The 56,279-nt window shown below is 70.7% G+C and carries 53 protein-coding genes, 1 tRNA gene and 2 pseudogenes (2 of these 56 cut by a window edge); 27 read left to right on the forward strand and 29 right to left on the reverse strand.

The window, feature by feature from the left end:
* The 3 genes in view from ACGFIW_RS10865 to ACGFIW_RS10875 are tightly spaced (each overlapping or abutting the next) and all read right to left on the reverse strand, a layout consistent with a single transcriptional unit that may run on beyond the window.
* Window positions 1–218, reverse strand: partial view of an FAD-dependent oxidoreductase gene (locus ACGFIW_RS10865; RefSeq protein ID WP_393312901.1) — the 5' portion only. 1,120 nt of this gene lie to the left of the window's left edge; only the first 218 of its 1,338 coding nucleotides appear in the window; it begins with the start codon at window positions 216–218; its stop codon lies beyond the left edge, outside the window.
* Window positions 215–1,594, reverse strand: a complete 1,380-nt coding sequence (gene kynU / locus ACGFIW_RS10870) for a kynureninase (RefSeq protein ID WP_393312903.1) — start codon at window positions 1,592–1,594, stop codon at window positions 215–217. The genes ACGFIW_RS10865 and kynU overlap by 4 nt, the downstream gene beginning before the upstream one ends.
* Complete coding sequence (locus ACGFIW_RS10875; RefSeq protein ID WP_393313997.1) at window positions 1,570–2,472, reverse strand: tryptophan 2,3-dioxygenase; 903 nt, start codon at window positions 2,470–2,472, stop codon at window positions 1,570–1,572. Before ACGFIW_RS10875 ends, kynU begins: the two co-directional genes overlap by 25 nt.
* A gap of 148 nt (window positions 2,473–2,620) precedes the next feature.
* On the opposite strand from ACGFIW_RS10875, the gene ACGFIW_RS10880 reads away from it, so the two are divergent.
* From ACGFIW_RS10880 to ACGFIW_RS10890, 3 genes are all read left to right on the forward strand, one after another.
* Window positions 2,621–3,073: an Lrp/AsnC family transcriptional regulator gene (locus tag ACGFIW_RS10880; protein WP_393312905.1), complete on the forward strand. Its 453-nt coding sequence runs from the start codon at window positions 2,621–2,623 to the stop codon at window positions 3,071–3,073.
* 140 nt (window positions 3,074–3,213) lie between these two features.
* Window positions 3,214–3,738 carry a hypothetical protein gene (locus ACGFIW_RS10885; RefSeq protein WP_393312906.1) on the forward strand — a complete coding sequence of 175 codons (525 nt, stop codon included), beginning with the start codon at window positions 3,214–3,216 and terminating at the stop codon, window positions 3,736–3,738.
* A gap of 12 nt (window positions 3,739–3,750) precedes the next feature.
* Window positions 3,751–4,590 (forward strand): class F sortase, encoded by an 840-nt coding sequence (locus ACGFIW_RS10890; protein ID WP_393312908.1) that lies wholly within the window; start codon window positions 3,751–3,753, stop codon window positions 4,588–4,590.
* Here ACGFIW_RS10890 and ACGFIW_RS10895 read toward each other — a convergent pair.
* The gene (locus ACGFIW_RS10895) at window positions 4,533–5,306 is read right to left on the reverse strand and encodes a MerR family transcriptional regulator (RefSeq protein ID WP_393312910.1); all 774 of its coding nucleotides are present in this window, start codon (window positions 5,304–5,306) and stop codon (window positions 4,533–4,535) included. The genes ACGFIW_RS10890 and ACGFIW_RS10895 overlap by 58 nt on opposite strands.
* A gap of 55 nt (window positions 5,307–5,361) precedes the next feature.
* Between ACGFIW_RS10895 and ACGFIW_RS10900 the strand changes: the two genes are divergently transcribed.
* Window positions 5,362–6,948 (forward strand): DUF6194 family protein, encoded by a 1,587-nt coding sequence (locus ACGFIW_RS10900; RefSeq protein ID WP_393312912.1) that lies wholly within the window; start codon window positions 5,362–5,364, stop codon window positions 6,946–6,948.
* 14 nt (window positions 6,949–6,962) lie between these two features.
* Here ACGFIW_RS10900 and ACGFIW_RS10905 read toward each other — a convergent pair whose 3' ends face one another.
* Entirely contained in the window at window positions 6,963–7,499 is a 537-nt protein-coding gene (locus ACGFIW_RS10905; protein ID WP_030333470.1) for an HNH endonuclease, read from the reverse strand.
* Between the two features lie 266 nt (window positions 7,500–7,765).
* On the opposite strand from ACGFIW_RS10905, the gene ACGFIW_RS10910 reads away from it, so the two are divergent.
* The 3 genes from ACGFIW_RS10910 to ACGFIW_RS10920 all read left to right on the forward strand — a co-directional run bounded on the left by ACGFIW_RS10910 (window position 7,766) and on the right by ACGFIW_RS10920 (window position 11,075).
* Window positions 7,766–8,824 carry a mechanosensitive ion channel family protein gene (locus tag ACGFIW_RS10910; RefSeq protein ID WP_393312914.1) on the forward strand — a complete coding sequence of 353 codons (1,059 nt, stop codon included), beginning with the start codon at window positions 7,766–7,768 and terminating at the stop codon, window positions 8,822–8,824.
* A 234-nt stretch (window positions 8,825–9,058) separates the two neighbouring features.
* Entirely contained in the window at window positions 9,059–10,483 is a 1,425-nt protein-coding gene (locus tag ACGFIW_RS10915; protein WP_393312916.1) for an MFS transporter, read from the forward strand.
* A gap of 163 nt (window positions 10,484–10,646) precedes the next feature.
* A complete protein-coding gene (locus ACGFIW_RS10920) occupies window positions 10,647–11,075 on the forward strand; it encodes a globin (RefSeq protein WP_393312918.1) in 429 nt (142 codons plus the stop codon).
* Between the two features lie 18 nt (window positions 11,076–11,093).
* Here ACGFIW_RS10920 and ACGFIW_RS10925 read toward each other — a convergent pair whose 3' ends face one another.
* The 4 genes from ACGFIW_RS10925 to ettA all read right to left on the reverse strand — a co-directional run bounded on the left by ACGFIW_RS10925 (window position 11,094) and on the right by ettA (window position 14,674).
* Window positions 11,094–11,678 carry a YbjN domain-containing protein gene (locus tag ACGFIW_RS10925; protein WP_393312920.1) on the reverse strand — a complete coding sequence of 195 codons (585 nt, stop codon included), beginning with the start codon at window positions 11,676–11,678 and terminating at the stop codon, window positions 11,094–11,096.
* 132 nt (window positions 11,679–11,810) lie between these two features.
* A complete protein-coding gene (locus tag ACGFIW_RS10930) occupies window positions 11,811–12,542 on the reverse strand; it encodes a hypothetical protein (RefSeq protein ID WP_393312922.1) in 732 nt (243 codons plus the stop codon).
* A complete protein-coding gene (locus tag ACGFIW_RS10935) occupies window positions 12,539–12,985 on the reverse strand; it encodes an acyl-CoA thioesterase (RefSeq protein WP_393242240.1) in 447 nt (148 codons plus the stop codon). Before ACGFIW_RS10935 ends, ACGFIW_RS10930 begins: the two co-directional genes overlap by 4 nt.
* 12 nt (window positions 12,986–12,997) lie before the next feature.
* Window positions 12,998–14,674 (reverse strand): energy-dependent translational throttle protein EttA, encoded by a 1,677-nt coding sequence (gene ettA, locus ACGFIW_RS10940; RefSeq protein WP_393312925.1) that lies wholly within the window; start codon window positions 14,672–14,674, stop codon window positions 12,998–13,000.
* Window positions 14,675–14,885: 211 nt separating this feature from the next.
* Here ettA and ACGFIW_RS10945 point away from each other — a divergent pair, with 211 nt between their 5' ends.
* The 4 genes from ACGFIW_RS10945 to otsB all read left to right on the forward strand — a co-directional run bounded on the left by ACGFIW_RS10945 (window position 14,886) and on the right by otsB (window position 19,699).
* Window positions 14,886–15,170 carry a hypothetical protein gene (locus ACGFIW_RS10945; RefSeq protein ID WP_393312928.1) on the forward strand — a complete coding sequence of 95 codons (285 nt, stop codon included), beginning with the start codon at window positions 14,886–14,888 and terminating at the stop codon, window positions 15,168–15,170.
* Window positions 15,163–15,549 carry a hypothetical protein gene (locus ACGFIW_RS10950; RefSeq protein WP_393312931.1) on the forward strand — a complete coding sequence of 129 codons (387 nt, stop codon included), beginning with the start codon at window positions 15,163–15,165 and terminating at the stop codon, window positions 15,547–15,549. The genes ACGFIW_RS10945 and ACGFIW_RS10950 overlap by 8 nt, the downstream gene beginning before the upstream one ends.
* 143 nt (window positions 15,550–15,692) lie before the next feature.
* A complete protein-coding gene (locus tag ACGFIW_RS10955) occupies window positions 15,693–17,093 on the forward strand; it encodes a trehalose-6-phosphate synthase (protein WP_030488230.1) in 1,401 nt (466 codons plus the stop codon).
* A gap of 41 nt (window positions 17,094–17,134) precedes the next feature.
* A complete protein-coding gene (gene otsB / locus ACGFIW_RS10960; RefSeq protein WP_393314000.1) occupies window positions 17,135–19,699 on the forward strand; it encodes a trehalose-phosphatase in 2,565 nt (854 codons plus the stop codon).
* Between the two features lie 50 nt (window positions 19,700–19,749).
* On the opposite strand, the gene ACGFIW_RS10965 is transcribed toward otsB, so the two are convergent.
* The 4 genes from ACGFIW_RS10965 to cobC all read right to left on the reverse strand — a co-directional run bounded on the left by ACGFIW_RS10965 (window position 19,750) and on the right by cobC (window position 24,672).
* Window positions 19,750–21,036 carry a hypothetical protein gene (locus ACGFIW_RS10965; RefSeq protein WP_393312934.1) on the reverse strand — a complete coding sequence of 429 codons (1,287 nt, stop codon included), beginning with the start codon at window positions 21,034–21,036 and terminating at the stop codon, window positions 19,750–19,752.
* 132 nt (window positions 21,037–21,168) lie between these two features.
* The gene (cobA, locus tag ACGFIW_RS10970; RefSeq protein WP_393312937.1) at window positions 21,169–22,413 is read right to left on the reverse strand and encodes a uroporphyrinogen-III C-methyltransferase; all 1,245 of its coding nucleotides are present in this window, start codon (window positions 22,411–22,413) and stop codon (window positions 21,169–21,171) included.
* 40 nt (window positions 22,414–22,453) lie between these two features.
* Entirely contained in the window at window positions 22,454–23,605 is a 1,152-nt protein-coding gene (locus ACGFIW_RS10975; protein ID WP_393314002.1) for a nicotinate-nucleotide--dimethylbenzimidazole phosphoribosyltransferase, read from the reverse strand.
* Window positions 23,605–24,672 carry an Rv2231c family pyridoxal phosphate-dependent protein CobC gene (cobC, locus tag ACGFIW_RS10980; RefSeq protein ID WP_393312940.1) on the reverse strand — a complete coding sequence of 356 codons (1,068 nt, stop codon included), beginning with the start codon at window positions 24,670–24,672 and terminating at the stop codon, window positions 23,605–23,607. Before cobC ends, ACGFIW_RS10975 begins: the two co-directional genes overlap by 1 nt.
* 121 nt (window positions 24,673–24,793) lie before the next feature.
* Between cobC and ACGFIW_RS10985 the strand changes: the two genes are divergently transcribed.
* Complete coding sequence (locus ACGFIW_RS10985; RefSeq protein ID WP_393312943.1) at window positions 24,794–26,923, forward strand: transglycosylase domain-containing protein; 2,130 nt, start codon at window positions 24,794–24,796, stop codon at window positions 26,921–26,923.
* A 33-nt stretch (window positions 26,924–26,956) separates the two neighbouring features.
* On the opposite strand, the gene ACGFIW_RS10990 is transcribed toward ACGFIW_RS10985, so the two are convergent.
* A complete protein-coding gene (locus ACGFIW_RS10990; protein ID WP_393312946.1) occupies window positions 26,957–28,360 on the reverse strand; it encodes a cobyrinate a,c-diamide synthase in 1,404 nt (467 codons plus the stop codon).
* Between the two features lie 194 nt (window positions 28,361–28,554).
* On the opposite strand from ACGFIW_RS10990, the gene ACGFIW_RS10995 reads away from it, so the two are divergent.
* Entirely contained in the window at window positions 28,555–29,376 is an 822-nt protein-coding gene (locus ACGFIW_RS10995; protein ID WP_393312950.1) for an SURF1 family protein, read from the forward strand.
* Window positions 29,377–29,478: 102 nt separating this feature from the next.
* Entirely contained in the window at window positions 29,479–30,321 is an 843-nt protein-coding gene (locus ACGFIW_RS11000) for a hypothetical protein (RefSeq protein ID WP_393312953.1), read from the forward strand.
* A gap of 105 nt (window positions 30,322–30,426) precedes the next feature.
* Here the strand turns inward: ACGFIW_RS11000 and ACGFIW_RS11005 are convergent, their stop codons facing one another.
* The 5 genes from ACGFIW_RS11005 to ACGFIW_RS11025 all read right to left on the reverse strand — a co-directional run bounded on the left by ACGFIW_RS11005 (window position 30,427) and on the right by ACGFIW_RS11025 (window position 35,801).
* A complete protein-coding gene (locus tag ACGFIW_RS11005) occupies window positions 30,427–32,019 on the reverse strand; it encodes an ATP-dependent DNA ligase (protein ID WP_393312956.1) in 1,593 nt (530 codons plus the stop codon).
* A gap of 85 nt (window positions 32,020–32,104) precedes the next feature.
* Complete coding sequence (locus tag ACGFIW_RS11010) at window positions 32,105–32,311, reverse strand: hypothetical protein (protein ID WP_357067117.1); 207 nt, start codon at window positions 32,309–32,311, stop codon at window positions 32,105–32,107.
* Between the two features lie 78 nt (window positions 32,312–32,389).
* Complete coding sequence (locus ACGFIW_RS11015) at window positions 32,390–33,733, reverse strand: dipeptidase (RefSeq protein WP_393314004.1); 1,344 nt, start codon at window positions 33,731–33,733, stop codon at window positions 32,390–32,392.
* A 36-nt stretch (window positions 33,734–33,769) separates the two neighbouring features.
* The gene (locus tag ACGFIW_RS11020; protein ID WP_393312959.1) at window positions 33,770–34,915 is read right to left on the reverse strand and encodes a M48 family metallopeptidase; all 1,146 of its coding nucleotides are present in this window, start codon (window positions 34,913–34,915) and stop codon (window positions 33,770–33,772) included.
* Window positions 34,916–35,177: 262 nt separating this feature from the next.
* The gene (locus tag ACGFIW_RS11025) at window positions 35,178–35,801 is read right to left on the reverse strand and encodes a uridine kinase (RefSeq protein ID WP_393312962.1); all 624 of its coding nucleotides are present in this window, start codon (window positions 35,799–35,801) and stop codon (window positions 35,178–35,180) included.
* 275 nt (window positions 35,802–36,076) lie between these two features.
* On the opposite strand from ACGFIW_RS11025, the gene ACGFIW_RS11030 reads away from it, so the two are divergent.
* Entirely contained in the window at window positions 36,077–36,478 is a 402-nt protein-coding gene (locus tag ACGFIW_RS11030) for a rhodanese-like domain-containing protein (protein WP_357067235.1), read from the forward strand.
* Between the two features lie 405 nt (window positions 36,479–36,883).
* Here the strand turns inward: ACGFIW_RS11030 and ACGFIW_RS11035 are convergent, their stop codons facing one another.
* From ACGFIW_RS11035 to ssb, 3 genes and pseudogenes are all read right to left on the reverse strand, one after another.
* A complete protein-coding gene (locus ACGFIW_RS11035; protein ID WP_393312965.1) occupies window positions 36,884–38,425 on the reverse strand; it encodes a cobyric acid synthase in 1,542 nt (513 codons plus the stop codon).
* 80 nt (window positions 38,426–38,505) lie between these two features.
* Window positions 38,506–39,513 (reverse strand): annotated as a pseudogene (locus tag ACGFIW_RS11040) (cobalamin biosynthesis protein); the annotation flags it as partial.
* Between the two features lie 412 nt (window positions 39,514–39,925).
* On the reverse strand, window positions 39,926–40,759 hold the full coding sequence (ssb, locus tag ACGFIW_RS11045) for a single-stranded DNA-binding protein (RefSeq protein ID WP_393312968.1): 834 nt from the start codon (window positions 40,757–40,759) through the stop codon (window positions 39,926–39,928).
* Between the two features lie 304 nt (window positions 40,760–41,063).
* On the opposite strand from ssb, the gene ACGFIW_RS11050 reads away from it, so the two are divergent.
* Both ACGFIW_RS11050 and ACGFIW_RS11055 read left to right on the forward strand, forming a co-directional pair.
* Window positions 41,064–41,486: an HPF/RaiA family ribosome-associated protein gene (locus ACGFIW_RS11050; RefSeq protein ID WP_357067109.1), complete on the forward strand. Its 423-nt coding sequence runs from the start codon at window positions 41,064–41,066 to the stop codon at window positions 41,484–41,486.
* A 373-nt stretch (window positions 41,487–41,859) separates the two neighbouring features.
* Window positions 41,860–42,912 carry an alpha/beta hydrolase gene (locus ACGFIW_RS11055; RefSeq protein WP_393312972.1) on the forward strand — a complete coding sequence of 351 codons (1,053 nt, stop codon included), beginning with the start codon at window positions 41,860–41,862 and terminating at the stop codon, window positions 42,910–42,912.
* Between the two features lie 28 nt (window positions 42,913–42,940).
* Here the strand turns inward: ACGFIW_RS11055 and ACGFIW_RS11060 are convergent, their stop codons facing one another.
* On the reverse strand, window positions 42,941–43,636 hold the full coding sequence (locus ACGFIW_RS11060) for a hypothetical protein (RefSeq protein ID WP_393312975.1): 696 nt from the start codon (window positions 43,634–43,636) through the stop codon (window positions 42,941–42,943).
* 160 nt (window positions 43,637–43,796) lie between these two features.
* Here ACGFIW_RS11060 and ACGFIW_RS11065 point away from each other — a divergent pair.
* Window positions 43,797–43,872 (forward strand) — tRNA-Arg (locus ACGFIW_RS11065).
* An 86-nt stretch (window positions 43,873–43,958) separates the two neighbouring features.
* The gene (murF, locus tag ACGFIW_RS11070; protein WP_393314007.1) at window positions 43,959–45,356 is read left to right on the forward strand and encodes a UDP-N-acetylmuramoyl-tripeptide--D-alanyl-D-alanine ligase; all 1,398 of its coding nucleotides are present in this window, start codon (window positions 43,959–43,961) and stop codon (window positions 45,354–45,356) included.
* A gap of 3 nt (window positions 45,357–45,359) precedes the next feature.
* On the opposite strand, the gene murC is transcribed toward murF, so the two are convergent.
* Both murC and ACGFIW_RS11080 read right to left on the reverse strand, forming a co-directional pair.
* Window positions 45,360–46,805 (reverse strand): UDP-N-acetylmuramate--L-alanine ligase, encoded by a 1,446-nt coding sequence (gene murC, locus ACGFIW_RS11075; protein ID WP_393312978.1) that lies wholly within the window; start codon window positions 46,803–46,805, stop codon window positions 45,360–45,362.
* Window positions 46,806–47,156: 351 nt separating this feature from the next.
* Window positions 47,157–47,624, reverse strand: a complete 468-nt coding sequence (locus tag ACGFIW_RS11080) for a helix-turn-helix domain-containing protein (RefSeq protein ID WP_393312980.1) — start codon at window positions 47,622–47,624, stop codon at window positions 47,157–47,159.
* 750 nt (window positions 47,625–48,374) lie between these two features.
* Here ACGFIW_RS11080 and ACGFIW_RS11085 point away from each other — a divergent pair.
* The 4 genes and pseudogenes from ACGFIW_RS11085 to ACGFIW_RS11100 all read left to right on the forward strand — a co-directional run bounded on the left by ACGFIW_RS11085 (window position 48,375) and on the right by ACGFIW_RS11100 (window position 50,936).
* Window positions 48,375–49,484 (forward strand): helix-turn-helix domain-containing protein, encoded by a 1,110-nt coding sequence (locus ACGFIW_RS11085; protein ID WP_393314010.1) that lies wholly within the window; start codon window positions 48,375–48,377, stop codon window positions 49,482–49,484.
* A gap of 7 nt (window positions 49,485–49,491) precedes the next feature.
* Window positions 49,492–49,833, forward strand: a complete 342-nt coding sequence (locus ACGFIW_RS11090; RefSeq protein ID WP_393312983.1) for a PPC domain-containing DNA-binding protein — start codon at window positions 49,492–49,494, stop codon at window positions 49,831–49,833.
* A 150-nt stretch (window positions 49,834–49,983) separates the two neighbouring features.
* Window positions 49,984–50,153: pseudogene (locus ACGFIW_RS11095) on the forward strand (DUF397 domain-containing protein).
* A gap of 39 nt (window positions 50,154–50,192) precedes the next feature.
* Window positions 50,193–50,936 carry a hypothetical protein gene (locus ACGFIW_RS11100; RefSeq protein WP_393312986.1) on the forward strand — a complete coding sequence of 248 codons (744 nt, stop codon included), beginning with the start codon at window positions 50,193–50,195 and terminating at the stop codon, window positions 50,934–50,936.
* A gap of 284 nt (window positions 50,937–51,220) precedes the next feature.
* On the opposite strand, the gene ACGFIW_RS11105 is transcribed toward ACGFIW_RS11100, so the two are convergent.
* From ACGFIW_RS11105 to ACGFIW_RS11120, 4 genes are all read right to left on the reverse strand, one after another.
* On the reverse strand, window positions 51,221–51,832 hold the full coding sequence (locus ACGFIW_RS11105; RefSeq protein ID WP_393312989.1) for a hypothetical protein: 612 nt from the start codon (window positions 51,830–51,832) through the stop codon (window positions 51,221–51,223).
* Between the two features lie 234 nt (window positions 51,833–52,066).
* Entirely contained in the window at window positions 52,067–52,540 is a 474-nt protein-coding gene (locus ACGFIW_RS11110; RefSeq protein WP_393312991.1) for a hypothetical protein, read from the reverse strand.
* A gap of 668 nt (window positions 52,541–53,208) precedes the next feature.
* Window positions 53,209–53,667: an ArsI/CadI family heavy metal resistance metalloenzyme gene (locus tag ACGFIW_RS11115; protein ID WP_393312994.1), complete on the reverse strand. Its 459-nt coding sequence runs from the start codon at window positions 53,665–53,667 to the stop codon at window positions 53,209–53,211.
* 16 nt (window positions 53,668–53,683) lie between these two features.
* Window positions 53,684–53,824, reverse strand: coding sequence for a hypothetical protein (locus ACGFIW_RS11120; protein ID WP_393312997.1), 141 nt, complete (start codon window positions 53,822–53,824; stop codon window positions 53,684–53,686).
* A gap of 76 nt (window positions 53,825–53,900) precedes the next feature.
* On the opposite strand from ACGFIW_RS11120, the gene ACGFIW_RS11125 reads away from it, so the two are divergent.
* From ACGFIW_RS11125 to ACGFIW_RS11140, 4 genes are all read left to right on the forward strand, one after another.
* Window positions 53,901–54,272, forward strand: a complete 372-nt coding sequence (locus tag ACGFIW_RS11125) for an ArsR/SmtB family transcription factor (protein ID WP_393313000.1) — start codon at window positions 53,901–53,903, stop codon at window positions 54,270–54,272.
* Window positions 54,269–55,003, forward strand: coding sequence for an aquaporin (locus ACGFIW_RS11130; RefSeq protein ID WP_393313003.1), 735 nt, complete (start codon window positions 54,269–54,271; stop codon window positions 55,001–55,003). Before ACGFIW_RS11125 ends, ACGFIW_RS11130 begins: the two co-directional genes overlap by 4 nt.
* Window positions 55,000–55,407, forward strand: coding sequence for an arsenate reductase ArsC (locus ACGFIW_RS11135; RefSeq protein ID WP_393313006.1), 408 nt, complete (start codon window positions 55,000–55,002; stop codon window positions 55,405–55,407). Before ACGFIW_RS11130 ends, ACGFIW_RS11135 begins: the two co-directional genes overlap by 4 nt.
* Before the next feature lie 152 nt (window positions 55,408–55,559).
* Window positions 55,560–56,279 carry the 5' portion of a GTPase gene (locus ACGFIW_RS11140; protein ID WP_393313009.1) on the forward strand. Its footprint extends 372 nt past the window's final position, so the window shows 720 of its 1,092 coding nt (coding positions 1–720); it begins with the start codon at window positions 55,560–55,562; its stop codon lies beyond the right edge, outside the window.

A 56,279-nucleotide genomic window follows, 5' to 3' on the forward strand; every position in this document is an offset into this window, starting at 1 on the left:
AGCACCTGCTCGGCCAGCCCGATCCGGCGCAGCGCGTCCAGACCGCGCTCGGACAGCGCCAGGTTGATCGAGCGACCGCGCTCGGCCGTGCCGGCACGCGGGTCGGACCGGCGCTCGTAGAGGGCCACCGGATAGCCACGCCGGGCCAGGAAACAGGCGGCCAGACAACCGGCCAACCCGGCACCGATGACCGCGATCTCGTCGCGCCGCTTCGTCATGGGTTCACCTTCCCCACGGTCGCCGCCAGCGCGGCGGCGGCCCGCCAGCAGTCGTGGTACGTGGAGTAGATCGGCACCGGGGCGAACCGGACGACGTCCGGCTCCCGGGCGTCGGCGATGACGCCGTGCTCGTACCGCAGGCGTTTGGTCAGCTCGGCGGCGCTGCCCTCGCCGATGCGGACCGAGAGTTGGCAGCCCCGCCGGGCCGGGTCGCGCGGGGTGACCACGCGCAGCGGCCGGTCGACGGTGACCTCGTCCAGCAGCGACTCCAGCCAGCCGGTGAGCCGCAGGCTGCGGGCCCGCAACGCGGTCATGCCGACCGCGTCGAACAGCTCCAGCGAGGTACGCACCGGGCCCATCGCGAAGATCGGCGGGTTGGAGACCTGCCATGCCTCCACGGTGGCCGGTGGCCGGGACACCGGGGTCATCTCGAACCGGGTGGCCGCCGCGGTGCTCCACCAGCCCTCGAAACGGGGCAGGTCGGGGTCGCCGAGGTGCCGCTCGTGCACGAACACGCCGGCCAGCGCACCCGGGCCCGAGTTCAGGTACTTGTAGGAACACCAGGCGGCGAAGTCGACGTCCCAGTCGTGCAGGGCCAGCGGCACGTTGCCGACGGCGTGGGCCAGGTCCCAGCCGACGACCGCGCCGGCGGCCCGGCCGGCGGCCGTGATCGCCGGGATGTCCAGCAGCTCGCCGGTGAGGTAGTTGACCCCGCCGAGCAGCACCAGCGCCACCCGGTCGCCCTCGGCGGCCAGGTAGTCGGTCACGTCCTCGGTGCGCAGGGCGTCCTCACCGGGGCGCGGACGCAACCGGACCACCGTGTCGTCCGGGTCCAGGCCGTGGAACCGGGCCTGACTGCGCACCGCGTAGCTGTCCGAGGGGAACGCGGCGTCCTCGATGACGATGCGGGTGCGCACGCCGGAAGGCCGGTAGAAACTCACCATCAGCAGGTGCAGGTTGACCGTGAGCGAGTTCATCACCACGGTCTCCGCGGGCCGGCCGCCGACCAGTCGGGCCGCCGGCGCGGTCAACAGCTCGTGGTACGGCAACCAGGGTCGTTGCGCCTCCAGGTGCCCCTCGACGCCGAGCCGCCCCCAGGCGTCCAGGTCGGCGAGGAGTTCGTCGCGGGTGGCCCGGGGTTGCAGGCCGAGCGAGTTGCCGGCGAGGTACGCGGCCTCGGGGTGGTCGCCGCCGTCGGCCGGCGGCACGTGGAACAGGTGCCGGTGGCCGGGGTCGGCCTCGTCGAGACGGTGCGCCTCGGCCTCGCCTCCGGTGAGGCGGTGCGCCTCGGCCTCGCCTCCGGTGAGGCGGTGCGCGTCTTGTTCTGGGGTGTGCATGTCTCGCTCTCCGGTCACATCGCGGTCCGGGCCGACCACAGCTCCGGGAAGACCACCCGGGACATGCTGCGCTGCAACCACGCCAGCCCGGCGGAGCCGCCGCTGCCGACCTTGGCTCCCATCGTCCGCTGCACCGCCTTGACGTGGTTCCAGCGCCAGTCGCCGAACTCCTCGGCGACGCCGCTGAGCGCCTCGCCGAGCAGACGCAGGTGGTTGTCCGGGCCGTGGTCGTCGTAGATCCGTACCCAGGCCGCCTCGACCAACGGGTGCGGGTCGTGCTCGACTGCCACGTCCCGGGCGAGCAGGTCGGCGGGGAGGTCGAAGCCGCGTCGGGCGAGCAGTGCGAGCACGTCGTCCCAGAGGCTCGGGGCGGCCAGCGCCGCGCTCAACTCGGCGTGCACCTCGGCCTGCCGGCGGAACGGGCGGATCAGCGTCGCGTCGCGCAGCCCGAGCAGGAACTCCAACTGCCGGTACATCGCCGACTGGAAACCGGACGCCTCGCCGAGCAGGTTGCGGAACCTGTTGAAGTCGGCCGGGCTCATCCAGCGCAGCCCCTGCCAGGCGGCGTTGAGCCCCTCCAGGTGCAGCTTGGCGCGGCCCAGCGGGGCCAGCGCCTCCCAGACCTGGTCGGCGCGGATCAACCGCTGGGTCTCCCGCAGCTCGTGACAGGTCAGCCCGAAGTACAGCTCCATGATCTGGCTGACCATCAGGAAGGACATCTCGCCCGGGTCGCTGCTGAGCGGGTGCTGCATCTTGTGCAGGGCGCTGGCCTGCACGTACGCGTCGTACGGCACCATGTCGGCGAACTCCAGGGTCGGCTCGCCACCGGTGCGCGCCGCCTGCGCGGCACGCTGGCCGGGGGTCACCGGTTGCACCGTGGCACGGCGGTTCGGCGCCCGCCGTTCCGTCTGATCCACCATCTCGTCTCCCTCCCCCGGACTGGCCGACGCCATGATCTCGCGGTCGGATCGGCCTGCGGAATGCCGAATCAACGGCGCTCACCGCCTTCACCTGGCAAACCGAAGGCAACTAGGCGAAGTTGGTTCACGAAAGTAAGGTCTGAGCGTGGACGACATGGACTGGGCGCTGCTGCGCGAGTTGCAGGCCGACGCGCGGCTCTCGTTCAGCGAGTTGTCCCGGCGGGTGCACCTGTCCCCACCGGCCGTCGCGGAACGGGTTCGCCGGCTGGAGGAGGCCGGGGTCGTCACCGGCTACCACGCCCATGTCGACCTGACCCGGGCCGGCCGCACCGTGGTCGCGCTGATCCGGATGTCCTGCTACGGCGCGCGCTGCATCCTGCACGACCCGGCCGTGACCGACTGGCCGGAGATCCTGGAGATCCACCGGATCACCGGCGACGCGTGCAGCATGCTGAAGGTGGCCGCCGGCTCGATCGGCGACTTCGAGGCGGTCATCGACCGGCTCGCCCCGTACGGCCAACCGTCGAGCACGATGGTCCTCTCCTCCCCGCTGGGCTGGCACCCCATCACCCCCCTGCCCTCGCCCCGTCGCGGCTGACCCGGGTTTGGCCCCGAGCCAGCGGGAAAGCAGCGCGTGCCCGTGGGACGCCCTTCCTTCCGTCCGGAGTGCCGCTGTGCGGCGCGGAGGCGGAAAGAGGGGCGGAGGTTCCGGCGGTCGTCGCCGGTTGGGGGGACATCATGCAGGCAATCCGCACGATCAACCGCGCGCTCTCGTCCGCACTGGCACTTGTCGCGCTGGTCGGGGCGTTCGTCCTGATGTCGGCCGCGTCGGCGCGTGCCGGTGAGAACATCTTCGTCGAGGTGGCGCCGAACAGCGTCCAGGCCGGCAGCCGGGTCAGCATCAAGGCGAGCTGCGACAACGACAACAACAACCGCAGGTCCAGCGTGCACTCCGACGCGTTCGGGTCCGTGACGCTCAAGCCGGACAGGGGCTTCCTGACCGGACAGGCCACCATCGCGCGGGATAAACCGGCCGGTGACTACCCGGTCGACCTGCGCTGCGACAACGGCCAGACGGCCTCGACCACGCTCACCGTGCTGAACATGGCCTCACCGAGCAAGGGACCCGCGACCGGGGGTGGCGGAACGGCGGGCGGTCGCGGCACCGGCTCACTGTTGGTGCTCGGCGGGGTGGCACTTGTCGCCACGGCCGTCGCACTCGGGATGGCCGGTGGCCGACGTCGGAGTGGAGCCGGCTCCTGAGCCGGGTGACCCATGACCCGCAGATCCGCGCGTACGCGGTCGGAGCACCGCGCCCGCCTCCGGGCCGGTGCGGCGCTGCGCGCCTCCGTACGACTGCTGGTCCGTGTCTCCGGTCGGTTGGGTCGGGCCGCCGGGCAGGCCGGGTCGGCAAGTGTCGCCACCCCGGATCCGGCCGCCGGTGCGCTGCCACCGAGCCGCCCGACCGGGTCGCGGTCGTTCCGACCCCGTTTCGGTACGGGTCCGGGGCTGCCGGTGCTGGCCATCGCCGCGGTGATGGTGCTGATCGTGGCGATGCTCGGTGTCGAGCAGGTGACCGGCATGAGCCTGCTGCCGGACCGGCTCAGCGCCGGATTCCGACCGCCGCCGAAGAAGTTCCCGGTGTTGGCGGCGAGCCCTCCGACAAGCCTCGCCATTGACAAGATCGACCTGCGGGCGCCCGTGCACGAGGTGGGCATCGCCCCGGACGGCACGATCGCCGTGCCGGACGCGGCCCGCGCCCAGGAGGCCGGCTGGTACGACCAGGGCCCCACCCCCGGCCAGTACGGCCCGGCGGTGATCGTCGGGCACGTCGACACGACGAGTGGGCCGGCGGTCTTCCACCAGCTCCGCGAACTGCGCGACGGCGACCAGATCGAGGTCACCCGCACCGACGGCAGCGTGGCGGTCTTCGAGGTGAACTCGGTGGAGAAGTTCGACAAGGGCAGCCTGCCGGTGGACGAGGTGTACGGCGACTTCAGCCGCCCGAGCCTTCGGCTGATCACCTGCGGTGGTCAGTGGGTCGGCGGCGAGACCGGCTACTCGGACAACGTGGTGGTGTTCGCCTCGCTGGTCAAGGCGCGTCCAAGCGGCTGACCATCGTCGATGTAGTCGGCGAGCCGGGCGGCCCCGGTGAGCATCGCCCGGCCGCGCTCGGTGAGCCGTTGCCGCCACCGACCCAGCGACGCGGCGAGTGCCTCGGTGCCGCCCGCGCCGCGCACCTGACCCAGCACTCCGGCGATGTGGTCGAGCCGGTACCCGCCACGGCGCAGCAGGTGGGCCAACTCGGCGTCGCGGACGTCGTCCGGGAGGTAGACCCGGTAGTGGGTCACCGGATCGCGCACCGGCCGCAGCACCCCGGCCCGCTCCCACTTTCGCAGCGTGGCCGGCCGTAGACCGAGGCGGTGGGCCAGCACGCTGATCGGCACGGCCTTCTGGCTCTGCGGTTGTGGTCTCGTCGCGCTGAGCGCCGCCACCGCCGACTCGACCGCGTCCAGGGTCTCCCGGTCGCGCTGGAGCAGGGCATGCCCCTCGTCGATGGTCCGCAACGCCGTGTCCGTCTCGCCCCGGTTGACGGCCCGCATGATCTCGCCGCTGGCCGCGTGGCCGTGGCCCGGGATCAGCGCGAGGTAGGCACTCAACGCCCTGGCGTGGATCTCGGTGAACCGGCGGTAGCCGTTCGCCGTGCGCGGGGCCGGCGGCAGGACGCCGTCTCGTTCGTAGTTGCGGACGGCCTGCGCGGAGAGACCGTGGGCGCGCGCGAGGTCGACCGGGCGGCGTACCCCGGCGTTTGAGGGTTTTGTGGCTGTCACCCGTGCTCCATCGCTGCCAAGCCTCAAAGGGTAGTTCAACGATACGGTTTATGGAATGCCAGCCTTTCTCGACCTGCTCGCGGCTTCCCCGGACCTGCTCGCGCTCGGTGAGCCGACGCACGGCGAGTCCGCCTTCCTGCAACTGCGCAACGACGCCTTCATGTCGCTGGCCGGGCACGGCTACCGGTCGATCGCCCTGGAGAGCGACCGGGCGGCCGGGCTGATTGCCGACGAGTTCACGCAGGGCGGCTCCGTGCCTCTCGACCGGGCGCTCTCCGAGGGGTTCAGCCACGACTTCGGCACCGCGCCGGCCAACCGCGACCTCCTGCTGCGGATGCGGGAGTGGAACGCGCAACGGTCGGCTGCGGAACGCCTGACGTTCCACGGCTTCGACGCACCCCTGGAACTCGCCAACGTCCCGAGCCCCCGGCATCACCTCACCCGGGTCTGCGACTTCCTCGGCCTGGACCGGTCCGCCGAGATCGACGACCTGGTCGGGGACGAGGCCCGGTGGAGTGACACGGCCGCGATCTGGGAGCCGGGCCGGTCGGTGGGGCGCTCGACCGACGCCGGAAGACTGCGGGTGCTCGCCGACGACCTCCTGACCGAGTTGTACCTGCGGGCACCCGGGAAGGCTGCCGGCTGGCCGGCGGCGTTCGTGCACGCGACGTCCGCGGTCGCCCTGCTGCGCTACCACGCCGCGGCCGCCGCCCCACTGGCGCAGGAGGAACGCTTCGTCCACCTGGCCGCGGTCCGGGACGCGCTGATGGCCGAGAACCTGCTCGCGATCCGGGCCGCCGAGGCACACCGCGGGCCCACGCTTGTCTTCGGGCACAACACGCACCTCCAGCGCCACCCGGGCACGATGACGCTGGCCGGCACCGAGGTGTCGTGGGCCGGTGCCGGCGCGATCGTCGCGTCGCTGTTGGGCGACCGGTACGCGGTGATCGTCGGCAGCCTGGGCGCGAGCCCGGCGCTCGGCATCGGGGCGCCCGCCGCCTCGACCTACGAGGGCAGACTCCAGCAGGAGACGGACCTCCCCCGGTACCTGCCGGCGTCCGACATCGGGCCGGCCGAGCGGCGGACGCACGACTACCGCTACTTCCCGCTGGACCGGGCCGCCATCGAACACGCCGACGCGGTCCTGCACATCCCGACCGGTGTCGACGCGGCCGTGCTGGCCGATCGGATCGTCGCGCTGCCCGGCGTCGAGCAGGTCGTGGCGAGTGCGGAGAACGGATCACCCGAGGCGGCCTGGGGCGACCGGTTCTTCTTCGTCGGGCCGGGCCGCCGGCAGCCGTTCGCCACAATCGTCGAGCACGACGTGCCCGGCTTCGACGAGGCCGCACAGTTGGACCGCCCCGGTGTCTTCCGCCTCAACCTGGACCTGGGTCGGGACGAGTTCGAGCGATGCTTCGGCTTCCCGCCCAAGGCGTTCGACGACCACCGGGACGAGTTCGACTTCGCCCGGCTCGACACCCTCACGCCGCACCGGGGCTACGCGCTGCACGGCTTCGCCAGCGTCGTCATGCCCGGCCCGCACCTGCTGCCCGAGATCGATCGGCTGTTGGCTGTCGCACACGCTCGGGCAGTCGACCGCCACGAGCGGGCCGCGCGCCGGGCAACCGACAAGCAGGACTGAGCCAGCGCCGCTGGTCAGGCAGCGGCTTCCGGCTCCCGCAGGTCCAGCCAGTCGGCCCAGCGCGGGTCGGGAGCGCGGTGCCCGAGCACCCGCCAGGCGGTGCCCTTCGGCGCGGCGGGCAGCGCGTGCAACCGCCACCCCATCTCCGCCGGCGTCTTGTCGCCCTTGGTGTGGTTGCACCTGGCGCATGCGGCGACCACGTTCTCCCAGGCGTGCCGGCCACCCCGGCTGCGGGGAAAGACATGGTCGATGGTCTCGGCCGGGCCCCGGCAGTAGGCGCACCGCCACCCGTCCCGGGCGAAGATCGCCCGTCGGGACAGCCCGACGTGCGTGCGGTACGGCACGCGGACGAAGCGGGTCAGCCGGACCACGGACGGCACCGGCAGCGCGTCACGAGCGCTGTGCAGGATGCCGTCACCATCTGCGACGCAGACCGCCTTGGCGGAGAGAACGAGGATCGCGGCGCGGCGCACCGACACGACACACAGCGGCTCGTAGGTGGCGTTGAGGACCAACGCGCCGGAGCCCACCGTGGGTCGTATGTCAGGCATCGCGATCACCCTCCCGGTTCAGCGGTTGCTGCGGACCGCCGCCGACCGGGGCCGGGCACGCCGGCCCACACGGTCGACGCCGAGCCGATCACCGACGTCCGTTGCGCCAATAGTCCCTGATCGGACCCCGGATTGCACGCACTAATCCGGGGCCGGGTACGAAGCTCTCTCCCGCACCTGTCACGATGGCCGGTTCGCCCCGTTCCGGCCCTGCCCTCGGCGGTAGGTCACCCGGCCGGTGGGTCGGCGGTGGGCGGCCGGGCTCCTTGCGGTACGAAGACAGGGTGAGTGCCGCCAGCGTGACGCCCCTTGCCCTGTCCACCGTCGGGTCGGTGAACTGCCAGGGCAGTTCCTCCTGCGAATTCCTGTACAGAATGACCAGGTCGGCCTGGTTCGCCGAGGGCAGTTACTGGATCCTGCTCAAGCCGCTGCGGGTGCTGCTGATCCTGGCGCTGGCGATGGTGGCCCGCTGGGCGGTGCACCGCACGCTCAACCGGCTGGTTCGCACGACGACCGACGGTGCGGTGCCGACCATGCTGCGACCGCTGCGTGAGCGGGTGCCCAGCACCGCGGTCGATCCGACCGAGTTCGTGCCCGAGCGACGACGGCAGCGGGCCGAGGCGATCGGCTCGGTGTTGCGCAGCCTGACCACCGCGTTCGTCTTCGGCATCGCCCTGCTGATGATCCTGCGCGAGTTCAGTTTCGACCTGGCTCCGCTGCTGGCCAGCGCGGGGATCGCCGGCGTCGCGTTGGGCTTCGGCGCGCAGAGCCTGGTCAAGGACCTGATCGCCGGCCTGTTCATGCTGATCGAGGATCAGTACGGCGTGGGCGACAACGTCGACCTGGGCGAGGCGATGGGCGTGGTCGAGTCGGTCGGGCTCCGGGTCACCACCGTGCGCGACGGTCGCGGGGTGCTCTGGTACATCCGCAACGGCGAGATCATCCGGGTGGGCAACAAGAGCCAGGGCTGGGCCCTCGTGGTGGTGGACCTGCCGATCGGGTTCAACAGCACCGAGGAGGCCACCGCCGTCCTGCGCACCGCCGCCGCCTCGGTCGCGGTGGACCCGGAACTGTCGCCGGAGATCGTCGAGGCGCCGGAGGTGCTGGGTGTCGAGCAGGTGACGGTGGACGGTGCGGTCATCCGGACGGTGGTGAAGACGACCGCGGACGGGCAGTTCGCGGTGGGCCGGGAGTTGCGTCGGCGGCTGGCGGAGGCACTGGAGAACTCGGGGATCACGGCACAGATCGCGGCGGCCCGCATCTATCCCGGGCTGCCGACCCGGCCGTTGCCCGAGGGTGAGACCGGTCAGGGCGGTGCCACCTGACCCACCCCGCCTTGTCCTCGGATTCGGGGGTCGCGAGCCACCCGGCCCCTCAGGTATCGTCCGTTCGTTCAGTCGGGGAAACGACGAATGACCCGTTCGGCCTAGATAGTTGTCAGACGATCGGGCAGAATCCGGAGCACGCGTTCCCGCCAAAACGTGATCACAACCTCGCTGATCCGTAGATCTGACGAGCGCTTCCGGCCGGGCTGCCACGAGCGGCCGACCCGGAGGCCGATGGAGGCGACGGTGTCCGACGAGCGACCTTCTGCGGAAGACCCCGCCACTTTTCGCGAAGTGTTCGCCCAGCAGGAGTTTCGCGCCGTCTTCACGGCGGGCGCTCTTTCCTGGGTCGGTGACTACGTCGCGAAGGCCGCCGTCACCCTGCTCGTCTACCAGAAGACCGAGTCGGTGGGGCTCTCCGCGGTTGCCTTCGCGGTCAGTTTCCTGCCCTGGTTGCTCGGTGGTCCGGTGCTCGCCGCACTCGCGGAGCGGTACCCGTACCGGCGGGTGATGGTGGCGTGCGACCTCATCCGGATGGCGCTGATGCTGCTCATCGCCATCCTGGAGCTGCCGTACCAGGCGGTGCTGGTGCTCATCTTCGCCGCCACGCTGGCCAACCCGCCGAGCCAGGCGGCCAAGTCGGCGTTGATGCCGCAGATGCTCGCCGGAGACCGGCTGGTGCTCGGGCTGTCGCTGAACGCCAGCGTGGGGCAGGCGGCCCAGATCGTCGGGTACGTGCTCGGTGCCGCCGTCGCCTCGATCGACCCGCAGGTCGCGCTCCTGTTCAACGCGGCCACGTTCGGCGTCTCGGCGCTACTGGTCCGCTTCGGCGTGCGCGACCGCCCGGCGGTGCCGAACCCGGCGCACCGCAGCCACCTGCTCCAGGAGACCCGTCAGGGTTTCGCCATCGTGTTCGGCACACCGGTGCTGCGGGCGATCGCGGTGCTGGTGTTCAGCGCGATGCTCTTCTCGATCCTCCCCGAGGGGCTGGCCGTCGGCTGGGCCAACGAGGAGGGCGGCGGCGGCTTGAGCGCGAGCACGGCCCAAGCGGTGATCATGGTGGCCGGCCCGGTCGGCTTCATCCTCGGCGGGTTGCTGGTGAGCCGCCTGTTCGGCCCGGCCCGCCGGCTGAAGCTGATGCGCCCGCTCGCGGTGCTCGCCCCGCTGATGCTGGTGCCGACGTTGTTCGATCCGCCACCGCTGGCGGTGGCGCTGCTGGCCGCTCTCTGTGGTTTCGCGGTTGCCGGCATGCTGCCGATGGCCAACGGGCTCTTCGTCCAGGCGCTGCCCAACGGCTTCCGCGCCCGCGCCTTCGGGGTGATGGCGACCGGCGTCCAGGTCATCCAGGGTTTCGCGGTGCTGGCCACCGGCCTGATCGCCGATCGCTTCAACAACATCCCCTTCGTGGTGGGGCTGTGGAGCGCGGCCGGCGTGGTGCTGATGGCGGTGGCCGCGCTGTGCTGGCCGGACCGGCAGACGATCACCGATGCGATCGCGGCAGCAACGGCGGCCAATGCCACGCCGCCCGACGACACGGACGACACGGGCGGCGCGGGCGGCGCGGCCGGCGCGGGCGGCGCGGGCGGCGCGGGCGGCGCGGCCGCCGGCCCTCCCGAGCCGCGTAGCGGCGAGGGCCACCGCCGGCACGCGGTCACCTGACCCGGGACACGCCCGTCCCGCGCGGGCTGAGCGCCCGGGGCACGCCCGTCCGACCCCCGAGCGGGCCACGGAGCGCGCGTCAGCGGGACGCATCGGCCCGGCGTGATCCGACGCACGCCGAGCGGGTCGGGCCGGCGCACGGCGCACCTGGCAGGATGGAACGGTGAACCCCGCAGGTGAATCCGAGCGTCCCGGTGCTTCGACGACCCTCTTCGAAGCGGTCGGCGGCGAGCCCACCTTCCGCAGGCTTGTCGACGAGTTCTACGCCGGCATCGCCACCGATCCCCTGTTGCGACCGATGTACCCGGAGGACGACCTGGGGCCGGCCGCGGAGCGGATGACCCTGTTCCTGATGCAGTACTGGGGTGGACCGAACACGTACTCCGCCCAGCGTGGCCACCCGCGGCTGCGGATGCGGCACGCGCCCTTCCGGATCGGTGCGGCCGAACGGGACGCCTGGCTCCGCAACATGCGCCGCGCCGTGGACCAGCTCGACCTCGATCCGGCGATCGCCGCGACCCTCTGGGACTACCTGGAGCGGGCCGCGTACTTCATGGTCAATGCCGAGGAGGACCCGGCCCACGGCGTCTGAGCGCGGGCCGAGGCAGCGTCAGAGCAGCGCGCCCTCGTCGTGCAGCCAGTCCACGAAGCTGGTGGCGACCGCCGCGCCGCAGTCGAGCATCTCGACAAGCAGCGCGTCGTGGGTGCCGGCACCGAGCGGCACCTGAAGCTCGGCGTAGATCGGTAGTTGCCCGCGCTCGGTCGGGTCGCCGATGTACGCCTTACAGAACCGGCGGGTGTGGTTCCACTCGTTGACCACCCGATAGGCCCGGTCGGCCCAGTCCGGCGGGACCGTGGCGTGCGGGCGTGCCCGCATGACCAGGATCTCGTCCTCCGGCCCTTCGAGGGTGACGAGCACGGCGTGCCGCTCCCACATGGCCAGCAGGTTGCCGTCGCCATCGGCCAGATAGCGCACGTCGAGCAGGTCGAGTGCGTCGCAGACGCGGCGCAGACTCACCGGCTCGACGGTGGCCAGCATCTCGCTCAGTGCTGGCCGCTCGCTGGCCGGGCAGTCGTCCCCCGGCTGGCGAGGGCTGGGCGGCCCGACCCGGACCGCGCTCTCCACTGTGATCCCGCTTCGGGTTTCCGGATCGCCGCCGTCGGCGGGACCGGGGCGCCATGACCACCACGGCATCGCTCGTCGCACCTCACTCCCCAGCGGATCCAGTCGCCTACGGTGCGTTGGATCCGAGCATGGACGGTACCCGGACAGCCGAGTTGTAGCACCCCCCCAACGACCGCACCTGCCCAGAAGAATGAGTAGGGGTCATCCGTTCGGACGAGGAGTGCGGGGCGTCACCGCAAGATCCGTGGCCGTCTGCAACCACGCCGCTCCGTATGGTCCCACCAGGCCAACCCAACGTCCGGCCACCCGGACCTCAACGGTGGCGGCGTCGTGGTCGACGGCCGGGCGGTCGGCGGCACCGAGGAAGCCCATCCGGACCACTCCCTGGACCAGCCGCTGCGACACCTCGACCGGCGCTGCGGGCGGCCCGTCCGGCGTGACGAGCACCGCCACGTGGTCGAGCAGCGCGTCCCGCAGCGCCCGCTGGCCCACCGCACGGCCGGCAACGCCGTGTTCGGTGGCCGTGCGCAGGGTGCCCGCCGCCGCGTCCGCAATCCGTCGCACCTCGACGACGGGCAGCGCCTCCACCGTCCGGCTACGCGCCGGGGGCAGCGGCCACCGCCACTGCGCGTCCCGGCGTGGCGGCAGGGCGGTGCCACCGCGTTCCAGCTCGGCGAGCAGCTCGGCGGCGGCCACCGTCACGTCCCCGGCGGTGCCGTCGGCCGGCCCGCCGGCCACCGTCCGGACCACCAGGACCTGCCACGGCAGACGGGCCCAGAGGGCGATCCGGCCGGGCACACCGGCCGGCCGCAGCCGGACCGGTGCGGTCGGTTCCAGCCGGACCAGCCGGGCCAGGAAGGCACCGGCGTCCGCCACCCCGGCCACACCGTGCGTCGCCGTCCGTCCCGGCTCGGCCGTCCCCGGCCGGGTCACTCCAGGCCGCCCTGTGGTGCGTACGTGCGCAGGAAGTCCCGTTCCTCCGCGGTGATCCGCCGGGGCACCTGGCGGGTCAGGTCGAACGGCACCAGCACCGAGCGGGCCCGACTGGCCAGCACCTCGCCGTCGTACAGCTCGTAGGCGACGGTGAACCAGGCGTGCCGGATCTCCTCCACCCACAGCTCGATCCGCACCGTGGGCGCGGCCTCCGCGGTGGCCCGACCCAGCGCGTAGTCGACCGGGCGCAGGTAGTCGACCTCGTGGCGGCGGATCACCACCCCGTTGGCGAACGAGCCGACCCCCCACGCCCGACCACCAGCGAACATCAACGCCACCCGCGCCTCCTCGTACAGGGTGAGGAAGCGCGAGTTGTTGATGTGGCCGTACGCGTCCAGGTCGGACCAGCGCAGTGTGCAGTGGTAGACGAACCGGTCAGACACCGTCTCGGCCGGTCAGTCGCGGGTCAGCTTGCGGTAGGTCACCCGGTGCGGCCGGGCAGCCTCCGCGCCGAGGCGGTCGATCTTGTTCTTCTCGTACGCCTCGAAGTTGCCCTCGAACCAGAACCACTTCGACGGGTCCTGGTCGTCGCCCTCCCAGGCCAGGATGTGCGTGGCGACCCGGTCCAGGAACATCCGGTCGTGCGAGATGACCACGGCGCAGCCGGGGAACTCCAGCAACGCGTTCTCCAGGCTGGACAGCGTCTCCACGTCCAGATCGTTCGTCGGCTCGTCGAGCAGGATGACGTTGCCGCCGATCTTCAGGGTCAGCGCCAGGTTGAGCCGGTTGCGCTCACCACCGGAGAGCACCTTCGTCGGCTTCTGCTGGTCCGGTCCCTTGAAGCCGAACGCGGCGATGTACGCCCGCGACGGCATCTCGACCTTGCCCACCATCAGGTAGTCCAGCCCGTCGGAGACGACCTCCCAGACGGTCTTGTCGCCGTTGAGGCCCTCGCGGTTCTGGTCGACGTACGACAGCGAGACCGTCTCGCCGACCCGGACCGACCCGCTGGTCGGCTCCTCCAGCCCGACGATGGTCTTGAACAGCGTGGTCTTGCCGACGCCGTTGGGGCCGATGATGCCGACGATGCCGTTGCGCGGCAGCGAGAACGACAGGTTGTCGATCAGCAGCCGGTCGCCGAAGCCCTTGCTGAGCTTGTTCGCCTCGATCACCGTGCTGCCCAGGCGCGGGCCCGGCGGGATCTGGATCTCCTCGAAGTCCAGTTTGCGGGTCTTCTCCGCCTCGGTGGCCATCTCGTCGTACCGGTCCAGGCGGGCCTTGGACTTGGTCTGGCGGGCCTTGGCGTTGGAGCGGACCCACTCCAGCTCCTCGGTGAGGCGCTTCTTCATCTTGGCGTCGCGGCGACCCTCGACGGCCAGCCGGGCGGCCTTCTTCTCCAGGTAGGTGGAGTAGTTGCCCTCGTACGGGTAGGTCCGGCCACGGTCCAGTTCGAGGATCCAGTTGGCCACGTTGTCGAGGAAGTACCGGTCGTGGGTGATCGCCATGACGGTGCCGGCGTACTTGGCCAGGTGCTGCTCCAGCCAGGAGACGCTCTCCGCGTCCAGGTGGTTGGTGGGCTCGTCGAGCAGCAGCAGGTCGGGCGCCTCCAGCAGCAGCTTGCACAGCGCGACGCGGCGACGCTCACCACCGGAGAGCTGGGTCACGTCGGCGTCCGGCGGCGGGCAGCGCAGCGCGTCCATGGCCAGTTCGAGTTTGGAGTCGACGTCCCAGGCGTCGAGGTGGTCCAGCTCCTCCTGGAGCTTGCCCATCTCCTCCATCAGCTCGTCGGAGTAGTCGGTGGCCATCTGCTCGGCGATCTTGTTGAACCGCTCCAGCTTGGCCTTGGTCTCGGCGACCGCCTCCTCGACGTTGCCGAGCACGGTCTTGGCCTCGTTGAGCGGGGGCTCCTGGGCGAGCATGCCGACGGTGTAGCCGGGCATGAGCCGGGCCTCGCCGTTGCTCGGCTTGTCCAGCCCTGCCATGATCTTGAGGAGGCTGGACTTACCGGCGCCGTTCGGACCGAGCACACCGATCTTGGCCCCCGGCAGGAAGCTCAACGTCACGTTGTCGAGCACGACCTTGTCGCCGTGCGCCTTGCGGGCCTTTTCCAGGACGTAGATGTACTGGGCCACGGTGCGGGCTACCTCCGTCGATTGCTGTCGCTGATCGGCGGCGCGGGCGCGGGCTGCGAGTACCGCCCACCGCCGCCGGCCGGGAGCCGGCCACGCGCACGCCATCGTCAATCCTGACAGGTACGGCGCGCTTCGCCCACATCACCCCACCCCAGGAGTACGCGGGCGAGCCTCCTTGCCGACCCTGGTATCACCCACTAGCGTCCTCGGTATGACCAAGAAGATCGCGATCAGCGTGCCCGACGACGTGGCGGAGCGGCTGGCCGAGGAATCCAACGTCTCCGCCTTCATTACCGACTCGGTTCGTCAGCGGATGGCTGGCGAGCGCACGCGGCGGGCACTTCGACAGGTGGGCTTCCGGCTCACTGATGAAGGTCTCGCCGAGGCGGGCAGGAAACTCGACGAGGCACACGCGAAGATCACTCCGGAGTTGCGCGCGAAGGCAGCCGCCCTGCTGAGCGAGGCATCTCGCGGACAGATGACGATTCGTGACTGACGCAGGTCTCGTACTCGACACCGCATGCCTTCTCGCCTACTCCGAAGGCGTGGAAGTGGTCGGGGAGCAGATCGCGAAAGTCGCGGACAAGCGACAGGCCGTGATCGTTCCGGCGCTCTGCCTGGCCGCCGCGTACCGCCAGGTGACCCACGACGGGTGGCCCCTGCTCGACATCGTCGGCGACCTGGACCAGGTCGTTGTGACGCCCGTGGAGCACGACATGTGCATGATCCTGGGCGGCTGGTCACGGAGCCTTGGCGGCATGGATCTGGCCCAGGCCGCGATGGAGGCCGCGAGGGCGACCACACCGATCATGACGGATCGGCGGGAGCTGCTCGGCGAGGTGCTGCCCAAGGAATGGCCGATCATCGACCTCTGAGCACGGCCTGTCGACAAGATCACCGACAGGATTTCGGCGCGTACGGGGCGGGTAGGAGACTCCGGCACGAGGCACAAGACGCCGCAGCTACGCTCAGTACGCTCATTCGCGGTGGACCCGTCAGTACCCGGAGGTGGCCGATCGTGACCGTCCGTAGCTCCTTTGTCGTAGTGGCGAACCGTCTGCCGGTCGACGAGGTGAGCACACCCGAGGGCCGGCAGTGGCGACGTAGCCCTGGCGGGCTGGTCACCGCGCTGCACCCCGTGCTGGCCGAGCACCAGGGCACCTGGGTCGGCTGGGCCGGTGGCACCGGTGCCGCCCCCGAGCCGTTCGACCTGGAGGGGATCCGGCTGCACCCGGTCCCGCTCAGCGCCGAGGAGTTGGAGCGCTACTACGAGGGCCAGTCCAACGCGACGATCTGGCCGCTCTACCACGACGCGGTCGAGACGCCTGCCTACAAGCGCCGCTGGCGGGAGGCGTACCGCCTGGTCAACGCCCGGTTCGCGGAGGCCGCCGCGGACGTCGCGGCCGAGGGCGCGACGGTCTGGGTGCAGGACTACCAGCTCCAGTTGGTCCCGGCGATGCTCCGTGAGCTGCGCCCGGACCTGCGGATCGGGTTCTTCCTGCACATCCCGTTCCCGCCGATCGAGTTGTTCATGCAGATGCCGTTCCGCACCGAGATCCTGCGCGGCCTGCTCGGTGCCGACCTGGTCGGCTTCCAGCAGCGGCTGGCCGCGCAGAACTTCGTCCGGCTGGCCCGGCACCTGCTCGGGCTGCGCTACGAGGGGCAGATGATCCAGGTCGACGGTCGACAGGTGAAGGCGGGCGCCTTCCCCATCTCGATCGACACCCAGGAGATGGAGCGGATGGCCGCCGACCCGGCGATCCAGGCCCGGGCCAAGCAGATCCGCGCCGAGTTGGGCGACCCGAAGACGATCATCCTGGGCGTGGACCGGCTCGATTACACCAAGGGCATCGAGTTGCGCCTCAAGGCCTTCCGCGAGTTGCTAGCTGACGGAAAGTTGACAGTTCCCGACGCGGTTATGGTGCAGGTGGCCACACCGAGCCGCGAGCGCGTCGAGCACTACCAGGCACTTCGGGTCAAGGTCGAGCGCGAGGTTGGCCGGATTAATGGCGAATTCGGCAGGGTCGGCGTGCCGGCGGTGCATTACCTGCATCAGTCGTACAGTCGCAGTGAGCTGGCGGCAATGTACGTTGCTGCCGACGTGATGATGGTGACACCGCTACGAGACGGCATGAACCTGGTCGCGAAGGAGTACGTGGCGTCGCGCGCCGACCAGGGCGGCGCGCTCGTGCTCAGTGAGTTCGCCGGCGCCGCAACGGAGCTGCGCCAGGCTTTCCTGTGTAACCCGCACGACCCGGACGCGGTCAAGGACGCCCTGCTCCGGGCAGTGCACGTGGAGAAAACCGAGGCACGCCGCCGGATGCGGACAATGCAACGTCACCTGCGTACCCACGACGTGGGCCACTGGGCCAAGTCTTTCCTCTCCGAACTCGGAGTTCCCGAGGCGGAGGCCGAGTGAACACGACCGTCAACGATGGAGCCGCCACGGCCACCGGGGTGATGGACCCCGAGCTGCGCTCCGCCATCGGCCGGATCGCCCGGGTCCCCCAACTCCTGGTCGCCTGCGACTACGACGGCACACTGGCGCCGATCGTGGAGGACCCGAGCACAGCCGTCCCGCTGCCCGAGTCGGTGGCCGCGGTCCGCGCGCTCGCCGCGCTACCACAGACCAGCGTGGCGGTCGTTTCCGGCCGGGCGCTGCGCGACCTGGCCGCGCTGTCGCGGCTGCCCAGCGAGGTACACCTCGTCGGCAGCCACGGCTCCGAGTTCGACATCGGCTTCGTCGAGCGACTCTCCCCCGAGCTGGTCGCGGTGCGGACCGAGGTTCGCAACGCGCTACGCGAGATCGCCGCCAAGCATCCGGGCATCCGGCTCGAACGCAAGCCGGCGAGCGTCGCGGTGCACACCCGCGGGGTCGACCCCCAGGTGGCCGCCGCCGCCATCGAGGCGGTCCGCAACGGCCCGGCCACCTTCGACGGCGTCACGGTGACACAGGGCAAGGAGGTCATCGAGCTCTCCGTCGTGGCCACCCACAAGGGCACCGCGCTCGACCAACTGCGGACCCAGCTCGCCTCCAGCGCGGTGCTGTTCATCGGCGACGACATCACCGACGAGAACGCGTTCGGCCACCTGCACGGTCCCGACCTCGGCATCAAGATCGGCCTCGGGGACACCAAGGCCAGCTACCGGGTGGGCGACCCGTTGGAGGCCGCCCGTGCGCTGGCGCTGCTGCTGGAGACCCGGCGGCACTGGCTGTTCGGCGAGCGGGCGGTGCCGATCGAGCGGCACTCCATGCTGGCCAACGGTCGTACCGTCGCTCTGCTCACCCCTGAGGCCAAGGTGAGCTGGCTCTGCCACCCCAAGCCGGACTCGGCGGCGATCTTCGCCGACCTGGTGGGTGGCAGCCCGGCCGGGCACTTCAGCGTCGCCCCGGAACGCGGCGGCATCCCGCTGGGCCAGCGCTACCGCTCCGGCACGATGACCGTGGAGACCCGGTGGTCCGGGCTCACCGTCACCGACTGGCTGGACAAGCCGGCCCGGGAGACCACACCGGACGACAGCCCCGCGGTCATCACCGGCGACTCGACACTGGTCCGGGTGCTCACCGGCAGTGGCAAGGCCCGGGTGGAGTTCGCGCCGAGGCCCGAGTTCGGTCAGGTCGCCGTGCAGTTGCAGCCACTCGGTGACGGCCTGCTGGTGCTCGGTTCCAACGAGCCGGTCGCGCTCTACGCCCCCGGGGTGGAGTGGGAGGTCGGCAACGACGGTGGGTACGAGACCGCCAAGGCGGTCGTCGACCTCTCCGCCGCCGGTGGGCAGGTCGTGCTGGAGCTGCGCTTCGGCACGCACAGCCTGGAGCACCACCGGGTGCCGATCCACGAACGGCAGGCCGCGGCCGAGCAGCCGTGGAAGGACTGGGTGGCCTCGCTGCGGCTGCCGTCCACCGCTCGTGACCTGGTCGCGCGCAGCGCCCTCACCCTGCGCGGGCTTTGTCACGAGGCAACCGGCTCGATCCTGGCCGCGGCGACCACCTCGCTCCCCGAGGAGCTGGGCGGCGTCCGCAACTGGGACTACCGCTACTGCTGGCTGCGCGACGCCGCGCTGACCGCCCGCGCACTCGTCGACCTGGGCTCCGTCGAGGAGGCCGAGGCGCTGTTGCGCTGGGTGGACGGCTGCATCGAGCGCACCGGCGGCCACCCGGAGCGACTGCACCCGCTCTACACCATCGACGGGTACGAGCTGGGCGCCGAGGCGGTCATCGACACGCTGCCCGGGTACGCCGGTTCACGGCCGGTCCGGGTCGGCAACCTCGCCAACCACCAGCTCCAGCTCGACGTGTTCGGCCCGATCGCCGACCTGATCGCGGCCGTCGCCGACGCGCGCGGCTCGGTCCGGGAGGACGAGTGGCGGGTCCTGGAGAACATGGTCGAGGCGGTCCGCCGCCGTTGGCACGAGCCCGACCACGGCATCTGGGAGGCGCGGCTGCCACCCCGGCACCACGTCTTCTCCAAGGTGATGTGCTGGATGACTGTCGACCGGGCTCTGCACGTCATGCGCGAGCACGGCGGCGAGGACCGGCCGGAGTGGAAGGACCTGCGCGACCGGATCGGCGCCAACGTGCTGGAGCAGGGTTGGCACTCCGACGTCGAGGCGTACAGCGTCGCGTACGGGGACGAGGACATGGACGCCTCGTCACTCTGGATCGGGCTCTCCGGCCTGCTCCCGGGTGACGACCCGCGTTTCCTGTCCACGGTCCTGCGCATCGAGGCGGACCTGCGCAGCGGCCCGGTCGTCTACCGCTACCACTGGGACGACGGCCTGCCCGGCCGTGAGGGCGGCTTCCACATCTGCACGGCGTGGCTGATCGAGGCGTACCTGCGCACCGGCCGCCGCACCGACGCCGAGGAGCTGTTCGCGCAGATGGTGCTGACCGCCGGTCCGACCGGGCTGCTCCCCGAGCAGTACGACCCGCTGGCCGAGCGTGGGCTGGGCAACCACCCGCAGGCGTACAGCCACCTCGGTCTGATCCGCTGTGCCCTGCTGCTGGACAACATGCTCAAGCAGTAGTCGACAACTGGTACGACGGGGCCGGAGCGCTTACGCTCCGGCCCCGTCGGTCAGTGCGGGTACGGCAGGCTCGGCTGCCACCCGTACAGGCGGGCGGCGAGGTCGGTGGGCACCGTCCACTGCACGTGCGGCAGCACCGCGTTGCTGCCGGTGTGAATCAGGCACAGCAGTGGGGCGTCACCGGTGTGGTCGAGCGCGAGCTTCGGTTTACGGACACCACCGACACCGCCGAGGCCGAACAGGACAACCGGGTCCCGGACCGGCAACCCCAGTGCCTGCCGGCCGTCCCGCCACCCCCGGTACGCCGCGTCCAGCCGCCAGGGCGCGAGGTCGGCGAGCCCGCGGTACAGGTTTTCCACCCAGGTCGGGGTGAGTTCGGCGTCGGAGAGCCGGTACGGCACACCGGTCAGCAACGCGTCGAGCTCCGGATCCGTCTGCACCCCCGCGTTGCTCAGCGCCTCGGGCAACGCGCCACGGTGGACGGCCGCGACCGCGGGGGCGGCCTGCTCGACCCGGTCGACCTGCCAGCGAAGCCCCGCCGGGGTGGTCCCCGCTCGACGGTCCCACAGCCAGCGGGCGCTGTCCCAGCGGTGCCGCTGGTTGGCCGGGATCAGGTCGTCGATGCCGATGACCAGCTCGTCGCCCTCGACCCGTGCGGTGAGCCACCGGCCCCGCAGGTGCGGCCGTTGCTCGCCGTAGCCGGCCAGTGCGACCACCGCGGACCGCAGGTAGGCGCCGGTGTTCCCGCGCGGGAAGTGCCAGCACAACGCGGACCTGTCGAGGGCGTCGAGGTCGGCGGCGGCCTCGTCGGCCACCACGTCGATCCGGACCCGCGGCGATGCCGCACTGGCCTGGCGGTTGTCGAACTGTCGACGGGCCCGGCGCTGCCGTGTCTCGGCCCGCTCGACCGACGGGCGGACCGAGCACGCCGCCTTCTTCCCGGCCCACCGCAACACCTCCGCCCCGGCCGCCTGCGGGTCGCCGAAGAGCCGGAACTCCAACAGCTCGTGCTCGTCGGACCCGTCGTCCTCGGTCACCTGTAGCTCGTATACCAGCTCTCCGGGCGTGTCCAGGTCGTAGCCGGTGTGCGGGTCACGGCCGAACTCGTTGTCGACGAGCGATTCACCAGGTTGGTGGCGATAGCCACGGACCACCGTGACCAGGACGGACCAGGAGCCGTCCGCGTCCGTGCACCGCAGTGTCCGGACCGGGGCTTTGCGCCACCGTGAGGGGAGATCCTCGAAGGTGACGGTCAGGCTGCGGCTTCCGCACCGCAGTGCGACGGGGGTGAGCAGGTCCGTTCGCCACGTGTCGTGCGGATCCTTCACGGTGAGCATGGGCGACATTGTGTCGACAACCACCGACACCCCCGCTCGCCCGGTCCGTACCCGCCAGCACCTGTCAAGCCGGCGACGTTGATCGACGCGACGTCATCCTCGCGGCAGCAGCGCCGAAGTCCGCCCGCTCCCTCACCCGTCGAGTGCCCCCACCACGTCGCCCACCACCACCACAGCCGGCGGACGCACATCGGCGGCGAGCACGTCGGCGGCCACCGCGCCGAGCGTGGACCGCAGCACCCGCTGGGCACCCGTCGTGCCCTCCTGCACCACGGCTGCCGGCGTCTGCGGCGGCCGACCGTGGGCGATCAGGGTCTCGCTGATGGCGGCGAGGTTCTTCAGCCCCATCAGGATGACCAGGGTGCCGCGCATACCCGCGAGGGCGTCCCAGCGCACCAGCGAGGCCGGTGAGTCGGGTGCCACGTGCCCGGAGACCACTGTGAACTCGTGCGCCACCCCCCGATGGGTGACCGGAATCCCGGCCGCGGAGGGAGCGGCGATCGAGCTGGTCACCCCGGGCACCACGGTCACCGGGACGCCGGCCGCCGCGCAGGCCAACAGCTCCTCACCGCCCCGCCCGAAGACGTACGGGTCGCCGCCCTTCAGCCGCACCACGAACGCGCCGGCCAGGGCACGGTCGACCAGGATCTGGTTGATCTCCTCCTGGGCCCGGGACGGTCCATAGGGGATCTTCGAGGCGTCCACCAGCTCGACGTCCGGGCGCAGCTCGTCGAGGAGCAGGCCGGGCACCAGCCGGTCGGCGACCACCACGTCCGCCTCGGTGAGCAGCCGCCACCCCTTCACGGTGATCAGCTCCGGGTCTCCCGGCCCCGCTCCCACCAGCGCCACCCGCCCGGTCGCACCGGTCGTCGCGGTCGAAGCGCCGGGCCGCCGCTGCGTCGGGGCGCTGCTCTCCGGTGCCAGGCGGACCGCCAGGAGGTCGCGGATCGCGTCGCGGACGGTCATCGCCCGACGGGGGTCGCCACCGCCGAGCACCGCCACGGTGACCGGGCCGTGCCGGGTCACCGCCGGGGTCCAGGCGGTGGCGGCCGTCCGGTCGTCGGCCCGGACGCAGAAGATCCGCCGCTCGGCGGCGAGGGCGCTCACCGAGGCCGCCGCCATGGGGTCGTCGACCGCCACGTGGACCAGCCAGGCACCGTCGAGGTCCTCGACGGCGAACCGGCGCGGCACCCAGTGCAGCCGACCCGCGTCGACCTGGGCACGCAGCGCCGGGGTCAACTCCGGTGCCACCAGCAGGACGTCCGCGCCGGCGTCCAGCAGCGCGGGCACCCGGCGGGTGGCGACCGCGCCGCCGCCCACCACGACCACCCGCCGCCCGCCGAGTCGCAAACCGAGGGGGTACGGATTGGAGGTCACGCCACACCTCCGAGGCGGAGGGCTCGCTCGCTGCGCCTGGTCACTTCTCGGCCACCCCGGCGGCGTCGAACGTGGCCACCTCGTGCAGCACCCGCACCGCGCCGGTGACCACGGGCAACGCCAACAGCGCGCCGGTGCCCTCGCCGAGGCGCAACCCCAGGTCGATGAGCGGGTCGAGGCCGAGGTGCCGCAGTGCCGCAGTGGCACCCGGCTCGGCCGAACGGTGCCCGGCGACCATGGCCCGGACCGAGTCCGGGGCGAACGCCGCGGCGGCGAGCGCTGCCGACACCGCGATCACGCCGTCCAGCAGCACCGGCGTACGGCGGGCCGCGGCACCCAGGATCAGCCCGGCCAGTGCGGCGTGCTCCAGGCCACCGACGGCGGCCAGCACCCCCAGCGGGTCGGCCGGGTCGGGTGTGTGCCGGGTCAGCGCGGCGCGCACCACGGCGACCTTGTGCGCGTAGGTGGGGTCGTCGATGCCGGTGCCCCGACCGGTGGTGTCGAGCGGATCGGCACCGGTGAACGCGGCGATCAGCGTGGCGGCTGGGGTGGTGTTGCCGATGCCCATGTCACCGGTGAGCAGGATGCCGGCCCCGGCGTCGATCAGCTCGTCGGCGATCCGGATGCCGGTCTGCACCGCCGCCAGCGCCTCGTCCCGGGTCAGCGCGGCGGTCACCGTGAAGTCGCGGGTGCCCCGACGAACCGACGCGGCAACCAGCCGGGGCACCGCCGGATCGAGCACCGCCGGATCGAGCACCGCCGGATCGAGCACCGCCGGGTCGGGAGCAGCCGGGGAGAGGGCGGCCGGGTCGAGAGCGGGGGCCGGGTCGGTGGGCAGCGGTGTGGCCACCCCGACGTCGACCACGGTGACCGACGCGCCGGCCTGCCGGGCGAACGCGTTGACCACCGCGCCGCCGGCCAGGAAGTTGCCGATCATCTGCGCGGTGACCTCCTGCGGCCAGGGGCTCACCCCCTGGGCGTGCACGCCGTGGTCGCCCGCGAAGATCGCCACCGCGGCCGGCTCGGGCAGCGGTGGTGGGCAGGCCCCGGCGAGGCCGGCGAGGCGTACCGACAGCTCCTCCAACGCGCCGAGCGAGCCCGCCGGCTTGGTCAGCCGGCCGTGCAGCTCCCGGGCGGCGGCCATGGCCGCCTCGTCCGCCGGGCGGATCGCCGCGATCGTGGTCTCCAGCATCATGCCTCCATGATCTCGCGCAGCACGTCGATGAACGCGTCTGTGGTGTTGCGGTCGCGTACCGCCACCCGCAGCCAGTCCGGGCCGAGGCCGGGAAAGGTGTCGCCTCTGCGCACCGCCCAGCCGCGCTCGCGCAGGGCGGCCCGGATCGCTGTCGCGCCCGGCAGGTGCAGCAGGACGAACGCGCTGGCGGGACGGCCGACGACGCGTACACCGGGCAGGTCGGCGAGGCGGGCGACCAGGTGGTCGCGGTCGGCGGCGAGGTCGGCGGCGATGGCGCGCTCGGCCTGGACCGCGACGTCGGTGGCGCAGGCCGACGCGGCGGCCAACGCGGGTGTGGAGACGGCCCAGAGCGGTTGTACGGCGGCCAGCCGGGTCAGCAGGTCCGCGGCGCCGAGCAGGTAGCCGATCCGGAGGCCGGCCAGGCCCCACGTCTTGGTGAGGCTGCGCAGCACGAGCAGACCGGGCAGGTCACGTCGCTCGGCCAGCGACTCCGGTTCGCCGGGCTGCCCGGGGGCGCTCGTGGCGTCGGCGAACGCCTCGTCGACCACCAGCACCCGGCCGGGGCGGGCCAGCGCGGCCACCGTCCGCGCGGGGTGCAGCACCGAGGTCGGATTCGTGGGGTTGCCGATCATCACCAGGTCGGCGTCGGCGGGCACCCGGGACGGGTCGAGTCGGAAGTCGTCGGCGGCGTCCAGCAGCACCCGCTCGACCGGATGCCCGGCGGCCCGTAGCGCCGCCTCCGGCTCGGTGAACTGGGGGTGCACCACCACGGGCCGGCGCACGCCGCGCAGCGCCTGGGCGATCAGCACGAAGCCCTCGGCGGCCCCGGCGGTGAGCAGCACCTCGTTCGGGTGACGCCGGTGTCGGGCGGCGACGGCCGCCCGGGCCGGTGCCGGGTCCGGATAGCGGGCCAGGTCGGTCAGGGTCGCGGCGATCGGGCCGGCCAACCAGGCGGGAGTCGGTGCCTGCCGGACGTTCACGGCGAGGTCGATCAGCCCGTCGCCGACCTCGACGTCGCCGTGGTGCGCGAGGTCGGGCTCGGTAGCGGCGATCGGCACGGGCATGTCCGCGATCCTGCCGGGAAGGCGGCCGATGGGACAGTCGATCTCGGCGTAAGCCACGTCACCACGCGCCGGTTTAAGAGTTCTTCTCAGGTACGAATCGGAAATGTCATAACTTGGCCATGTGAGCAACCGACCCCTTGCTGCCGCTGGTCGCCTCGTCCCTCTCCTGCGCGCCGGACTGATCGCCGGAATCGTGATCGCCGCCGCCGCGTACCCGCTCGTCGCCCTCACCGGGCTCGGCGCGAAGGCCACCGCGCACGCCGTGGAGCAGAAGACCAGAGTGCTGACCACCGCCCTGCCCGCCGAGACCTCCTACGTCTACGGCCCGGACGGCAAGACCGTGCTGACCATGTTCTACGAGGAGTACCGGCAGTACACCAAGCTGTCGGACATGTCGCCGAACATCCAGCAGGCGATCGTCGCCGCCGAGGACTCCCGTTTCTACCAGCACCACGGCGTCGACCCGAAGGGCGTGGCCCGCGCCTTCGTGTCCAACGCCCGCTCCGGCGGCTCCCAGGGTGCGTCGACCCTGACCATGCAGTACGTCCGGATGGCCCTGCGGGACAGCGCGACCACGCCCAAGGAGGTCCAGGAGGCCACCCAGCAGACCAGCCTGCGCAAGGTCAAGGAGATGCGGATGGCGCTGGACCTGGAGAAGGAGCTGAGCAAGGAGCAGATCCTGGAGCGCTACCTGAACTCCGCGTACTTCGGGCACCGGGCGTACGGCATCTACGCGGCCAGCGAGATCTTCTTCTCCAAGACCCCGAAGGACCTCACCCCGGTCGAGGCCGCCACCCTCGCCGGGCTGGTCAAGTCCCCCTCGGAGTACGACCCGGCCGACTCCGACCAGAAGGAGGCCACCGGCCGGCGTGACTACGTGCTGGACCGGATGAGCCAACTCGGTTACCTCTCCCCCGACTCGGCCGCCGCCGCCAAGGCCGAGCCGATCCGGCTGAAGCTCACGAACCCGCCGCACGACTGTGTCGCCGTCGCGGAGAAGTACAACGGCTGGGGCTTCGCCTGCGACTACCTGAAGAACTGGTGGAGTGCGCAGCCCGCCTTCGGCGCGGACCCGCTGGAACGCATGGACAAGCTGCGACGGGGCGGCTACCGGATCGTGCTCAGCCTCGACCCGAAGATCCAGGAGGCGGCCGAGAAGAACGTCGGCAGCAAGGAGGCCACCGGCAGCCCGTTCGCCAACGGGATCGTGGTCTCCGAACCGGGCACCGGCCGGGTGAAGGCGATGGCGGTGAACCGGACGTACTCGCTGGACCTGAGCGAGAACCCGCAGAGTTCCAACCCCGAGGCCGGGCCGAAGGTGAAGGCCAACTACCCGAACACGGTGGCGCCACTGCTCGGCGGCGGCAGCCTGGCGGGCTACCAGGCCGGGTCGACGTTCAAGATGTTCCCGATGCTTGCCGCGTTGGACTCGGGGATGACGCTCTCCACCTCGTTCAACGCCCCGTACCGCTACAAGTCGGCCGTCTACGACGGCTGGGCGCCGTCCAACGCCAGCGGCGCCATGACCGGGCAACAGACCATGTGGTCCGGCTTCGGCAAATCCGTCAACACGTACTTCGTGTGGTTGGAGGAGCAGGTCGGCGCGGACCGGGCGGTCCGCCTGGCCGAACAGCTCGGCCTGCGGTGGCGCACCGACGTCGACCGGGAACAGGCGTCCCCGACCAAGGCCAAGAAGTGGGGCGCGTTCACGCTCGGCGTCTCCGACGCCACCCCGCTGGAGATGGCGAACGCCTACGCCGCCATCGCGGCCGACGGGCGCTACTGCGAGGCGATCCCGGTGCAGGCGATCATGAACCGGGACGGCACACCCGCCACGTACGCCACCCCGGGCGGCCTGCACCGTGAGGTGGCCAAGCCCCGTTGCCGGCAGGTGGTCAGCGCGGACGCCGCCCGGGCGGCCACCGACGCCGCCCGCTGCCCGACCGGGGACACCCCGGCGCGTGGTAGCTGCGGCGGCTGGTCCACCGCCGACAGCGTGCGGGGCACCGTCGGACGCCCGGTGGCCGGCAAGACCGGTACCACCGACAGCACCCGGTCCGCCTGGTTCGTCGGCTACACCCCGGAACTGGCCGCGGCGAGCTTCATCTCCGACCCGGACAACCCGTTCAACGCCGTCGGTGACGGGCAGTCCCAGATCCCGATCAAGGCGGTCGCGGAGACCCTCCGCGACGGCCTGAAGGGCACACCGACCCGCCAGTTCACCCCACCGTCGGACGCGATCGTCGGCTGACCCGACGCCGGTGGCGCACGACCAGCCGAGCGGTCACGCCGGCACGCCGCCGGGCTGCGCGGTCACCACCTCGGCGGTCGGGTCGGCCGCCGCCGCGGCGACCAGCCGGGCGGCCGTGGCCGGATGACCGGCCCAGTGCAGGGTGAGCTGCGAGGCGTGCACGTTACGCCAGACGAACCCCTCCGGCGTGCCACCCTCCCAGCTCCACGCCGGGCGCTGACCGGCGCGGGGGGTGAGCACCGCACGGTGCGCCTTGTGCCCGACCAGCACCGTGCCGCTGGCGGCCACAACGCTGTCGGTCTGGGCGGTCGCCTCCCGGTAGCCGGCCACCAGGCCGTCCCGGCTGACACCCACCGCGTCGAGGACCCCGCACATCGGCAGGCCGTCCAGCTCGCGGGCCAGCCAGAGCAACCCGGTGCCCTCGGCGATCACCGGACGCCCGGTCCGCGCCAACTCGGCCACCGCGATGCAGAGCCGCCGGTTGGCAGACAACTGCTCGGCGTACGCCTCGGGCAACGCGCCGCCGACGACAAGCGCGCGGGTGCCCACCGGCAGCGCCTCGTCGCGCAGCGGATCGACGGTGACGACCTCGGCACCGGCGGCCCGCAGCAGCTCGGCGGTCTCCGCGTGACTGAAACTGCCGCCCGGCCCACCGGCCAACGCCACCAGCGGGCGGTCCGCCGGGGCGGCGAACCCGCCGAGGGCCTCCTCGGCGGACCAGGCCGGGGCCGGCAGCGGCGGGGCCGAGCGGGCCAACCCGAGGAGCCGTTCCAGATCCACCGTGGCGGCGACGGCCTCGCCCAGCCGACGAACCCCCCGGACGGCGTCGGCCGACCCGTCGACCACCGGCGCCACCCCGTGCCGCCGCGACGGCAGCACCGCCGGCAGATCCTGCCGACGCAACGCGCCGTAGACCGGCACGCCCACGTCGTCCAACGCCTCGCGCAGCATGCCCTCGTGCCGCGAGGACGCCACCCGGTTGAGGATCACCCCGCCAAGCCACAACTGCTCGTCGTACGAGCGGAAACCGTGCACCAGCGCCGCCACCGACTGCCCCATCGCGGCCACGTCGACAACGAGCACCACCGGACTGCGCAGCGCGGCGGCGGCAGCAGCCGTGGACTCCTGCTCCGGGCGGCCACCGACCGAGTCGTACAGCCCCATGCTGCCCTGCACCACGGCGAGCCCGGCACCGGCCGCGCCGTGCGCCACCAGCGGGGCGAGCCGGTCGGTGCCGACCAGCCGGGGATCGATCACCCGGCCGGGCCGACCGGAGGCGAGGCCGAGGTAGGCGGCGTCGACGTGGTCCGGCCCGAGCTTGAACCCGGCGACGTCGACCCCACGCTCGGCCAGGGCGGCGAGCAGCCCGATCGCCAGCGCGTTCTTCCCGTGCCCGGAGGACGGCGCGCTGAGCACCAGGCGCGGCACGACGGTCATCATCGACTCCTCGCGAGCGGCGGCGGGTACGCGACGGGGACGACCGGGGCCGATCCGTCGGCGTGACGATACCCGCCCGGTTGGAGGCGCGAGCACCGCCAACCGGGGTCGGCGGCACACTCCGGGGCCCGGTCCCGGCCCGGTCCCGGCCCGGTCCAGGTCAGTGGTGCCGGTCATACGGGTAGCCTCGTGCTGTGTACCGGTTCCTGCTGAGCCCACGCTGGCTGGGCGCTCTCGCGCTGACCCTGGTCGCCGCCGCCGTGATGGTGTTCCTCGGCAACTGGCAGCTGGACCGCTACCGGGGTCGTACCGAGGTCAACGAGCGGATCGACGCGGGTCAGCGGATGGCCCCGACGCCGCTGGGCGACGCGCTGCGCGCCCCCACCGGCGGCGCGGGGACGGTCGGCCCCGCCCCCGCCGAGGACAAGGTCTGGACCCGGGTCACCGTCACCGGCCGGTACGACCCGACGAACACGGTGCTGGTCCGTGGCCGGACGGTGGACAGCCGGGTCGGCTTCGAGGTGCTCACCCCGCTGGTGCTCGCGGACGGCACGGCGCTGCTGGTGGACCGGGGCTGGATCCCGCCGGCACCGGGTGGGGCGACCGCCCAGCCGTCGGTGCCGGCCGTGCCGACCGGCGACGTGACGGTGGTCGGCCGGGTGCACGAGACCGAGAGTGGTGCCGGCGCGGTGGCCCGGCGCGACGGGCGGCTGGAGATCCGGCGGATCGGTGTGTCGCGACTGGCCGGCGAGCTGCCCTACCCGGTCTACGGCGCCTACCTGCTGCTCGACGAGCAGACCCCGGCGGCCGACCCGGTGTTCAAGGCGGTGCCCGTCGGGCACGCCAACAACTGGCAGAACTTCGGCTACGTCGTGCAGTGGTGGCTCTTCGCGGTGATGTCCCTGTTCGGCTACGGCTGGGTGGCGCGCCGGGAGGCCCGCCGCGCCGCCGGGATCGGCGTCGCCCCGGCTCCGCTGGACCGGGCGGCCGAGCCGACGCCGAGCGCGTCCGCCTGACCGGGGCCCGGATCGGCGTCCCAAACAGACTCTCGGGGGCATGCGGGACGACAGGGCAGCCGGTAGCCTGCGCCACGTGACGATCCCGCGTTGGAGGTCCCGGTGAGTTCGGATCCCACGGCCGCGGTGCCCGAGCCGCCGACCCAGCCGCAACCGGCGATCGACCCGTGGAGCGCCACCTCCGCCACCGGGGCGCTGCCGATCACCCCACCGACGGCACCCTTCCCGAGCGCGCCGCCGCAGGCCACACCGCCTCCGGCACCGCCGTTGCCGACGTCACCAGCATCGCCGTTCTCGGCGTCGTCGTTCTCGGCGCAGCCGGCACCGCCGTTCTCGGCGCCACCCGCACCGCCGTTCCCCGCCCCTCCGGCACCGTCGTTCCCGGCGCCACCGGCATCGTTTCCGGCGCAATCGGCACCGCCGTTCTCGGCGCCACCGGCACCGTTCTCGGCGCAGCCGGCACCGCCGTTCTCGGCACCGCCGCTCTCCGGCCCGCCCGCGCAGCACTCGACGCCGCCCGGCGGGGCGTGGCCGGTGTCCGGGCCGTACCCACCGGTGTCCGCGCACCCGACACCGGTCGGTCAACCCGGGCCGGAGGCGGTCGCGGTGCAGATCGCCGAGATCGCGGTGTGCCCGCCGGTCATCCGCACGCCCGCCGGGGTGCTGCCGTTGGCCGGCGCCACCTGGCACGTGGCCGACTACTGGCAGAGCGAGGAGAAGGTGGCGACCTGGGCGCTGGTCTGCGCGATCGTCGGCTTCTTCTGCCTGGCCTTCTTCAGCCTGCTCTTCCTGCTGGTCAAGGAGACCCGACACCACGGCACCGTGCAGGTCACGGTCACCAACGGCCATCAGCAGTACGTCGCCCGGATCCCGGTCAGCGACCAGAGTCAGGTGCAGCACGTCAACAACCAGGTCAACTACGCCCGGTCGTTGTCCGGCAGGTGACCGGGGGCGGTGCGGCCGTCAGCCGCTGACCGGGGGCGGTACGGCCGTCAGCCGGTGACCCGGAGCGGCGCGGCCGTCAGCCGGTGACCCGGGGCGGTGCGGCCGTCAGCCGGTGACCCGGCCGGCGTGGATGGCGCGGACCTCGTCGATGGTGTCCGCCTCGGCGGCGGACTTGTCGTCGCGGTAGCGCACCACCCGGGCGAACCGCAGCGCCATCCCCCCGGGATAGCGCGAGCTGGTCTGCACCCCGTCGAAGGCGATCTCCACCACCTGCTCGGGGCGGACCCGCACCACCCAGTCGCCGCGCTCCACGGCGAGGTCGAGGAACCGCTCGGTCTGCCAGCGCAGCAACTCGTCGGTGAGCCCCTTGAACGTCTTGCCGAGCATGACGAAGCCACCCGTCCGCGGGTCGCGCGCACCCAGGTGCAGGTTGGACAGCCAGCCCTTGCGCCGGCCACTGCCCCACTCGACGGCGAGCACCACCAGGTCGAGGGTGTGCCGGGGCTTGACCTTGACCCAGGCGGCACCGCGCCGGCCGGCGTCGTAGGGAGCGTCCGGTGCCTTGACCACCACGCCCTCCTGCCCCGCGTCGAGCGCGGCGGCGAACGCGGTGGCGGCCTGCTCCGGACCATCGACCTCCATGCGACCGACCAGCAGCGACGCGTCCACCGCTCCGGCCAGGGCGGCCCACCGCTCCCGACCGGGCAGATCGATCAGATCCTGACCGTCGAGGTGCAGCAGGTCGAAGAAATACGGAGTGAGCACCGTCGCGCCCGTGCTGGCGGCCGCCGCGAGCACCGCCGGGGCGACAGGTGTGGGCCCGGTGCTGCTCGGGGTGGTGCGTCGGGCGGCCCGGCTCGACGTCTGCTGGAACGGCAGTGGACGCCCCGTCTCGTCGAGGCCGATCGCCTCACCGTCGAGCACCAACTCGCGGCCCGGAAGGGCACGGACCGCGGCGACCACCTCGGGCACCCGCCCGGTGATCTCGTCGAGGCTGCGGGTGAAGACGGCGATGTCCGCGCCGGACCGGTGCACCTGGATGCGGATGCCGTCGAGTTTCACGTCGACCACCGCCGGCGTGCCCGTCGCGGCGAGTGCCTCGTCGACCGAGGGCGCGCTCTGCGCGAGCATCGGCGCCAGCGGCCGGCCGACCTGTAGGCCGAACCCGGCCAACTCGGCCGCTCCTCCGGCAAGCGCGGCGACCGCCACGGCACGCAGGTCACCGGCGAGCAACAGCGCCCGCCGGACGGTCGCCACCGGCACGTCGGAGGCCCGCGCCACCGCGTCGGCGAGCAGCCCGGCCTGGGCACCCTGCCGTAGCTCGCCACTGAACAGACCGGTGAGCAGACGCTGCTCGTCGGTGGTCGCCGCCGCGTAGAGGGCGCCGAGCAACGCCCGACGCCGAGCCTGTGAACCGGTGCCGTGCACCGCGGCGATCTGCTCGATGGCCGCGTCGACGGCGGCCACGGTCAGTGTCGGCTCGGCGGCCGGTGGCGGCAGGTCCCGAAGGCTCGCATAACCCACCCCGGTCTGCCGTTGGCGCAGCTCACCGGCGAGGTAGCCGGCGCCGGGCTCGACCTCGGCCGGATCGAGCCGGCGCAGCGCGTCAGCGAGCAGCTCCACCTTGGCCCGCCGGCCGCTGGTGGCGCCGACGGCCGCGGACGTGGCTGCCAGGTCGAGGAACCGCACGCCGCCCATCCTGCCAGTCCCCTCCGACACCGCCCGGGCATTGCCGTGCCCGGGCGGTGTCGGCAGGGTGCCGCCCGCTCACGCGGACGACGGATCAGGCGGAGACGGGCTCCTCGATGCGCATCCCCCGGGCACGGACCTCGCCAGCGACCCGGGAGAGCACCGAGTCGAGGGCGACCAGAGCGGCGGAGAGCTCACCGAGCTGCTCGTTGAGCGTGTCGTCTGACCACGCGGAGACGTCGACATCTCCCAGTGCGCTGACAGCGGCCCCCAACCGGGCCATCACCTCGTTCGTACTCATGTTCGAAAGACTATAACAACGAGCGATCCGACACGCCGTAAACTCCCAGATCAGGCCCTAAATCGTCGGCGCGATTTCTCAGCGCCCCGCCGCGGCCACCTTGCTCAGCAGCAGCGCCTCGGCGAGGCAGACTTTGGCGAACTCTCCCAGGTGCAGACTCTCGTTCGGGCCGTGGGCGCGGGCGTGCGGATCCTCCACCCCGGTCACCAGGATCGCCGCCTTCGGGAACATCTCCTGGAAGGTGGCGATGAACGGAATCGAGCCGCCGACGCCGATGTCCACCGGGTCGGTGCCGTCCCAGGCGGCCCGGAAGGCCGAGCGGGCGGCGTCGAACATCGGCCCGGACGCGTCGATCACGCACGGGTAGCCGTCGTGTTCGAAGCTGACCGCCACCTGGGCGCCCCACGGTGCGTGCTGCTCCAGGTGCGCGCGCACCGCCGCGTACGCCCGCTTGGGGTCGTCGCCCGGGGCGAGCCGGATGCTGAGCTTCGCCTTCGCGGCCGGGACCAACGCGTTCGGCGCCTCGCCGGTGGCCGGGGCGTCGATGCCGAGGACCGCCAGCGCGGGCTTGGTCCAGAGCCGGTCGGTGATCCGGCCGGTGCCGATGAACCGCACGCCGTCGGCCAGCCCGGCCTCGGCCCGGACCCGGTCCTCCGGGTAGTCGACGGTCGCGCCCTCCCGGCCGACCAGCCCGGCCACCGCCACGTCACCGGCGTCGTCGTGCAGCGTCGCCAGCAGTCGGACCAGCGCGGTGAGCGCGTCCGGCACCGCACCACCGAACATGCCGCTGTGCACCGCGTGGTCCAGCGTCCGCACCTCGACGAAGCAGTTGACGATGCCACGCAGCGAGGTGGTCAACGCCGGTACGCCGATGTCCCAGTTGCCGGAGTCGGCGATCACGATGACATCCGAGGTGATCTCGTCGCGGTGCTCGATCAGCAGTTGCTCCAGCGAGTCGGAGCCGTACTCCTCCTCACCCTCGATGAAGAGCACCACGCCCACCGGCAGCGCGTCCCCGTACGCCCGCAGCGCCGCGACGTGCGCCATGATGCCGGCCTTGTCGTCGGCGGCACCCCGGGCGTAGAGCCGACCGTCGCGTTCCACCGGCTCGAACGGGTCGGACTCCCAGAGCGACAGGTCGCCGACCGGCTGGACGTCGTGGTGGGCGTAGAGCAGCACGGTGGGCGCACCGGGCGGGGCCGCCCGACGGCCGATCACCGCCGGCTGGCCGCCGGAACGCACGATGTCGACGTCCAGGCCACACCCGCGCAGCAACTCGGCGACCGCCTCGGCGGAGCGTTCCACGTGCGAGTGGTCGAAGCCATCGAAGGCGATGCCGGGGATGCGGACGAGGCGTTCCAGGTCGGCCCGGACGCCGGGCATCTCCCGCTCGACTGCGGCCCGCACCTCGGACTCGGACATGATCGGTGAGGTCATGACCGGCATCGTATGCCGGCCTTACCGGGGCGTGCCGGCGGAGCCCGTCCCGTCACCGTCTCCCGCCGGGCCGGAGCCCGCCCGCGCGCCAGGGGCGGACCGGCCGGCACGCTGTGCGCGGCCGGCGGCCTCGGTGGCGGCATCCATCCAGGAGCGGGCCCGACCGGCGGTGCCACCGACCCACTCGCCGACGTCGCTCGCGCCGTCGCCGAGGCGGCGCAGCAACCCGACAAGCGGGTCCGTGGAACGACCGAACTCCTCCCGGTACGAGTCGGCAGCCGCCCTGATCTCCTCCGAGATGCTTGTCGAGCTGTCCTCGTCCCGGCGCGGATAGTCCCCGGCCAGCACCCGCCCGTACGCCCCGGAGTCGACCCACTGGCGCAACGACGCCGCCCGCGCCACCGGCGTGGGGTGGGTGCTCCACGCCGTCATCCGAATCTTGTGCAGGCTGTCGCGCAGGTCACCGCCCCCGGCGTACTCGGCGGCCTGTTCCAGGAACGCGGTCGTGTCGATCTGGGACAGGTCACCGCCCCCGGCGAGTTTCATCAGCAGCCGCAACGCGGCGGCCGGATCCTGCCCGGCGAGCAGGCCGGCCCGGTCGGCGGACAGCTCCGCCTTGCGCCACCACTCCAGCATCGCCGCGATGATGGCCCGCAGCGCGAGCGCGCCCACCGGTAACCAACTCAGGTTGGCCGCCCACCGGGTGAGAATCATGAGCATGGTCTTGTAGACCGCGTGCCCACTGCCCACGTGCCCCAACTCGTGGCCCAGCAGGCAGCGCAGCTCGTCCTCGTCGAGCTGCTGCACGCAGGCCGAGTTCAGCACGATGAACGGCCGCTCCAGCCCGACCGCCTCGGCGCCCAGCCACGGCGATTGGGTCACGTACAGCTCGGGCAGGTCGGCCACGTCGAGCACCGACCCGGCCTCGGTGTAGCGCTGCCACACCGCCGGATACTGCCGGTGGTCGACGCGGATGCCGGAGGCCAGCACGGACAGCCGGAACCCGCGCTCGTTCCACATCCCGAAGAACGACCGCACCACGTCGTCGAAACCGCGCAGCTCCCGCAGCGCGACAAGCGCACCCCGGTCGGCCGGATGCTCCCAGGCCCGCGAGCTGATGCCGGTGAGCGTGATCCGGCGCCGCGCGGGCGCGTCCGATGCCGACATGATGAGTCCCCCGTTCGCCGCGCGCCCTGAGCGCTCTCGCGTCGTGCTTCTGGCGTCGTCGTTCTCGCGTCGTACTGCTCGCTTCACCCTGCACACGCCGTGCCTGCTCGCGCCGTGCCTGCTCGCGCCGTGCCTGCTCGCCGTCGACCCTGCTCGCGCCGTGCCTGCTCGCGTCGTGCTTGCTCGCCGTCGACCCTGCACGCCGTCGACCCTGCACGCATCGTGCCGGAGCCGGTGACGCTCGTCCAATGCCCGCGCACGCTCACCGGACGCGCACGTAGTACCGATCGGCGTCGTAGGGCAGTGTGGGTGCGCCGTCGACCAGCAGATCCACGCGGGCGGCCGTGTCGTCGGCGGCGAAGTGCGCACGCTCGCCGGCGTGCCAGCGACGCAGCTCGGGCAGGATCTCGGGCCCGTCCCGCGCGACCGCGCGGGCCAGCCGCAACGGCGCGGGCGCGGTGACGAACACCGCCAGAGTCAACTCCGGCCGGACGACCGCGCGGGCGGTGCTGACCCCCTCCACCACCAGCACCGGCATCGCCGGCACCGGCACCGGGCGGCCCAGGAAGCGTTGCCGCACCCAGCTGTAGCGCCGATAGGAGCCCGGCTTCCCTTCCCGCAGCGGGGTGAGCACCCACTCGTCGAGGCGTGCCCAGAAGCTGAACTGGTCGTCCCAACCGTCGAGCAGGTCGTCGGTGTGCACCACCGGGGGCCGGTCACCGTCGAGCAGCACCGCCAGGGCATCCGCGAGGTGCGCGGCGAACCGGCTCTTACCCGCGCCGCTGGGCCCGTCGACCGCCACCAGCCGGGTCCGTCCCAGCCGCGCCGGGCCCGCGAGCACCCGACGAGCCAATTCGGCGTACGCCTCGACGACCGCCACGGGCATGACCAAAGTATGCCGCCGACCGCAGTCCAGTCGTGATCGACTCCAGATCATTGATGTCGCGCGATCCCTGCCAGCGGGACACCGCGACATCAGCAAACCCGAGTCGATCACCCGACTGCAACGGCAACCGTGGGCCACGCCGACCCGTCCGGCTGACCGCCCCGGCCGGGCACCGTCACGTCCGAGGGAATTGGGGCGGTGACGGGTGACGGGCAGCCCGTTCGCCGCCCGGCGTGCTGCCGAATCGGCATGATCGGGTGGTGCTCCGAGACGTGATGAGCCCCGGCATCGACGCCCTCCTCGAACAGGCCCGAGCCGGGCTGCACCGACTGACTCCGCAGCAGACCGTCGAGGCGGTCCGCGGCGGCGCGCTGCTTGTCGATACCCGTACCGACCTGCAGCGCCGTGAACAGGGCGACCTGCCAGGCGCGGTCGTCATCGACCGGACCGTGCTGGAATGGCGGCTCGATCCGGCCAGTGCCTGGCGGATCCCCGAAGCCACCGGGTACGACCGGGAGATCGTGCTGGTGTGCCGGCAGGGCTACAGCTCCAGCCTCGCCGCCGCCAGCCTGCAAACCCTCGGTCTACGCCGGGCCACCGACATGATCGGTGGCGTCGACGCCTGGCTGGCCGCCGGCCTCCCCACCAGCGACCGCCCCGCCGACATCCGCCCCTAACCCACCCAAAAACCCCACCCCGCCCTGCCCACCCGGCCCGGCCCGCCGCTCCCTGCCCACCCCGCCCTGCCCCACCCCACCCGGCCCGCCGCGCCCCGCCGTGCCCGGCCCGGCCCGCCGCGCCCCACCCCACCCGCCCCACCCCACCCGGCCCGCCGCGCCCCGCCGTGCCCCGCCCGGCCCGCCCCGCGCCCGCCCCGTCCTCGCCGATCTTGCAGTTTCTGTCGCCGGTATGCCAGGAAAGTCCTGTTATGCCGCGACAGTAAGTGCAAGATCGCGGAGAAGGGCACCCCGACTTTGTCGATCATGGGGGGCCGGTTTGGTGTTGTTTGGGGAACGGGGGCCGGTGACTCGGGGCCACTCGCGCACCGCACTGCCCCACGCTCCGCATTGGACGGCGAGCGGTCAGGAGGGTGGAGGGCCGGGCGGGATGAAGGGTAGGCCAGCGGGTGGACCGGATTCGATGAGACGCCAGAGGGCGTCGGTGTCCAGGTGCTCCTCGACCAGGTCGCCAAGCAGGTCGAGTGAACGCTCCCGAGCGGCGGCGAAGCTGGTCGTCGGCGCGACCCGGAACCCGGTGCGGCCGGCCAGGCGAGCCGCCTCGGTCAGGAACCACCGCCGGAACCCGTCAGACTCGAACGCCCCGTGCCAGTGCGTGCCGTGGACCACGCCGAGCACGGCTCCTTCGCCGACACCGTCGTCGCCGGTCAACAGTGGGCGCAGACTCGGGTCGGTCTGCGAGACGTACCCGTGGTGGATCTCGTAGCCGCGTACCGCAACACCGCCGTGGGCGGTGCCCACCGACTGCCGGACAGTCTTGCGGGGATCGAAGGTGATCTCGATGGGTAGCAGGCCGAGCCCCGGTACGCTGCCCCGCCGGCTCTCCACCGTGTCGTGGATGGCGCGGCCCAGCATCTGGAAACCGCCGCAGAGCCCGAGCAGTGGCTTACCGGCCGCCACATGGGTGGCCACCGCGTCGGCGAGGCCCGTCTCGTGCAGCCAGGCGAGGTCGGCGACGGTGGACTTGGAGCCGGGCAGGACGACCAGGTCGGCGGCGGCCAACTCGGCCGGTTCGATGGTGAGGCGTACGCGAACGCCCGGCTCGGTGGCCAGCGCCTCCACATCGGTGGCGTTGCTGATCCGGGGTAGGCGGACGACTGCCACGTCCAACCACTCGGTGCCGTGCGGGGCGGCGGGGCGGCCGAGCACCCGGCCGTAGGCGAGGGAATCCTCCGCGTCGAGCCACAGGTCCAGTGCCCAGGGCAGCACCCCGTACGTGGGGCGGCCCGTGACGTGACGCAGCATGTCCAGCCCCGGCTGGAGCAACCCGAGGTCACCCCGGAACTTGTTGATCACGAAACCGGCGATCAGCGCCTGGTCGGCCGGGTCGAGCAGGGCCACGGTGCCGAACATCGAGGCGAAGACGCCGCCCCGGTCGATGTCGCCGACCACGATGGTGGGCAGGTTGGCGTGCCGGGCCAGCCCCATGTTGACGTAGTCGCCGGCCCGCAGGTTGATCTCCGCGGGGCTGCCGGCACCCTCGCAGATCACCACGTCGTACGTGTCGCGCAGCTCGGCGAGCGCCCCGTACGCGGTCTCGGCGAGCCGGGGTCGCAGGTGCCGGAACGTGCCCGCGGTGATCGTGTCGACCGCTTCGCCGAGCAGCACCACCTGACTGGCCAGGTCACTGCCCGGCTTGAGGAGCACCGGGTTGAACCGCAGGTCGGGTGCAAGCCCGCAGGCAGCGGCCTGCATGGCCTGGGCCCGTCCGATCTCGCCCCCACGCCCGTCCGGCCCGACGACCACCGCCGAATTGTTCGACATGTTCTGCGCCTTGTACGGCGCCACCTTCACGCCCTGTCGGTGCAGCCAGCGACAGATGCCAGCGGTGAGCACGCTCTTGCCTGCGTCGGAGGTCGTGCCTGCGACAAGCAGCCCGCCGCTCACCGCCCGCTCCCCCGCCGTACCCGTTCAGGCGCACCGAGCCCGAGCCCACGACGACCCACGCCAACGGAACCACCACGCCCCACGACGCCGAGCCCACCGCTCCCCACGACGCCGAGCCCACGACGACCAAGGGCACCGACCAAACGGCCCAGGGTCACCGGGTAGGCGGCGGCCAACCCGACCGCGGCCAGCCCGACCGCGCCGGAGATCCGGGCGGCCCGCTTGAGGTGCCGTGCCTCGGGGCGGGGGCCGTCGCCGAGGAACGGCCGCACCTCGGAGCGCCCGTAGTAGACGTTGCGGCCGCCGAGGCGGACGCCGAGCGCGCCGGCCATCGCCGCCTCGCACTGGCCGGCATTGGGGCTCGGATGGTCGTTGCGGTCACGCCTCCACACCCGCCAGGCCCGGTGCCGATCCCCGTTGGCGACCGGCGCGACGGCGATGGTGAGCAGCCCGGTCACCCTCGACGGCACCAGGTTGAGCAGGTCGTCAAGCCGCGCGGCAGGCGTACCGAACCGGGCGTACCGCGCCGACCGGTGCCCGACCATCGCGTCCAGGGTGTTCGCCGCCCGGTAGCCCAGCAGACCGGGCAGGCCGGCTATCGCGCCCCAGACCAGTGGGGCGACGACCGCGTCGGAGGTGTTCTCGGCGACCGACTCGACGGTGGCGCGAGCCAACTCCTGCTCGCCCAACGTCGACGGGTCCCGCCCGCAGAGGTGGCCGAGGCGTCGGCGGGCGGCGGGCAGGTCACCCGCACGCAGAGTCCGGCCCATGACGGTGGCTTCGTGGCGCAGCGTACGACCGCCCAGCACGGTCCACGTGCCGGCGGCCACCAGCACCGCCCGGGTCACCGGCCGATGCCGGGTAGCCGCTGCGGCGACCGCCCCGAGCAGCACCGGCCCGCCCACCGCCAGCGCGGTGAACGTCGCTCCCGCCGTCCGGTCCGGGCGGTAGAGGCGGCGCTCCAACGCACCCGCGGCCTGCCCGAAGCCGGCCACCGGGTGCCACCGGCGCGGATCACCGAGCAGCCTGTCCAGCGCGTACCCGGCCAGCAAGCCCACCGCGTTCGCCACCGGCGCTGTCCGTCGCACCCGCACCACCTCCGGCCGGCCAGCCTAGACGAGCATCCCGGGACCAGCCCCACCCACGGAACTCCGGCAGTCAGAGCCTCGTGGAAGGCCGCAACCACCACTCTCCCTCAACCCCGCCGCTGCTGGCACGCGGGGTGACGACGCTGGTCGCGACGCCACCCCGCCCCCGTCGTGCCAGGCCATGTGTGCCGTGCCGCCGCAGCACTGACGAGCAGCACAGGGCCCGTACCACTCGGCCGCCGCCCGATCCGCGACCGCCGAACCGACACGACCGCCAAGCGGCACGCTCGCCAAGCCGGCACACTCGCCGAACCGGCACACTCACCAAGCCGGCACACTCACCGAACCGGCACACTCACCGAACCGGCACACTCACCAGCCGACACGCTCGCCGAACCGGCGCGTCGATCGGTCAGGCTGGCTGCGGGATCCGGCCTCGCCCACGCCGTCCCCGACCGGACTGCGCCGGCTCCGGCTGCCTCTCGTCCGGCACGGGCCCCAACTCGTCGTCCAGGTCGCGGCCGGTGCTGTCGTCGGTCGCCTCGGCCGGGAGCGCCAACTCGTCGTCGAGACCCGGCGGGACGCTGGCCTGCCCGATCTGCCCGCCCGCCGAGGCATCCCCGCTGGCCGGGGAGACTCCGCCAGCCGGGGAGACTCCGCCAGCGCGGGGAACCCCGCCGGCCAGGGGAACAGCGTCGTCAATCGGATCGTCGATGAACGGGCTGGTCCGCAGCGCGCCGTAGTCGGGAAGCTCGAAGTCGTCGTCCAGCGGCCGGTCGTCGGGCAGCACGGGCCCGTCCTCCGCCGGCACCGGCTCGGTGGGCTCGCCGTGCACCCGACTCTCGGCCTCCGCGTCCTCCACGGTGCTGGTCGTCATGCTCGGCCGGTTACGCAGGAAGCGAGCCCGCCCCCGGGACAGGTCGTGGCCGACGGCGACCGCCTCCAACTCGTAGAGGGTGCGATGGTTGCCGGCGTCGTCGGTCCAGTCGCGGGTGTAGAGCCGACCGCAGACCACCACCGGATCGCCCACCATCACGGAGGCCGCCACGCCTTCGGCGAGCTTGCGCCAGCAGTTGACGCGAACGCGGAGTGAGTTGCCGTCGACCCACCGGCCGCTGTCCCGGTCGAGTCGGCGAGCAGTGGAGGCGACCTTGAAGTTGGCCACCAGCGTGTTGCTCTGGGTGGTGCGGCGCCATTCGGGTGCAGTCAGCACATTACCGACAATTGTTACATGCGTGTCGAACATCGTCCCTCCAGGGGATCGGGGCCTGCCAATGCGAGTCGACTCGACACCGAGCCTCGGCGCTGCGCGCGAGCACCGCCAGCACCCACCCTCGAACCTGTGGACAACGAACCCACCTGTGGACAACGCCCTGATCACGCCCAAATGTGGTACGGCCGACCCGCCCGGCTGGGCGTCGGCGGTTTCCGAGCCCGACCAGTTTGGGTAAGCACTTGATCAACGCACCACCGACAGCTCCACGTCGACGAGAGGTCAGCGTCATGATGATCACCAGAATCGGCTCCGCGATCGCTTCCGAGGCGCGGCGATGAGCGCCGCGGCCAACCCGGCCACCGTCGCCGAGTGCCTGCGGGTGGGCGCCGGGTTCTCGCAGGGCGACCGCAACTGGATCGCCGAGCAGTTCGCCACCCTCGACGCCCGGCTGGCCGGTTTCCACGCCGACGCCACCGAGTTGGAGGTGTCGGTGAAGGATCGCGAAGCACGTGGCCAGAAGGTCACCCTCGAGTGCTGGATCGCTGGCCGGCAGAAGATCGTCACCACCTCCGCGGAGGAGGACCTGCACGCCGCGCTCAACGACGTCCGCGACGACCTGCGTCGCCGGCTCAACGACGCCAAGACCCGCCAGGAGCCCCGGCACAACAAGCACCTGCGCGACATCCCGCAGCCCCAGGCCGACCTGGACCCCACCGACGACCAGGACCCCACGCGAGCAGACGCGGAAACAGCCTGACCCAAGCCCAGCCTGCCCGGACCCGACCCCGCGACCCCGGCCCAGCCCGGCCCGACCCGACCCAGCCCGGTCCGGTCCCGGTTCCGGCCCCCGCGATCTTGCACTTTCTGCCCCTGAAATGCGGCTATTGCACCTTATGCCGCGACAGAAAGTGCAAGATCGCGGGGCAAGGACGGCGCGGGCGCGGGGGCAGGGCAAGGACGGCGCGGGAGCGGCGCGAGAACGTGGCAGAGGCGGACCGAGGCCCAGGACCAGAGCCGGGGACGAGGACCGGGGACGAGGACCGGGGACGAGGACCGGGGACGAGGACCGGGGACCAGGGACCAGAACCGAGGGCTACCGTCGGGTAGGTCTCCGGCGTAGCGTCGCGTTCGTGGAACCGGACGTGTTGGGGCCGCCGTACGAGCGGCAGACGATCGACCTGGGCACCGACGACGAAGGTCGCGTCGTCGCGACCCTGGTCCGGCGGCGGGCCGCGCGTCCTACCGGGCGGGCCGTGCTCTATGTGCACGGGTTCGTCGACTACTTCTTCCAGACCCACCTGGCCGACTTCTTCGCCGAGCGCGGCTGGGATTTCTACGCGCTCGACCTGCGCAAATATGGTCGCAGCCTGCTCCCGGGTCAGACTCCGAACTTCTGCCGCGACATCAGCGACTACTTCCCCGAGCTGGACGCCGCCGCCGAGATCATTCGTCAGGACGACGGGCACGACACCCTCCTGACGATGGGCCACTCCACCGGCGGCCTGATCATCTCGCTCTGGGCGGACGCCCGCCGCGACACCGGCACCGTGGACGGCCTGGTGCTCAACAGCCCCTTCTTCGACATCAACGCCCCCTGGGCGGTGCGCCGACCCCTCGCGGCCGCCGTCTCCCGGCTGGGCCGCAGGGCGCCGCACCGCATCCTGCCGTTCGGGCTGGGCACGGTGTACGGCGAGAGCCTCCACTCCGACCACCGCGGCGAGTGGACGTATGACCTGGCGTGGAAGCCGCTGGCGGGGTTCCCGGTCCGGGCCGGTTGGCTGAACGCGATCCGTACCGGTCAACGCCGGCTGCGCGCCGGCCTGGACATCCAGGTGCCCGTGCTGCTGGCCTGCTCGACCCGCTCCTTCCGGGGCACCCGGTGGCACGACAACGCGACCCTGGCTGACGCCGTCCTGGATGTCGAGCACATGGTCCGTTACGCACCCCGCCTGGGCCGCCACGTCACCCTGGCTCGCTTCGACGGCGGGATGCACGACCTCACGCTCTCCGGCCCCGCCGTACGCAGGAAGGTCTTCGACGAGGTCGGCCGCTGGGCCGAGGCGTTCCTCGCCGCCGGCCCCACCGCCCCGGCCGGCGCCGACTCGACAGTTGTCGAGGCCGGCCCACCGGAGAGCCGACGGTCCGCCGCCGACACGGCGGGTGCGGCGACAGCCGGCGGCTGACCACCCGAGAGGGCGACACCGGGCGCGCTCAGATGTCGCCGGGCGGCACCGGAAGGACGGCTCGGATCCGGTCGAAGGTCGCCACCGGATGCCCGCCGACGCCGGGCAGCACCAGGCCCAGGCAGTACGGCGACAGCTCCCCGGTGGCGTCGGGCTGGACGACGAAGATCGGCGCGCCGACGTACCCCTGCGGCAGTTCGGTGGTGATCCGCACGGCGTCCCCGTCGCGGACCACCCGCTCGACCGCGACCTCCAGCGGGCGCGACCCGTCTTCGCGTACCCCATGGGCCAGCACGAAAGCGGTACCGGCGTCGGCGGTGAGGCGGGCGACCACCTCGGGCCCGGCGGCGATCCCCGCCGGCACCGGCTGGACCCGCCACCGCCAGCCGCCGTCACCGGCGTAGCGGTGCAGGCCGGCGGTCGGCAGCACCGCGACCCCGTCGCCCGGGAAGCGGGCCCAGCCGGGCACGATCTCGGCCACGGCGACGGCGGCCGGGGCGACCCCCGCGGGCTCGGTGACGCTCGTCCGCAGCCCCAGCTCACCACCCGACGCGTCGACCAGGTCGGCCGCCGTCAGCAGCGACTCGCCCACCGGGTCGTCGCCGCCCTGGAAGAAGAACGCGGTGCCACAGTCGCCGTCCGACCGGTACGGCAGGATGGCGCGACCGACGACCTGGCACAGCTCGTAGGCGACGTCGTTCTCGGCGTCGGGATCCAGCAACACCAGCCAAAGGTACGGTCCGAGGCGACGTCGGTCCGTGGGAACCCAGGTGCCCGCCGCAGGGCCAACGTGAGACCCTGCTCGGCAACGTGGACGCGGGCACCCTTTTCGCCGCCGGGCAGTGGGGCGGCGGTACCCTCTGGGCGCGACATCCACGCCACACGCGCCCGTAGCTCAGCGGATAGAGCAGGGGACTTCTAATCCCAAGGCCGCAGGTTCGAATCCTGCCGGGCGCACCACAAAAGACCAGGCTGATGTCAGCAACACCGACCAATGGATCGGGCGCGGCCTCTGCCCGCCACGATAGGTTCATCCCGTGCTCGCGATGACCCTGGAAGAGATCACCGCCACGATCGGCGGAGCCGTCCACGACGCTCCCGACGCCGTGATCGTCACGGCCCCGGTGGTGTTCGACAGCCGGCGCGTGGAGCCCGGCGGGATGTTCGTGGCGCTGCCGGGTGAACGCGTCGACGGACACGACTACGCCGCTCAGGCGATCGAGGCCGGTGCGGTGGCGCTGCTGGCATCACGGCCGGTCGGGGTGCCGGCGGTGGTCGTCGAGGACGTGCCAGCAGCCTACGGACGCCTCGCCCGCGCGGTGATCGACCGGCTGCCGCAGACCACAGTCATCGGTGTGACCGGCTCGGTGGGCAAGACGTCGACCAAAGACATCCTGGCTCAGGTGCTCCCGACCTTCGGTCCGACCGTCGCCAACCGTGGTTCGAACAACAACGAGCTTGGGTTGCCCTACACGGTCACCCGCGCCACCACCGGCACCCGCTATCTCGTGTTGGAGATGGGTGCGCGTGGCATCGGACACGTGGCCTATCTGACCCGCATCGCCCCACCCACCGTCAGCGTCGTCACCCGCGTCGGGCACGCGCACCTTGGCGAGTTCGGTTCGGTGGAGAACATCGCCCAGGCCAAGGGCGAAATCGTGGAAGCCCTGCCAGACGCGGGCGACGGCGGATTGGCGGTGCTCAACGCCGACGATGAGTTGGTGGCCGCGATGGCGAGCCGCACCCACGCCCGCGTGCTCACCTACGGGATCGAGAGCCCGGCGGACGTGCGGGCCGAGAACGTGACATTGGACGAGATGGGCCGGGCTGGCTTCCGGCTCGTGCACGAGGGCCAGGCCGCCGAGGTGCGGTTGCGCCTGTACGGGTTGCACCAGGCGTCCAACGCGCTTGCCGCCGCGACCGTCGCTCTCGGGCTTGGCCACCCGATCGAGGCTGTTGCCGAGGCCGTTTCGCAGGCCGAGGCCGTGTCACCGGGCCGGATGCAGGTCACCACCCGCGCGGACGGGGTGACGATCATCAACGATGCCTACAACGCCGCACCCGACGCCATGCGCGCCGCATTACGCGCCCTGCACGCGATGACCGGCGACGGTCAGCGGGCGGTCGCGGTGCTGGGCGAGATGAATGAGTTGGGCGAGCACGCCACAGAGGTGCACCACGAGATCGGACAGCAGGTAGCCGAGATCGGGGCCGGATGGCTGGTGGCGATCGGCGGGACGAACGCCGACCAGTACGCGGCTGGGGTCGCCGGCAGCGGCACAGCGGTTGATCGGGCGGCGGACGTGGCCCAGGCGTGGGAACTGCTCCGCAGTGGGCTACGGCCGGGCGACGTGGTGTTGGTGAAGGCATCGAACAGCGCCGGGCTGCTCGCGCTCGCGGACAAGCTGATCGAGGAACCCGGCGCTGTCACCGCCCAGGCGTAGGGATCACGCGGACAACGGGACCTCGGATCGCTGGCTCAGGGCGTCCAGGACCGCCGCACCGTAGCCGGTCACATCACCCGTGCCCATCGTCACCACCACGTCACCGCGACCGGCCATCCCCCCGACGAGCCGGGCCACATGATCCGCGCCAAGCGGCAGGCAGTACTGGCCGTCACGCAAGTGGGTCACGATCACTGTTGCGTCGGCCGCCGGCCGCCCCTGAGGCACGGTGCCGTGCACGTCGAGCAGCAGGACGTAGTCGGCCTGGTCCGCCAGGAGCCGGCCGATCCGCCTACCGAAAGCCAGCACCCGGGCGTGCCCGGACGGCTGGAACACCACGATGACCCGGCCGCGAGCCACGGTACGCGCGGCTTCCAGGTCGGCGGCAATCTCCTTCGGGTGATCGGCGTAAGAGTCGATCACCGTCACCCCGGCCCGAGTGTCGACGTGCTCGAAGCGACGGCGTACCCCCGAGAAGGTGCACGCCGCTCCCGCCACGTCGGCGGGGTCCAGGCCCAGGGCCACCGCACACGTCACGGCCGCAACCGCGTTCTCCAGGTGGTGCGCCGCCGGGGTCGGCAGAGTCAGCCGCACCGTCGTCCCGTTCGGCATCCGGACGGTCGCCGAAACGCTCCACCCCTCGGCGTGCACGTCGAGCAGGCAGATATCGGCCGTGCGGCTCCGGCCGTAGCGCAGCACCGTCAGGTCAGGTCGCTCGTCAGCGATGACCTCGGCGGCCACGTTCGCGCCCACGCAGTCGGCGTTCGCGATCAGGAACCCGCGAGGAGCAATCCGGCAGCCGAACTCGACGTAGGCGCGCATCACCGCGGCATGGTTGACGAAGTTCTCCGGGTGATCGTCCGTGACGTTGGTCATGACCGCGATCGACGGGGTGAGGAAGTGAAACGACCGGTCCGACTCGTCCGCCTCCGCGACCAACAGCCGAGATCCGCCGAGACGGGCGCCAGAGCCCGGCCCGGTCAGATCAGCTCCAATCAGGTAGGTCGGGTCCTCGCCGAGGGTCCGCAGGATGTGGGCCAGGATGCCGGTCGTCGTGGACTTGCCGTGCGAGCCGGACACCGCGACGAGCCGCCGATTGGCGCTGAGCGCGTCGAGAACCTGCGCCCGATGTACCACCGGAACACCGGCAGCGCGGGCCGCCTCGATCTCCGGCGCATTCTGGGCAACCGTGGTGTAGACGACGCAGCTCACGCCCTGCACGTGGGAGGCGTCGTGCCCGACGTGTATCCGCACGCCCGCAACGGCCAAGGCCGCGAGTGTGGCGGAGTCGTTCAGGTCGCTGCCGCTGACCTCGTGGCCCAGTTCGGCCAGCAGCCGGGCCAGGCCAGACATCGCCGACCCACCGACGCCCACGAAGTGCGGGCGGGACAGGTCAATCGGGCCGGTGCGAGCCTTGATCGTCGGGTTACCAGTGATCGTGTCGGTCATGGTGTCGTGTCTCCTTCGATGTAAGGGCTGGCGGGGGTCGCGCCGTGAGCTGACGTGTGAGGGGGTCCGCTCCTTCCGACGGGTGCGATTCCTTGCGCGCGGCCGAGGTGTCCTCGGGTCACCGCCTCGGCCGCGCGGGTCCAATCGATCTGCGTCGGCTCGTCTACCTGCCCTGTCCCAGCCGGCCAGGTTGCAGGGGCGGGAGCCGAGCCGGGCCAGCCCGCCGCAGACCCGCGAGGTGAGCGCTTTCCGTTCCGGGCGGTACGGCACGCCGGGCACGCGCATGGCCGACCGCCGGGGAATCGGCGGGATCGATGCGGTCGATGCCGAGGCCGGATCAGATCAGCGTCGTCATCCATGAACAACTTCGTTCACGCGGACTGACACGACGGGCGAGACGCCGAGGAACAGTGACGCGTCGGGGGCTTCAAACAGCCGTTTCAGCTCGCGGCACACGCATACTCCCGGCGATTCAGCCCACTGCCTGCGGATGAGGTTCACCGCCGTCTGGTCGTTGAGCCGCCGCGCCAGGGCTGCTGTACGCGCCCACTCCGCCATCAGTAGCCCGCCAGCACCCAACGCGACATCGCACGCAGTCCAGAACTCGCGAGAGGCCACCTGGCGGGCCGTCTCCACGTTCGCGACCGTGCTTCTCGACCACCGGACCTCAGCCGCGAGCCGGGATTGAGTGACGCCAGCAGCCTTCCGAGTTCGGGCTAGCTGAGTCCCAAGCAGACGACGAGCCTCCGCCAGCGTCGCTGGCGTTAGCTGCTCGGCAGCGGTGCGTGACGACGTCAGATCACCAGTAGTTAGACCCATTGCCGTGGCCTACCGAGCCGGAAACAGCGTCGGCACAGCTACGCGACGCGCGCCGATCAGCTCGGGGCGAGTCGCCCCGGGCCGTCGACTCGGCAGGCGAAGCGTTCGCGTGAAAACCAGTACAGCGGCCTCTCGCTGAGCGCACGGCCCGGCCGTTCCGCAGCTCAGGCAACGGCCGTCCGCACTTGACACCGCGTGCCGTTCAAGCGCGTTCTGCGCGGCATCGACCTGTTCACCACCGGGGTAGATCGCCATCTTCAACCGCCTTCCAGGCTGCATCGGCCGAGCACGCCACGCGAGGAGGCTTGCCACTGCCCCCGGTTCGCGCGGCGTGCCAGCCGTCACCGGTCCGCACGGAGTCACCAGTCGCGAACGAACAAGGAGCTTGAGCGCCGTAATCGAACGATCGCCTATCGTTAGCGACACGATGCCGGTGGTTCGACCTAGGACGACATGACAGACGGCAGGTATCGATATGCACCCCATGCATGGCCAGAGCCAGCACTCGAATGGGATCTTGGAGTGGAACCACCTACCATCGAGGCTCGGCAGCCACACAAGGACGCCAAGATGACAGCTACCCACAAGGCCCGCTATTGCCGCTGCGGCGCACGGCTCGCACGCGACAACAAGGCCGGACGCTGTTCGCCCTGCTCGGCCTACGACCGGCACCACTCAGGTACGGCACCCGAGGTCCCAGCCAGCTTCTGGGACGAGGTTGTCCTAGCCCAAGCGCTGCAAAGCCGCCACATGGGTCGGGTCATCCGGGCATGGCGAACGCATCCCTACCATGGCCGACATCCGATCTCCCAGGGCCAAGCCGCCGCATGGGTCGGCATGAGTCAAGCGCAGCTAAGCCGAGTCGAGACCGGTCCACCCATAGTCCACCTTGACCGCCTAGCGCAGTGGGCAGCAGCGCTGCGCGTGCCGGAAGACCGGCTGTGGTTCGCCCTCCCTGCTGCTGACGGCGAGCTGGACAAGAAAGAAGCCAACGTGAATCGCCGCCACTTCTTCACCTCGGCCCTAGCTACCGCAGCCACCGGTGTCCTTTATGATCATTCCGCCCCGGTGGCGCTAAGCGCCGAGCACGAAGCCGTCGAATGGCTAGCGTGGAACCTCTGGCAGCAACGCAAGGACGAGCTGGATTCCTCTCTCATCCCAGGGTCAATTACCCGGGTGCTGAACATGCATCCACACGTCCTCAGGACAGCAGACGACGCGTACCGCTTCACTGACCCCGCACTGACAGACGTTCTGGTTGCCCATCGAGTATTCGGCGATATCGCGCAGGGCAGCGGCCACCTCCTCGCGACCGCACAGACCAGCCACGCCACTGATCTGACCATTGGCGCGCTGGCAGCCGAGCACGAGACGGCACGACGGGGCCTTTCCGTTTGGATGCGGACCGGCGCAACCGCAGTCCTCAGGGTCAACGCAGCCGGCATCCTCGCGAAGGTGGGAGCGGCCGAACTGGGTGACGCGGCAATCACCGCACTCCGCGCCGACCAGGACGCACGACAACTCTACCTAACCGCCGTTGCCAGCCGGGTACTGGAACTGCCATGGGAACGAGCAGCACACCTCTCCGGTGCGACAAGCACGAAGGCCACCAACTGGGCACGAAGCGAGAGCAGCGACATAAGAGGACGGGTATCGCAAAGACTTGCCAATGAGCTAACCAACAACCGCGATGCCGCCGCCCGATGGTGCAGCGCGGTACTGCTCGGCAACTTCGTTGATGCCGGCGACACTCGAACCCGAACTACCCTGATGCGTGCTGTAGAACAAGAAAAGTGCCGCGAGAACTTACGGGCATATGCGGCAGTACTAGCCGGCGTCACCCCTCTAGCGATCGGATAGACAACAGATGAAGGTCCTAACAGTCAAGCCAGGGGAAGAAGTAGTAGAGACGCTTACCAAGCAAGCCGCGGACCAAGGGATAACGGACGGCGCGATTGTCTCCCTCATTGGCGCCGTCGATGCGTGCGCAATCAGCAATATGCTCGCCGACGATGCCCGCAAAGACATCGTCACTGAGTACCGGCAGCCGTTCGAACTAAGCGGCACTGGCGAAATCCAGGACGGAAAGGTGCATGTTCACGTGGTGCTCGGTCGAGAGGGCGACACCGCGCTCGCCGGCCACTTGCACTGGGCGCGCGTAGAAACCTTCTTCGTCCACGCATACACCCTCGCGTTGCAGGACGGATAATCTGTGCCAAACGGGCGAGCCAGGAGGGTTGACGACGCACCACGGCTCGCTCGGCATGACCAGGGGCCGCGTCTCAGAGGCGATTAGGGGCGATGCCCTCTCGCGCAGGCCGTCATTTCAATCGATCAAGGAACGAACACCGACATGGACATGACCGACGCCAGGTGGCACAAGTCCGCTCGCACTGGAACCAAGGCGGTCGTGTAGAGATGGCCAACTACTTGCCAAGCGTCGTGCTCGACCGTGACACCAAGGACCGGGGCGGTGGCATGCTCCAGTTCAACCCGACCGATCGGCCAGTCGAAACTCTCGCCGCGTGACACTCGACATGCACCTAAATCGGTTAGACAATCAATCCTATGAGTGAGCATGAAAGAAGAGGTGGGCCGGCAGATAACGCAAGGCCACAGGATCTATCGCTCTATTCTGCAATGTTGACCTTCACAAAGCAACGATTGCAGCACGCCGATGAAAATCTAGCCAAGTCGCCGATCAACAGGGTTCAGCTTGAAGCGTGTGCCCTGCAAGTTCGAATCGCGCTAGAACAAATCGTGCTAGCCACCCTAATCACCAATCGCCCCGGAGCAGCAGCCGTCACCACAGCATTCGCCGGGAAGACGGCAGGCGAGGTTCGCAAGTTGGTTAGCTCGATCAACCCGAACTACTGGCCCATTCCTTTCGACTTCACAAAAGTCGAAAGCGGCAATAGTTACTACTGGCAAATGACAGAGCCGGCCACCCCTTACCTGTCTGAAGACGACTGGGGCAAGGCGTACGGGTACTGTAGTAGCCTGCTGCATGCCGCCAATCCTTATCAGTACTTTGATGAGTCAGACGCGAAAAGACTAAGAGTTCAACACCATTTCGAGCACGCCGATAAACTAAGCAACTATTCGCAGAAAATCCAGAGGTTACTCAAAAATCACCAAATCTACCTATCCGAAATAAACCATTCGCTGATATGCCACGTATATGAAGACACAAGGATTGAGCCCAGCATTCAAGTCTACTCACGAGGCGATCTCCAGACACCCCGCATGCCGTCGACTCGCCCTTCTGGGGAGCAGGACGCCGCCCGGCCTGCCACGTCAAGCGGACCTTGACGCGCGTTCAGACGCTGGCGGTTCAGGCGGTAGCCTACTCGTATGCCCGGTCGTCATCGCACCGGAAGTGACCAACGTTTGCGCTGTTCACAGGCTCGCGCTTGGCGCTCCGTTAAACCGCACAGGGTGCGGAGCATTGGCGCGGCACATCTTCGGAGCAGTGTTTGCTGGCAGGCGAGGAACTGCCCGTGATAGGCGCACCGTAGCCCCACCACCCACCTCGTCTCGGCGCGTGCGGCGGGCCGCCAGTCACCCATACCTGCTCTCGCGAGAGGTAGGTTCAGCTAAAAATGAGTGACCCCGTTCTTCTTCGCCCATGCTCGGAGAGTCTTCGCGATATGGTGAGTGCCGTACTCTGAGATCACCAAGGCACTGAAATACACATCAAGATCGAGGATTTGAGTGAGCGGCTCCTGTGGCACACCCTTATAGTCGCTAAACGAAATTACTGTTTCATACTGGCGTGGCATCTGGGGGTCCGCGAAGCGATCCGGCATCTTGTCAAAAAGAATCCGATACTCCCTACCTGGCGGAATTGAAGCGATCCCACTTGCAAATACGGTAAGGTCGGATAGCCTACTAGGCGCACTTGGATCTTCGTACAGGGTGCTCACCAATCCTGGCGAGAACTTGAAGCGCACATCGCGGGCCATCGTCTGACCCACGTTTTTTATCACCAGATCCATGAAGGGATGCCCCACCCCCCGCGTGGGCTCAAAGTCGATGACCACGAAAGGTTGCGCCTGAGCCTCCCGAAGGTTTCGAGCCTCTTTCACTTGATGAAACGCAGCTTTCGCGGCGCAGACGGCGATGCCCACCGCACCGATGGCACATAATGCGCTTACCCATCCCGGCACGTCGCCGAAATCTGGTGAAAAGGCCATTAAATCCTCCACGGGATCAACAGGTTGACACTCCTCGCGACTAACTACTCTGACGATGTGACGACCTGCGAACCCGATGAAAGTCGGGATTATGCTATCGATTCTTGAAGTGTCGCGGGCGTTCGCCGTCTCGCCTGCCGATTTCACTGATGGTTGGATCCGGCTTGATTACGACGGGAGGATCGGCAGGCTTCGGCGAGTCGTTGACGTCGCGCCCGCTTTGTTGACCGTGTCTCTCATTGGACATCATTTACCACCTTTTAATGTAAGGATCACAACCAGGAGCGCCAAGACCACCAGGACGATGGCGAGGACTAGGAGCCGGACCGCCCAATCCAAGCGGTCTAGCTTCAAATCTAACTGGTCCTTGTTGCTCTCATAATCTGCGATTCGTGTATCCAGGACCACGCGTTTCGTGCGGTCTGGCTCCTTGGTGATGTACCCCAGGTAGAGGCCCCGTGGATATATTCCCGCCTGCATTCTTGGCCTAAGGATCGAAGCCGCCAAGGTCGCTGCTGCGGCTGCGGCGACCGCGCCGGGCAGCGCCCATCCTGACTTGCTGTTGAGTGCGAGTCCGGCCAACACGCCGGCGAATCCTAGAACTTGGCCGGCTCGGCTGTCGACAGTCTCGGCGCGCTTCTCTTGCGCCGTCCGTTCAACGTCGAGTTCCGCGCGGACAACCTCCAAGGATTCCAGTTCTCGATCGCCCTCTTCTGCCATTCTATGATCCTTTTGCCGGAAACGCCCGTTAATGCGCGTTGAGTCCCAGGGGCGACGCACACGCAGCAGCGCCCAATCCGCGTTCTCAGAGTGACAGAAGGGTACGACAAGGCTGCTCCAAAGAGCGCCAGCGCTTGGCCGAGCGGCTTCAGCGCCACCATCGCGTCACAGCTGGTTGATGGCCTCGATACAGCAGGTCACAATGCCACGTAGATGCGCTGATCTTTGGGGCGGTGAGCCCGCAGTGAGCCCGGACGCCTCCGGATCCGGCGTCACGACCCGACATGGATCGACATGGATAGGGGTGTCTACCTGTACAGATAGACACCCCTAGCAACTCACGATCACGGGCTAACCCGTATCCGATTCAACTTCTAATCCCAAGGCCGCAGGTTCGAATCCTGCCGGGCGCACCCCACCTCGCCGCAGGTCAGCGACTTTCCGGTCCCGTGGCAGCATCGAACGGACGCAGCAACCGCCAGGGCGGCGAGATCGAACCCCTGCCGATCGGGTCGCTGCGGGCGAAGGTCAATGCCGGCGTCGACCCGATCAGCGGGAAGCGGAAGTACCAGACCGAGGTCGTCCCCGCCCGCCGCAGTAGAAGGCACGTACCCGTCTGCTGCCGCAGGTGCACGAGCAGCGGACGCACGCTCAAGAGCTGGGGCGCGTCAGCAGCAGCTTCCGGCAGCACCGGCGGTGGCCGGCTCCCTCGTTCCGGCGGGGGTGCAGCACGCGCTTGCGGCGGTCTTCTCCAGTTGGTCGGAGTCGGCCTTGACGGTGTAGACCTCCCAGGGCTCGTTGCCGGGGCCGCGCACCCACACCTTGTCCTGGAGGGCGTAGCAGCACTCGGTGCTGTTCTCTTCCAGGGTGATCAGGCCGGCGTCGGTGAGGCGCTTGGTGGCTGTGTTGACGTCGTCGGTGCTGAACACTTCGACGCCCAGGTGGTCCATCACGGTGGGCTGGTCGGGCTCGCCTTCGAGCAGGACGAGCTTCAGCGGCGGGTTCTCGACGGCGAAGTTGGCGTAGCCGGGGCGGCGCTTGGCGGGTTCGACGCCGAACAGCGTGGAGTAGAAGGCGACGGAGCTTTCGAGGTCGGACACACGCAGGGCGAGCTGAACGCGGGACATGACTCTCCTTACGGATCTAGCGGATGTGGTGGTTGGTCAGAGTGGCGGTGCGGGTGCGCTCGTAGCGGGCCTCGGCGCGGCAGGCCGGCGTACACGTCTGCCCGCAGGGATCGCAGTACGACGCGGCAGTCCGGCGACGACGGAACGGCTTGATCATCACGACCCCTTGTCTTGATGCTTTTCGAAGCAGGACCCACGTTGCACCCTGTTTTGAAATCTGTCAACCTAGAGGAATGTCGAAACAAGGTCTGCCGGTGGTGAACCTGGACGCGGTTGCCTGCTGCGCTCCGATCGCGGTCCGCCCGATGGACACCAGCCAGGCGGCAATTGTCGCTCCACTGTTCAAGGCCCTGGGCGACCCGGTCCGGCTGCGGCTGATGTCGATGATCGCTTCGGTGCCGGAGATGTGCGTCTGCGATCTGACCCCGGCATTCGACCTGTCCGGGCCGACCATCTCCCACCACCTGAAGGTCCTGCGCGAGGCTGGCCTGGTCGACTCCGAGCGGCGTGGCACCTGGGTTTGGTACCGGGTCCGCCCGGAGGCGTTCCGGCAACTCCGCGCGCTCCTGGACCTCTCCGCCACCTCCGCGGAAGCCACCGCGTGAGCCTGCGGGCCCGCCGCGCGTCCGCGGAGTTCGCCGGTACGGCAGTGCTCGTCGCCGCTGTCGTCGGTTCCGGCATCGCCGCCGCCCGCCTCTCGCCCGGCGACGTTGGGCTCCAGCTCCTGGAGAACGCGATCGCCACCGCCTTGGCACTGGGCGCGCTGATCCTGACCTTCGGGCCGGTATCGGGTGCGCACTTCAACCCGATCGTCTCGGCGGTCGATTGGTGGCTCGGCCGACGCGCCGGCACCGGCCTGAGCGCGAGTGATCTCGCCACCTACATCGTCGCCCAGGTCTGCGGCGCGATTGCCGGGACTGTTCTGGCCAACCTGATGTTCGAGCTACCAGCCACGACGTGGTCCCGTACCGATCGTGTCGGCGCGAATCTGTGGCTGGCCGAGATCGTCGCCACCGCCGGCCTGGTCGTCCTGGTCTTCGCCCTCGCCCGCACCGGGCGCAGCAACGCGGCTCCGGCCGCTGTGGGTGCCTACATCGGTGCCGCCTACTGGTTCACCTCGTCCACCTCGTTCGCGAACCCCGCCGTCACCATCGGCCGCGCCTTCACCGACACCTTCGCCGGAATCGCCCCCACGTCCCTACCCGGCTTCCTCGGCGCTCAGATCGTCGGCGGCCTGGTCGCCATCGCCGCCATCGTTCTTTGGTACCCGAGTGCCGGAAACGCCGCCGACGCCGTGGTCGTAGCCCACCTCACCCCGGAGACAGAACCCCGATGACCGACAAGCCCAGCGTTCTCTTCGTCTGCGTCCACAACGCCGGTCGCTCCCAGATGGCCGCCGGCTGGCTGCGGCACCTGGCCAGCGACACGATCGAGGTCCGCTCGGCCGGCAGTGAACCCGCCGACCAGATCAACCCCGTCGCGGTCGAAGCCATGCGCGAGGTCGGCATCGACATCACCGGGCAGACCCCGGCCCGACTCACCTGGGACACCGCCCGAGCCAGCGACGTCATCATCACCATGGGCTGCGGCGACGCCTGCCCCGTCTTCCCCGGCAAACGCTACGAGGACTGGAAACTCACCGACCCCGCCGGCCAACCCCTCGACGTCGTCCGCCAGGTTCGCGACGACATCAGGCACCGGATCGTCGAACTACTCGCCAGCATCCGAACGAACCGCTGAGCACACGCGACCCCTCCATCTGCACAATCTTCGCCGCAGCGCCCGCACCCCCAGGTCGACGCCACGGGTCTCGTCGGCGTTGACGCAGCAGGCTTGACGGGGTGTGGGACCCTCACCATCAGTAGGGATCCGGTTGCAAAGACAGGAGCCTGGTGAGCCCAAAACCCCCCAAGCAGCGCTCGACCCGGATCCTGGTGGTGGGCCGAACCGGCGTGGGCAAGTCGAGCATCATCAACTCCGTTGTCGGCGCCCCGGTCGCCGAGACGGGAAAATACCGACCGACGACCGCCAAGATCGAGCGATACGACGCCGAATATCGCGAGTCGACAATGGTTCTCATCGACACGCCCGGCTTCGGTGACGCCGGGTGGGACCGGTCCAACGACGAGCGTTATCTGGCGCTGATCGAGCAGGAGGCCGGCGAAATCGATCTCGTCCTGTTCGTCACCAAGCTCGACGACACCAGGGTCGAACGCAGCGAGTACGACACGCTCGGGGCGCTCACCAACAAGTTCGGTCACGAACTGTGGGACCGCGCGGTCGTTGTGCTCACCCGTGCGGACAGGTTCACCCGCCGTGAATACCCCGACGAGCTGGCCCAGCGAAGCGCGGCGCTGCGCGAAGCAATGGAGACGGTGGTCGGCGACCGCGCTCACCGGATCCCCTTCGTCCCGGTGACGAACACTCGCGAACGCAACCCTGACCGGTCACGGTGGATGGCACGGCTCTGGCTCGCCATGCTGGAGCGGGTGAGCGCGCCTGGGTTCGACGCGTTCGTGCTGTCGACCATCTCGCGGGTCACCAGCGAGACCGCCTCCGAGGAGGGCGACCCTGACCCGCCGCGGCAGGTCACCCCGACACCGCCCAAACCC

This window comes from Micromonospora sp. NPDC048935 (genome assembly GCF_043197875.1).
Lineage (GTDB): Bacteria > Actinomycetota > Actinomycetes > Mycobacteriales > Micromonosporaceae > Micromonospora.

Coding starts and splice junctions, on each gene's coding strand:
- ACGFIW_RS10885 (WP_393312906.1), top strand. CDS start 3,214: ATGCAGGCAATCCGCACGATCAACCGCGCGCTCTCGTCCGCACTGGCA.
- ACGFIW_RS10890 (WP_393312908.1), top strand. CDS start 3,751: ATGACCCGCAGATCCGCGCGTACGCGGTCGGAGCACCGCGCCCGCCTC.
- ACGFIW_RS10900 (WP_393312912.1), top strand. CDS start 5,362: ATGCCAGCCTTTCTCGACCTGCTCGCGGCTTCCCCGGACCTGCTCGCG.
- ACGFIW_RS10905 (WP_030333470.1), bottom strand. CDS start 7,499: ATGCCTGACATACGACCCACGGTGGGCTCCGGCGCGTTGGTCCTCAAC.
- ACGFIW_RS10915 (WP_393312916.1), top strand. CDS start 9,059: ATGGAGGCGACGGTGTCCGACGAGCGACCTTCTGCGGAAGACCCCGCC.
- ACGFIW_RS10925 (WP_393312920.1), bottom strand. CDS start 11,678: ATGCCGTGGTGGTCATGGCGCCCCGGTCCCGCCGACGGCGGCGATCCG.
- ACGFIW_RS10945 (WP_393312928.1), top strand. CDS start 14,886: ATGACCAAGAAGATCGCGATCAGCGTGCCCGACGACGTGGCGGAGCGG.
- otsB (WP_393314000.1), top strand. CDS start 17,135: ATGGACCCCGAGCTGCGCTCCGCCATCGGCCGGATCGCCCGGGTCCCC.
- ACGFIW_RS10965 (WP_393312934.1), bottom strand. CDS start 21,036: ATGCTCACCGTGAAGGATCCGCACGACACGTGGCGAACGGACCTGCTC.
- ACGFIW_RS10975 (WP_393314002.1), bottom strand. CDS start 23,605: ATGCTGGAGACCACGATCGCGGCGATCCGCCCGGCGGACGAGGCGGCC.
- cobC (WP_393312940.1), bottom strand. CDS start 24,672: ATGCCCGTGCCGATCGCCGCTACCGAGCCCGACCTCGCGCACCACGGC.
- ACGFIW_RS10990 (WP_393312946.1), bottom strand. CDS start 28,360: ATGACCGTCGTGCCGCGCCTGGTGCTCAGCGCGCCGTCCTCCGGGCAC.
- ACGFIW_RS11005 (WP_393312956.1), bottom strand. CDS start 32,019: ATGGGCGGCGTGCGGTTCCTCGACCTGGCAGCCACGTCCGCGGCCGTC.
- ACGFIW_RS11010 (WP_357067117.1), bottom strand. CDS start 32,311: ATGAGTACGAACGAGGTGATGGCCCGGTTGGGGGCCGCTGTCAGCGCA.
- ACGFIW_RS11015 (WP_393314004.1), bottom strand. CDS start 33,733: ATGTCCGAGTCCGAGGTGCGGGCCGCAGTCGAGCGGGAGATGCCCGGC.
- ACGFIW_RS11020 (WP_393312959.1), bottom strand. CDS start 34,915: ATGTCGGCATCGGACGCGCCCGCGCGGCGCCGGATCACGCTCACCGGC.
- ACGFIW_RS11025 (WP_393312962.1), bottom strand. CDS start 35,801: ATGCCCGTGGCGGTCGTCGAGGCGTACGCCGAATTGGCTCGTCGGGTG.
- ACGFIW_RS11030 (WP_357067235.1), top strand. CDS start 36,077: ATGAGCCCCGGCATCGACGCCCTCCTCGAACAGGCCCGAGCCGGGCTG.
- ssb (WP_393312968.1), bottom strand. CDS start 40,759: ATGTTCGACACGCATGTAACAATTGTCGGTAATGTGCTGACTGCACCC.
- ACGFIW_RS11050 (WP_357067109.1), top strand. CDS start 41,064: ATGAGCGCCGCGGCCAACCCGGCCACCGTCGCCGAGTGCCTGCGGGTG.
- murF (WP_393314007.1), top strand. CDS start 43,959: ATGACCCTGGAAGAGATCACCGCCACGATCGGCGGAGCCGTCCACGAC.
- murC (WP_393312978.1), bottom strand. CDS start 46,805: ATGACCGACACGATCACTGGTAACCCGACGATCAAGGCTCGCACCGGC.
- ACGFIW_RS11080 (WP_393312980.1), bottom strand. CDS start 47,624: ATGGGTCTAACTACTGGTGATCTGACGTCGTCACGCACCGCTGCCGAG.
- ACGFIW_RS11085 (WP_393314010.1), top strand. CDS start 48,375: ATGGGTCGGGTCATCCGGGCATGGCGAACGCATCCCTACCATGGCCGA.
- ACGFIW_RS11090 (WP_393312983.1), top strand. CDS start 49,492: ATGAAGGTCCTAACAGTCAAGCCAGGGGAAGAAGTAGTAGAGACGCTT.
- ACGFIW_RS11100 (WP_393312986.1), top strand. CDS start 50,193: ATGAGTGAGCATGAAAGAAGAGGTGGGCCGGCAGATAACGCAAGGCCA.
- ACGFIW_RS11110 (WP_393312991.1), bottom strand. CDS start 52,540: ATGGCAGAAGAGGGCGATCGAGAACTGGAATCCTTGGAGGTTGTCCGC.
- ACGFIW_RS11115 (WP_393312994.1), bottom strand. CDS start 53,667: ATGTCCCGCGTTCAGCTCGCCCTGCGTGTGTCCGACCTCGAAAGCTCC.
- ACGFIW_RS11120 (WP_393312997.1), bottom strand. CDS start 53,824: ATGATCAAGCCGTTCCGTCGTCGCCGGACTGCCGCGTCGTACTGCGAT.
- ACGFIW_RS11125 (WP_393313000.1), top strand. CDS start 53,901: ATGTCGAAACAAGGTCTGCCGGTGGTGAACCTGGACGCGGTTGCCTGC.
- ACGFIW_RS11135 (WP_393313006.1), top strand. CDS start 55,000: ATGACCGACAAGCCCAGCGTTCTCTTCGTCTGCGTCCACAACGCCGGT.